Origin of the sequence: Streptomyces bugieae, assembly GCF_036352915.1 — a bacterium.
In the GTDB taxonomy this organism is placed as follows: Bacteria; Actinomycetota; Actinomycetes; order Streptomycetales; family Streptomycetaceae; genus Streptomyces; species Streptomyces endophytica.
On sequence record NZ_JAZBJP010000035.1, the window covers coordinates 1 to 57549 of the forward strand.

The window sequence follows — 57549 nt, forward strand, 5'->3', positions numbered from 1 at the left end:
CCCCCCCCCCCCCCCCCCCCCCCACCCCCCCCGGGCCCCCCCGCCCGCTTCCATGTCCTCGACCTCGGCCAGCGCCTCCTGGAGCCACTGCACCCAGAAGGTCTCCAGCCCGACCCCGGCCCGCAGCACGAGCCGCCGCAGCCGGTCCTCCGGGCCGGCCACCGCCCCGAAGTCGCGCTCCTCGATCTCCTCGTACTCCGCCAACTGCCGTTCGTGCAGGGCCAGATGACGCCGCAGCTCGGCGTCCAGCCCGGCCCGCCCGACGACCGCCGCCGCCCGCAGCCGCAGCACCAGCGCATTGCGCACCGGCTTGGTGTCCTGCTCGCCGGACGCCCACGCGGTCAGCTCCGCGCGCCCCGCCGGCAGCACCTCGAACTCCTTCTTCTGCCCGCGCGACGGCTGTGCCGACGGCAGCGCCCGGATGAACCCGGCCTGCTCCAGCTTCCCCAGCTCCCGGTAGATCTGCTGATGCGTGGCCGGCCAGAAGTACCCGATCGACCGGTCGAACCTCCGGGTCAGCTCCAGCCCCGACGACGGCTTCTCCAGCAGGGCGGTGAGGATCGCGTGGGGGAGGGACATGGGGGAATCCTAAGGGCCTGCCCGTCGGGCAGGCCCTTGGCAGACCGGGCGCCGTTCCGGGTGCCCGGCCGCGGCTCAGAGCGCCGCCGCCAGCTCCGTCCCCTGCTTGATGGCGCGCTTGGCGTCCAGCTCGGCGGCGACGTCCGCACCGCCGATCAGATGCACCGCCCGGCCCTCCGCCCGCAGCTCCTCGTACAGGTCCCGGCGCGGCTCCTGCCCGGTGCACAGCACCACGGTGTCCACGGCCAGCGTGCGGGCCTCGCCGTCGACCGTGACGTGCAGCCCCGCGTCGTCGATCCGCTCGTACGTCACCCCGGGAACCATGGTCACGCCCCGGTGCCGCAGCTCCGTACGGTGGATCCACCCGGTCGTCTTGCCCAGCCCCGCGCCCACCTTGGACGTCTTGCGCTGCAGCAGGTGCACCTGGCGCGGCGGCGCGGGCCGCTCGGGCGCCCGCAGCCCGCCGCGGTCGCCGTACCCGGTGTCCACGCCCCAGCCCCGGAAGTACGTCTCCGCGTCCTGGCTCGCCCCGTCACCGGCGTCGGTCAGGAACTCCGCGACGTCGAAGCCGATGCCGCCCGCCCCGATGACCGCGACCCGCGCGCCCACCTCCGCGCCGTGCCGCAGCACGTCGAGGTAGCTGACCACGCTCGGGTGGCCGATCCCGTCGATCTCCGGGATCCGCGGGGTGACACCGGTGGCGACCACCACCTCGTCGTACGCCCCGAGGTCGGCCGCGGTCACCGCGGTGTTCAGCCGGACGTCCACCCCGCGCAGCGCCAGCTGCTCACGGAAGTACCGCAGCGTCTCCTCGAACTCCTCCTTGCCCGGCACCCGCTTGGCGATGTTCAGCTGCCCGCCGATCTCGCCCGCGGCCTCGAACAGCGTGACCTGGTGCCCGCGCTCGGCGGCCGACACCGCGCAGGCGAGCCCGGCCGGCCCGGCCCCGACCACCGCGAGCCGCTTGCTGCGCCGGGTCGGCGCGAGCACCAGCTCGGTCTCGTGGCAGGCCCGCGGGTTCACCAGGCAGGAGGTGATCTTGCCGCTGAACGTGTGGTCGAGGCAGGCCTGGTTGCAGCCGATGCAGGTGTTGATCTCCGCGGCGCGCCCGTCCGCGGCCTTCGCCACGAAGTCCGGGTCGGCGAGGAAGGGCCGGGCCAGCGACACCATGTCGGCCCGCCCGTCGGCGAGCAACTCCTCGGCGACCTCGGGGGTGTTGATCCGGTTGCTGGTCACCAGCGGCACCGAGACCGCACCCATCAGCCGCTTGGTCACCCAGGTGTACGCCCCGCGCGGCACCGACGTCGCGATGGTCGGGATACGGGCCTCGTGCCACCCGATGCCGGTGTTGATGATCGTCGCGCCCGCCGCCTCGATCTCCTTGGCGAGCGTGACGACCTCCTCCAGCGTCGAGCCGCCCGGCACCAGGTCCAGCATCGACAGCCGGTAGATCAGGATGAAGTCCGGCCCGACCCGCTCCCGGGTCCGCCGCACGATCTCCACCGGGAACCGCATCCGGTTCTCGTACGAGCCGCCCCACCGGTCCGTGCGGTGATTGGTCGCGCCGACCACGAACTCGTTGATCAAGTACCCTTCCGAGCCCATGATCTCGACCCCGTCGTACCCCGCCGACCTGGCCAGTTCCGCCGCCCGGACGTAGTCCTCGACGGTCTGCTCCACCTCGTCGTCGGTGAGCGCGTGCGGGGTGAACGGGCTGATCGGCGCCTGGATCGCACTCGGCGCGACCAGGTCCTGGTGGTACGCGTACCGCCCGAAGTGCAGGATCTGCATCGCGATCCGCCCGCCCGCGGCGTGCACCGCCTCGGTCACGGTCCGGTGCTGCGCCGCCTCCTCCTCGGTGGTCAGCTTGGCCCCGCCCTCGTACGGCCGGCCGGCGTCGTTCGGTGCGATGCCGCCGGTGACCATCAGCCCGACCCCGCCGCGCGCCCGCTCCGCGTAGAACGCGGCCATCCGCGCGAAGCCGTTCTCCGCCTCCTCCAGGCCGATGTGCATCGACCCCATCAGCACCCGGTTGGGAAGCGTGGTGAACCCGAGGTCGAGCGGGCTCAGCAGATGCGGATACGGGTTCTTCGGGCTCACGGGGCCTCCTCGGACGGGGTGGTCTGACACCGGTTCTAGACCAGGCGGAGGCTGTTATGCAACAAGTTGCAAAAACTGTGAGGGAGGCGACGCGGGCGGCGCGGTGCCGGCCCGCCCGTCCTCCCGCGCCGCCGGCCGTACCGAATGCGTGACGATGTCCCCACCGTGCGTCGTGTCACAGACAACGCCCCGGAATTTGTGACAACGTCAACTCTTCTCGGCTCCCCCGCCAACTCGCCTCAGCGGCGAGGGAGTTGACCTGCAAAAACGTGCAGCAACGTGCAAAGACGTGCAATGACGCGCCATGACGTGGACGCCTGCCGCACCCCGGTGCCCGCAGGCGTCGCCACGCCCGCGGAGAGGAACGCATGAGCACCGTGAACAGCATCGGCACCGCGCACGACCCCGCCCCCACCACCGCACGCACCACGACCCTCGACGAGGTGGTCGACACCGGCCGCTACCCCCTGGCGGACCCCGACGGCCCCGAGGCGCGGGCCGTCGTGTCCCGGGCCCGGCAGGAGCTGGACACCCTCGGCTGCACCGTCCTGCCGGACTTCCTCCACCCCGACCGGCGCGCGCTCCTCCGGACCGAATGCGCCGAGATCGCGCCCCGCGCGCACTTCGACGTCGAATCGGTCAACGTCTACAACATCGCGGTCGACCGGGACCTGCCGCCCGGCCACCCCGGGAGCAGGGTCTTCGAGCGCGGCAACGCGTTCGTCGCGCGGGACCGCATCCCGGCCGATGCCCTGATCAGCCGGCTCTACGCGCACCCCGCCTTCCAGCGCTTCGTCGCCCGGTGCTTCCGCCTGCCCCGGCTGTACGAGCTCGCCGACCCGTACTCCGCGCTCGTCCTGAACGTCGTCGAACCGGGCAAGGAGCACCCCTGGCACTTCGACACCAACGAGTTCACCGTCAGCATGCTCACCCAGCAGGCCGGGGCCGGCGGCGACTTCGAGTACTGCCCGAACATCCGGTCCGCGCGGGACGAGCACTTCGACGACGTCCGCGACGTCCTGGAGGGCCGGGGCGAGCGGCTGATCCACCGCCTTCCGCTCCGCCCCGGTGACCTGCAGCTGTTCAAGGGCCGCTACTCGCTGCACCGGGTCAGCCCGGTGCGGGGCGCGACCGCACGCCACTCGGCGATCTTCGCGTACAGCGAGCGCCCCGGCGTCATCGGCAGCGTCGCCCGCACCCGCCAGCTCTTCGGCCGGGTCGATCCGGCACACCTGGCCGCCGAGGGCCGCGCGATACGCGGCGACCAGCTGCTGGACTAGCCCCACACCCCGTACGCCACACACCGCACCCCGCACACCGAAACGAGAACGCACGTGACCAACAGTCAGGGGACCGTACACGTGACCGACAGCCACGGCACCGCCCTCCCGCCCACCGGCCAGGGCACCGCCACCACCCCCACCTTCGCCCTGGAGGACACCCTCCCGCGGGTACCGCTGCCCTCCCTGGAGGAGAGCTGCGAGCGGTTCCTCGCCTGGTGCCGGCCCCTGCTGACCCCCGGCCAACTCGCCGAGACCGAGGCCGAGGTGGCCGCCTTCCTCCGGCCCGGCGGCCCCGGCCGGGTGCTGCACGCGGCCCTGGCGGAGTACGACGCCACCGAGGGCGTGCACAGCTGGCTCGACACCTTCTGGCCGTACCGCTACCTCGGCCGCCGCGACCGCATCGCCCTCAACGCCAACTTCTTCTTCCTCTTCCAGGACACCGGGCAGTCACAGCTGGACCGGGCCGCCGGCCTCATCGCGGGCGCCCTCCACTACAAGCACCAACTGGACCGGGAGGCCCTTCCCCCGGTGCTCCAGCGGGGCCGCCCGCAGAGCATGGAACAGAACAAGTTCCTGTTCTCCACCACCCGCATCCCCGGCACGGAACAGGACACCGTCCGCGCCCCTTACACGGACGAGTGGCCCGGCCCGTCCGACGCCCGCCACATCGTGGTCTTCTCCCAGGGCCGCATGTACACCCTCGACGTCCTCGGCCCCGACGGCACCCCGCACACCCTCGACGACCTGAAGGAAGGTCTGCAGGCCGTCCTCAAGGCCGACCCCGGCGCGGAGCCGGACGCCCCGGTCGGCCACCTGACCACCATGGCCCGCGCCGAATGGGCCGCCGCCCGCGCGTCCCTCCAGGCCCTGCACCCCGACAACGCGGCGGCCCTCGACACCGTCGAAACCGCCCTCTTCTGCCTCTGTCTGGAGGACTTCGCCCCCGCGGACACCCAGACGGCCTGCGACGAACTCCTCTACGGCGACCGCGGCAACCGCTGGTTCGACAAGGCCGTCTCCTTCATCGTCTTCGCCGACGGCCGCGCCGGCATCAACGTCGAACACTGCGGACTGGACGGCACCACCATCCTCAGCTTCGTCGACACCCTGCTCGCCACCCCGCCGGAGGACCACTCCCGTCTCTCCGGGGCGCGTCCCCAAGGCGCCCCCACCCCGCACCCCCTCACCTTCCACCTCGACGACGCCCTCCGCGACCGGGTACGCACCGCCGCCACCGCCTTCGCCCGGTACGGCGCCGACACCGCCACCCGGACCGTCTCCTTCGACGACTTCGGCGCCAACACCGCCAAGTCCCTGGGCGTCTCCCCGGACGCCTTCGTCCAGCTCGCCTACCAACTGGCCCACCAGCGCGCCAAGGGGCACCTGGGCGCCACCTACGAGTCGATCGCCACCCGCCAGTGGCGCCGCGGCCGCACCGAGGCCATGCGCGTGGTCACCCCGGAGATCGTGGACTTCGTCGCCACCCTGCAGGACCCGGCGACCGACCCCGCCACCCGCCGCACCGCCCTCCACACCGCGGCCCGCGCCCACGTCACCCGCGCCAAGGAATGCCAGGCCGGCGACGCCCCGGAGCAGCACCTCTGGGAACTCGAACTGATCCAGCGCCGCCGCGGCGACGACCTCGGCATCACCGAACAGCCCGCGCTCTACCGCACCCCCGGCTGGCTGATCATGCGCGACGACTACCTCAGCACCAGCTCCGCCCCCTCCACCCACATCCAGTACTTCGGCTTCGGCTCCACCAGCCCCCGCTGCATCGGCGTCGCCTACGTCCTCCTCCCCGACCGCTTCCACCTCTACCTCTCCACCCCCCGCCCCGTGGCCGCCCCGATGCACGCCTTCGCCGACCACCTCCGCGAGGCGGTACAGGAGCTGCGGGAGCTGCTGGCCACCGACCGTCCCACGCCCTGACGCCGCCCCCGCCCCGCCGCCGGCTGCCCGGCGGCGGGGGCGGGGTCGCCGGCGCCGGTTACTTCAACAACCGCGACAACCGCCGGTCGGCGAGGGGCTTGCCCCCGGTCTGGCAGGTGGGGCAGTACTGCAACGACGAGTCGCTGAACGACACCTCCCGGACGGTGTCCCCGCAGACCGGACAGGGCTGCCCCGTCCGCCCGTGCACCCGCATCCCCGTCCGCTTCTCCGCCTTGAGGTCCTCCGGCGCCAGCCCCCGGGCCCGCGCGACCGCCTCGCCCAGCGTCGTCCCGACCGCCGCGTACAGCCGCGCCACCTCCTCCTCGGACAGCGCCGCGGCGAGCTTGAACGGCGACATCCGCGCCGCGTGCAGGATCTCGTCCGAATAGGCGTTGCCGATCCCGGCCAGCACGCCCTGGTCCCGCAACACGCCCTTGATCTGCCGCCGTTCGCCCGCGAGCAGCCCGGCGAAGGCCGCCGCCGTGAAGCCGTCACCCAGCGGATCGCGTCCGAGCCGCGCGATCCCGGGCACCTCCTGCGGATCCCGCACGACGTACAGCGCGAGGTGCTTCTGACTGCCGGCCTCCGTCACGTCGAACCCCGACCCCTCGGGCTCCCGGAGCCGCACCCGCAGCGCCAACGGCCCCTTCCCCGGCCGCGGCGGGGCCGCCGGCAGCCGCTCGCTCCACCGCATCCACCCCGCCCGCCCCAGATGCAGCACGAGGAAGAGCTCCCCGGTCCGGAGCGCGAGGAACTTGCCGTACCGGGCCACGCCCTGGAAATCCTGCCCCTCCACCGCACCCAGCGGCGGGTCGTAGGTCTTCAACGCGGCCACCGACACCAGCTGCGCCCGGCCCACCGCCCGCCCCGCCAGCCGCTCCTCCAGGAACCCCCGCAGCGCCTCGACCTCCGGCAATTCAGGCATATCCCCAGTCTGCCCCGGGGCCGGGCCCCCGGCCACACGGCCCCGTGCCCGGGAAGGGAGGAGGAAATGTGGAATCCCGTACCGGCGTGCGCACCGTGGATTACCTTGCCCCCGTGGACCAGTTGATCTCATCGGACCCGACGCACATAGGCCCGTACCGCCTGATCGCCCGCCTGGGCGCCGGCGGTATGGGCCTGGTGTATCTGGGCCGTTCCGAGGCCGGGCGGACCGTCGCGGTCAAGGTCGTCCAGGACGAGCACGCACAGCACCCGGAGTTCCGCAGGCGCTTCGCCCGCGAGGTGGCGGCGGCCCGGCGGGTGGGCGGCGCCTGGACGGCGGACGTGCTCGACGCCGACACCGAGGCCGCGGTGCCCTGGGTGGCGACCCAGTACATCCCGGGGCCCGACCTGACCACCGTGGTGGCGGACGACTACGGGCCGCTGCCCGAGAACTCCGTCAGGGTGCTGGCCAACCGCCTCGCCCTCGCCCTGCAGGCGGTGCACGAGGCGGGCCTGATCCACCGGGACCTCAAGCCGTCCAACGTGCTGGTGACGGTGGACGGGCCGCGCGTGATCGACTTCGGTATCGCGCGGGCCATGGACACCCTCGCCGGGGACAGCCTGCACACCCGCACCGGCATGCTGATCGGATCCCCCGGCTTCATGTCGCCCGAGCAGGTCCGCGGCCTCGAACTCACCCCCGCCAGCGACGTGTTCTGCCTGGGCGCCGTCCTCGTCTACGCCGCCACCGGACGCCTGCTCTTCGGCGCCACGGAGACCGGGCTGAACGCCCACCTCTTCCGGATCGCCGAGGAGGAGCCGGACCTGACCGGCGTACCGGAGCCGCTGCTCGACCTCGTACGCGAGTGCCTCGACAAGGACCCGGCCAAGCGGCCCGCCCTCCAGCAGGTCGCGGCCCGCGCGGAGCCGGACGCGGACGGGGAGTGGCTGCCGGGCGCGGTGCTGGCCCAACTCGGCCGCCATGCGGCCCGGTTGCTGGACTACGCCCCGGAGACGGTCATGGGCACACCCGGCGCCGCGCCCGCGGACCCGCGCCCTCCGGCCGGCCCGCCGCAGCCGTCGGTACCCCCGGTGCCCGCGTACTCGCCCACGGCCCCGGCACAGCTCGTCCCCCCCGCAGGGCTTCGGACCGCCCCCGGGCCCGGCCCCGTACGCCGGGCCCCCGCCGGACCTCCGGGATTCCGCGCCACCGCACCCCAGACGCTGGTGGGGCCTGGCGGTGGTCGCCCTGGTGCAGCTGTTCGTGCTGCTCGACGCGACGTCCCTGCACATGGCGGTGCCGTCCGTCATGGCCGCTCTGCACCTGCCCGCCGACAGCCTGAACCTCCTGTTCACCGGCTACGACCTGGCCTTCGCCGGGCTGCTGCTGCTCGGCGGGCACCTCGCGGACCTGGTCGGCCGCAAACGGCTGCTGCTCATCGGGCTGGCCGGCTACGCGGCGGCCGCCGCGTTCGGCGGGCTGGCCCCCACGGCCGGCGCGCTGGTCTGCGCCCGCGTCCTCCAGGGTGCCTTCGCCGCACTGCTGTCGCCGGCCGTACTGGCCCTGGTGGCGGCCAACTTCCCCGACCCGAAGGCACGGGGCAGGGCCTTCGGGGTCTACGCCACGATCGTCGCCGGCGGCTCGACCATGGGTCTGTTCACCGGCCGATGGCTGATCGACACCCTGGACTGGCGCTGGTGCCTGTTCGCCGACGTCCCCCTCGCCCTGATCGCCGTGATCGGTGCGGCCACCCTGGTGCACGACCGCCCGCTCCGCACCCGTCGCCGCCTCGACGCGCCGGGCCTGCTGCTCGGCTCCGGCGGCTTGCTCTGCCTCGTCTACGGCTTCCAGCAAACCGGCCCGCGCGGCTGGACCGACCTCCTGGTGCTGGCCCTGCTCGCGGTCGGCGCCGTCCTGCTCCTGGCCTTCTTCCTGTGGCAGAGCAGGACGCCCGACGCCCTCCTGCCGCCGTACGCCAACCAGGACCCGGGCCGCCTCGGCTCCTTCCTCACCCTGTTCCTGACCGGCGCGGGGACGCTCGCCCTCTTCCCGACCCTGATGACGTACCTGGAGAACGTCCGCGGCTACTCCCCGATCGCCACCACCACGGCGCTCCTCCCCATGGTGGCCGCGATCCTCATCGGCGCCACCCAGGTCTCCGCCCGCCTGCTGCACCGCGTACCGGCGCGCAACCTGATCGCGCCGGGCCTCCTGCTCACCGCGTGCGGCCTGCTCCTCCTGACCCGCCTGGAGCCCGACAGCGACTACACCGCCGTGGTCCTGCCCGGCATGGTCCTCGCCGGCTTCGGCCTCGGCATGGCCCTGATGCCGCTCTACTCCCTCGCCACGGCCGGCATCGCCGCCCAGGACTCCGGCGGCGGCGCGGCAGTGACCGGCACGACCGACGAGGCGGGCGCGGCGCTCGGCACGGCGGTCTTCAGCAGCGTCCTCACCGCGGGCATCGCGGCCCGGATGGCCGCCGCCCCCGGGCTCCCGCCGTCCCTCGCCGCCGCGGCCCGCAGCGGCCACGTCATCAGCCCGCAAGCGGCCCCGCCACAACTGGCGGAGACGATCACCACGGCCACGGTGGCCGGCTACACCGACGCCCTGTGGTGGTCCGCCGGCCTCACCCTCCTCGCCGCCCTGGCCACCACCCTCCTGATCCGACCGACCACCTCAACGCCCCCAGGCCTCCCGGGCCCACCCCTCCCGCTGCACGACCCGGGGAGCGCCCACTGACCCTGCCCCACGCACACGAAAGGGCCGCCACCCGCGGGGGTGGCGGCCCTTTTGGCAGATCTTGGGGGATCTTAGATGTCGTAGTAAAGCTCGAACTCGTGCGGGTGCGGCCGCAGCTGGATCGGGGCGATTTCGTTGGTGCGCTTGTAGTCGATCCAGGTCTCGATCAGGTCGGCGGTGAAGACGCCGCCCTGCTGGAGGTACTCGTTGTCCTCTTCCAGGGCGTCGAGGACGGCCGGGAGGGAGGTCGGGACCTGGGGGACGCCCGCGTGCTCCTCGGGGGCGAGCTCGTAGAGGTCCTTGTCGATCGGCTCGGCCGGCTCGATCTTGTTCTTGACGCCGTCCAGGCCCGCCAGGAGGAGGGCGGAGAAGGCGAGGTACGGGTTCGAGGACGGGTCCGGAGCGCGGAACTCGACGCGCTTGGCCTTGGGGTTGGAGCCCGTGATCGGGATGCGCATGGCCGCGGAGCGGTTGCGCTGCGAGTAGACCAGGTTGACCGGGGCCTCGAAGCCGGGGACCAGGCGGTGGTAGGAGTTCACCGTCGGGTTCGTGAAGGCGAGGAGCGAGGGGGCGTGCTTGAGGATGCCGCCGATGTAGTAGCGGGCGGTGTCCGAGAGGCCCGCGTAGCCCTGCTCGTCGTAGAAGAGGGGCTCGCCGCCCTGCCACAGGGACTGGTGGACGTGCATGCCGGAGCCGTTGTCACCGAAGATCGGCTTGGGCATGAAGGTCGCGGTCTTGCCGTTGCGCCAGGCGACGTTCTTCACGATGTACTTGAAGAGCATCAGGTCGTCGGCGGCGGCCAGCAGCGTGTTGAACTTGTAGTTGATCTCCGCCTGGCCGGCGGTGCCGACCTCGTGGTGCTGACGCTCGACCTGCAGGCCGGCCTTGTCCAGCTCCAGGGAGATCTCGGCGCGCAGGTCGGCGAAGTGGTCGACCGGCGGGGCCGGGAAGTAGCCGCCCTTGTAGCGGACCTTGTAACCGCGGTTGTTCTCCTCGGAGCCGGTGTTCCAGGCGCCGGCCTCGGAGTCGATGTGGTAGAAGGACTCGTTCGACTTGGTCTCGAAACGGACGTTGTCGAAGACGTAGAACTCGGCCTCCGGACCGAAGAACGCGGTGTCCGCGATGCCCGTCGAGGCGAGGTAGGCCTCGGCCTTCTTGGCGATGTTGCGCGGGTCACGGCTGTACTGCTCGCCGGTGATCGGGTCGTGGATGAAGAAGTTGATGTTGACCGTCTTGTCCCGGCGGAACGGGTCCACACGGGCGGTCGACAGGTCGGCGCGCAGAGCCATGTCGGACTCGTGAATGGCCTGGAAGCCGCGGATCGAGGAGCCGTCGAAGGCGAGTTCCTCGGCCGGGTCGAACGCCTTCGCCGGGATCGTGAAGTGCTGCATCACACCGGGCAGGTCGCAGAAGCGGACATCGATGAACTTGACGTCCTCGTCCGCGATGAACTTCTTGGCCTCGTCGGCGTTCTGGAACATCCAACTCCTCCTAGCCCGGTCACCGGTCGGCGGACGCGGGATTGCTACTCGGAACGCGACCAGTGCGGTGGCGCGCTCGCCCGACCATAGGCAGGCGGGATTTCCCAAGCATGACCCATTTGTTTCGCCGAGGTTAACCGCCGCGCGGTCCCTTTTACCCCCCAGTGTGCGCCAAAGATGTGGATTGCGTACGGGGTGGTGAGGCCGGGTTTCCGTTGCCGCTACCGGCTCGTCGCCTGCGCGGATACCGGCCCTCGCGGAAGGGAACGTATGCGGTCGCAGTACCGTGGACGGGTGGACAACAGGCAAGCAATCGGATCGTGGATCTCCGGGCCCCGCGCGGCAGCCGAGGACATGGGCGTGGAATTCGGATACCGCGGCCAGCGGCTCGGGCTGCCGGAGGAGGGCCCGGGGGCGCTCGCCCGCCCCGGCCGCCGGTTCGCCGCGCTCTTCATCGACTGGGCGCTGTGCCTGCTGATCGCCTACGGGCTGCTCAGCGGCGGCCGGGCGCAGTCGGCGAGCAACTGGGCACTGGTGGTCTTCGCGGTGCTCAGCGTGCTGACGGTCGGCACGGTCGGCTTCACGCCGGGCAAGCGGCTGCTGGGCCTGCGGGTGATCGCCGAGGGCGGCGGTCGGATCTCGCTGCCGCGGGTGGTGCTGCGGACCCTGCTGCTCGTCCTCGTCATCCCTGCCGTCGTCTGGGACCGGGACGGCCGCGGGCTGCACGACCGCGTGGCGCGCGCCGTCCAGGTCCGGATCTAGTCGCCCGGATCGCCTGACCAACGGGTCATGACCAACGGGTGGGGCCCGGGACCGTCGCGGTCCCGGGCCCCACCCGTGTCGGATCAGGGTCGGTGCTCAGCGCGCCTTGCCGCCGCCCTTGGGCATCCGCATGCCCTTCGGCATCGGGCCCTTCGGTACGGGCATGTTGCTCATCAGGTCGCCCAGCGCACGCAGCCGGTCGTTGACCGCGGTGACCTGGGCACCGGGGAGGACCCGGGGCAGCTTCAGCAGGGTCGTGCGGAGCTTCTTCAGCGGGACCTGGCCCTCGCCGTCACCCACCACGATGTCGTGCACCGGGGCGTCGGCGACGGTGCGCGCCATCCGCTTCTTCTCGGCGGCCAGCAGGCCGCGCAGACGGTTCGGGTTGCCCTCGCCGACCAGCACGATGCCGGCCTTGCCGACCGCGCGGTGCACGACGTCCTGGTTGCGGTTCATGGCCACCGCGGGGGTGACCGTCCAGCCGCGCCCGACGTTGTCCAGTACCGCGGCCGCCGCACCGGGCTGGCCTTCCATCTGCCCGAAGGCCGCGCGCTCGGCACGGCGTCCGAAGATGATCGCCATCGCCAGGAAGGCCAGGACGAAGCCCAGGATTCCGGCGTAGACGGGGTGGCCGATCGCGAAGCCGATGGCAAGGAGGACGCCGAATACGACGATGCCTACGCCAGCGACGACAAGACCGACCTTGGAGTCGACCCGACGGGTCATCTTGTAGGTCAGGGCGATCTGCTTCAGCCGCCCGGGGTTCTCAGCGCCGGCAGCGCCGTTGGAGTGTGCCTTCCTCGCCATACAGCGAAGTTTACGTGGCGTGCGGGCGGCGGGTCGCCGCGGCCTCCAGTACGTACGCCGCCTCGTGGCGGTCCTTGGCGCGGCGGCGGTCCTCCAGGACCGACGTCCAGGCGTTGCGGCGGGCGGTGCGCTGGCCGCCGCGCATCAGGACGGCCTCGACGGCACGCAGAGCACCGGTGACGGAGGGAAGGGGGCGGGCGGGGGTGGCGCGGAGCGGCGCGGCCTGCATGGTCAATGACTCCCTCTGGCAGTTCGGGAAAGCTGGAGTGGTGTGGGAGCGGTGCGTGCATCCATCGTCACTCAACGGTGTTACCAACGGATGACCTGCCGGTCAAACACCAATGAAACGTTGACGCGGCCCGCCACGCCCCCTGTCCTGAGGGGAGTGCGGGCCGCGTGGTTCCAGCATGTGCCACATTTCACAAGACGGCGCGCCGGGGAGGGCCGGCCGGGTTCAGACCGCCTGACTGGACGCCTCGACCTCGCGCCGCTCGATGGCCTGCTGGTAAAGGCGGCCGGCGCGGTACGAGGAGCGGACCAGCGGGCCGGACATGACGCCCGCGTACCCGATCTCCTCGGCCTCCTCCTTGAGCTCCACGAACTCGGCCGGCTTGACCCACCGCTCGATGGGGTGGTGCCGGACCGACGGGCGCAGGTACTGGGTGATCGTGATCAGCTCGCAGCCCGCGTCGTACAGGTCCTGGAGCGCCTGGCTGATCTCCTCGCGCTCCTCGCCCATGCCCAGGATCAGGTTGGACTTGGTGACCAGGCCGGCCTCGCGGGCCTTGGTGATCACCTCCAGCGACCGCTCGTAACGGAAGCCGGGGCGGATCCGCTTGAAGATCCGCGGGACCGTCTCGACGTTGTGGGCGAGCACCTCCGGGCGGGAGGAGAAGACCTCGGCGAGCTGCTCGGGGACCGCGTTGAAGTCCGGGATCAGCAGCTCGACGCCGGTGCCGGGCATCGCGGCGTGGATCTGCCGGACGGTCTCGGCGTACAGCCAGGCGCCGCCGTCCTCCAGGTCGTCGCGCGCGACGCCGGTGATCGTGGCGTACTTCAGGCCCATGGTCTGCACGGACTCGGCGACCCGGCGCGGCTCGTCGCGGTCCAGTTCCTTGGGCTTGCCGGTGTCGATCTGGCAGAAGTCGCAGCGGCGGGTGCACTGCTCACCGCCGATGAGGAACGTCGCCTCGCGGTCCTCCCAGCATTCGAAAATGTTGGGGCAGCCCGCCTCCTGGCAGACCGTGTGCAGACCCTCGCTCTTGACCAGGCCCTGGAGGTGGTTGTACTCGGGACCCATTTTCGCCCGGGTCTTGATCCACTCGGGCTTGCGCTCGATGGGGGTCTGGCTGTTCCGGACCTCCAGGCGCAGCATCTTGCGTCCGTCGGGTGCGACTGCGGACACGACCGGCTCCCTACAACTTCGTTTCTTCGGCGCACACCAGGGTACGCCCGATAATTCGCACGTCTATACGTGCATGGCAACCCCGGGTCGCAGGGTCGCATTCCCGCACTGCCGGGCGGTCGGACCGTCCCGTACCGCCGGGCGGTCGGACCGTCCCGTACCGCCGGGCGGTCAGACCGCCCGGGGCAGCAGCTCGGCGTTCTCCAGGATGTCGCGCAGATGCTTCTCCACCACGGGCAGCACCTCGGCGATGGTGATCTCCCGGCCCAGCTCACCGGCGAGCGAGGCCACCCCCGCGTCCCGGATGCCGCACGGCACGATCTTGTCGAACGAGGTGTTGTCCGGGTTCACGTTCAGCGCGAAGCCGTGCATCGTGACGCCCTTGGCGACGCGGATGCCGATCGCGGCGAGCTTGCGGTCCTCCCGGCGCTGGCCGGCATTGGACGGCGCGTACTCCGGGCCGTTCAGCCGCGGGTCGAACAGCTCGTCCGCCAGCCGCGGGTCGAAGTCCAGGTTCAGCCCGCCCAGGGCCGGCCGCTCCTCCACGGGGTCGCCCAGCACCCACACCCCGCTGCGGCCCTCGACCCGGCTGCCCTCGACGCCGAACTCGGCGCAGGCCCGGATCAGCGCCTCTTCCAGGCGGCGCACATGCGCGACGACGTCCACCGGGCGTGGCAGCTTCTGGATGGGGTAGCCGACCAGCTGGCCGGGGCCGTGCCAGGTGATCTTCCCGCCGCGGTCCACGTCGACGACCGGGGTCCCGTCCAGGGGGCGCTCGTCGTCGGACGTGCGCCGGCCCGCGGTGTAGACGGGCAGGTGCTCCAGCAGCAGACAGGTGTCGGGCACCTCGTCCGCGAACCGGGCCGCGTGGATCCGGCGCTGCTCCTGCCAGGCCGACGCGTAGTCGACCGCGTCGGCCCCGAAGCCCAGGTGGACAAAGCGCATCCCCTCGGGTGCGGGGGTCTCCCCCCGAGAGATCGCAGTCACGGCAGCTCCCATCCGAACCTCTGTTGCACTGTGCGGCAACGTTGATGCCTTTCGATGCGTTCGCGCCCCCAGCAACTGTACGGCGGCCGGATCCGGTCCCCGCAGGCGGCCGGTGTGCCCACCCGCAACCGCAGTCCCGCCCCTGCTCACACGATCGGATGAACGCGGGACGCAGGCCGCGAGAACGGCACCGAAGGCCGTTACATTCACGCCGTTCCACGAGGGCGATGAGCATGCCGGACGGGTCGGCCGAACCGGCCGCCCGGCCCAGCAGGCAGGAGACCGGTAAAGCTGATGACGGACCGACCCGCACACACTCCCAACCGACAGCTCGCCGCGCTCATCGCCGAGGCGGGCTTTTCCAACGCCGGTCTGGCCAGACGGGTTGACCAACTCGGCATCGAGCACGGCCTCGACCTCCGCTACGACAAGACCTCGGTCACCCGCTGGCTGCGCGGCCAGCAGCCCCGGGGCACCACCCCCGCGCTGATCGCCGAGGTCTTCACCCGACGGCTCGGGCGCCGGCTGTCCGCCCAGGACCTCGGCCTGGACGCCTGTGCGCCGGTGTACGCCGGGCTGGAGTTCGCCGCGAGCCCCAGCGAGGCGGTGGACATCGTCAGCGGGCTGTGGCGCAAGGACTCCGGCAGTCACGCCGAACTCCGCAAGATCGCCTTCACCCCGGCCGGGCTCGTGGTGCCCAGCCGCGACTGGCTGATCGGGCGGCCCGACGACCGGGTGGCCCGCGGCGAGCCGGCCACCGGCGAGGGCGCGGCGGCGGTCGCGGGCGAGAACACGGCCCGGGTCCCCGTCCAGGGCGGCCGGCCCGCGGTGCCCCGGCAGCGCCGGACCGCCGACCGGGTCGACCGCACCCAGGGCTCCAAGGTCACCTCCGGCGACATCGCCGCCCTGCGCTCGGTCGGCGAGCTGTTCCGGGCGCTGGACCACGCCTACGGCGGCGGCCACGCCCGGCAGGCCCTGGTGCGCTACCTGGAGCACGAGGCCGAGCCGATGCTGCGCGGCACCTACGGCGAGGCCACCGGCCGCCGGCTGTTCGCGGCGGTCGCCGATCTGACCCGGCTCGCGGGCTGGACCTCGTACGACATCGCCGCGCACGGCCTGGCGCAGCGGTACTTCGTCCAGGCCCTGCGGCTGGCCCAGGCGGCCGGCGACCGGGCGTACGGCTCCTACGTCCTGGTGACGATGAGCCGGCAGGCCGTCTATCTGGGGCACGGCAGGGAGGCCGTCCAGCTGGCGCGCGTCGCCCAGCAGGGGATCGGCAGCGGTGCGCCGCCGGCCGTCCAGGCGCTGCTGCACTCCGCGGAGGCCCGCGGGCACGGCGTGCTGGGCGAGGTCCGGGCCTGCACGGCGGCGCTGGCCCGCGCGGAGCGGGCGCTGGAGACCTCCCGCCCCGGGGACGACACCCCGTACTGGGCCCGTTTCTTCGACGAGGCCCAGCTCGCCGACGAACTGGCGCACTGCCACCGCGATCTCCAGCAGTACCGCGCGGCCTCCCAGCACGCCGAGCGCTCCCTGCAGCTGCGCGCCGCCGGGTTCGCCCGCAGCCGGCTGTTCTGCCGGGTGGTGCTGGCGACCGCGCGGCTGGGCCTGGGCGAGCTGGAGCAGGCCTGCACGCTCGGCGCCGAGGCGGCGCTCCAGGCGTCCGAGATGCGGTCGGTGCGTGCCCATGAGTACGTCAGGGAGTTCGAGCGCCGCCTGGAGCCGTACCGGGACGCGGCGCCGGTGCGCGGCTACCGCGAGCGGGTCGCCGCGCTGGGCTGAGCAGCCGCGCGGGGGAGCCGGGCCGGGCGGTGTGCCGGACCCGGCCGGCCCCGGTGGTCAGGCCGCCGGGCGCAGGACGTCCGGTTCCGCGGTGAGGGCCGGCAGCCCGAAGTCCGTCAACAGGGCGCGGGCCGCCCGACGGCCCGAGTTCAGCGCGCCCTGGAGCGTGCCGGCGTCGCGGTGGTCGCCGCAGACGTAGAGCCCGGACAGCACCCGTACCGGCCGCTGCGGATCGTGCGGGGCCGGCATCGCCGGGACCGCGTACGGGTCGTGATGGCCGGTCAGCAGCTCCCAGTCGTCGGTGTGCGCCCCGTAGAGCCGGTCCAGCTGGGGCCGGACGGTCTTGTCGAGGACGGACAGCGGCAGCGCCGCCGCGGCGCCGAGCACGGTCGTGGTGATCAGCGACCGGCCGGGCGGCGTACGGGACGGGTCGACCGCCCCGGCGCGGAAGGTGCAGGCGACCGGCCCGTCCACCGGCAGGATCGCCGCGGTGGCCTCCCGGGCCGGCCCGCCGCGGCCGCCCGCACCGGCCGGGGCGGTGTGGTGCAGCACCGTCACCGGGTGGAAGGCGGGCACCCGCAGGCCCGGCAGCAGTTCGGCGGCGTCCCGCGCACCGGTGGCCAGCAGGACCGCCCGGCAGGGGATCCGGCCGTGCTCGGCGGTGCTGACGCCCGTGGTGGAGACCGAGGTGACCTGGACGGACGTGCGGACGGTGCCCGGCGGCAGGCCGGCCGCGAGCAGGTCGGGGACGGCCGAGGCGCCGCCGGCCGGCAGCCACAGCCGGCCGGCGTCCGCGTAGGCGCGCAGCGCGATCGCGGCCCCCCGGCTGGAGCCGCGCAGCCGCGGATCGCAGAGCAGCATGCCCAGCAGCGGCCGCAGGAAGACGTCCGGGGCGCGGGGCGGGAAGGTGGGCCGGGTCGCCAGCGCGTCCTGGATCGGGCGGTCGGCGCGCGCGAGGGCGCGCGCCGCGGAGAGTGCGCCCCTTGTGCTCCGGGAGCCGCCGATGTGCTGCGCCCGCTGGCCGTTGTGGACGCTCAGCACGGGGGCGAACGGACGGAGCGTCAGATCTCCGAGGCCCGGCGTGCGGCGCAGTTCGGCGGCGGAGACGGCCAGCGGTCGGCCGCAGCGGTCCAGCCGGAAGCCGTCGAGCCGGTCGGTGGCGGAGCGGCCGCCGATCCGCGCCGCGGCCTCCAGGACCGTGACCGACACCCCGGCGCCGGTCAGGTGGCGGGCGGCGGCCAGACCGGCCGGGCCGGCCCCCACGATGACGACGTCCACGGTCGATGCGGTACGCAGCACATGGCCTCCCGAGGTCGGTCCCAGCGGCGGTGCACGCATTGTCATGCCCTCTGAGGCCGCGGGGAATGCCGAGTGGTGTGTGCGGAAAGGTAGGGAGCCGCCGGCGTGTACGACAGGGGGCGTCCGGGGCGCGTCGAAGCGTCCTTCGTCACGGTTTGCCGGCGGCCGCGGGCGTCTATCGGGGCTGGACGGGGCCCGGCCGGGCCGTCCTCAGTCGATCGCCGCCCGGACCGCCTCGACGATCCGCGGGTGCGTGAAGGTGAACCCGGACTCCAGCAGCCGCTTCGGCACCACCCGCTGGCTGCCCAGCACGTCCTCGGCGAACTCACCGAGGACGACCCGCAGCACCGGCGCCGGCACCGAGAACAGCGTGGGCCGGTGCAGCAGCCGGCCCATCACGGCGGTGACCTCCCGGTTGGTCACCGGTTCCGGCGCGGTGAGGTTGACCGGCCCGGTCAGCTCCTCGCTGGTCAGGAGGTGGCGGAGCGCCGCGATGTGGTCGTGCAGGGAGATGAAGCTCCAGTACTGGCTGCCGTCGCCGAGCCGCCCGCCCAGACCGAGCCGGAAGACCGGGAAGAGCCGCCCCCAGGCACCGCCCGAGCGCGCCACGACCAGGCCGGTGCGGGCGAAGACGGTGCGGATGCCGGCGTCCCGGGCCGGCCGCGCGGCGGCCTCCCAGTCCACGCACACCTCCGGCAGGAAGCCGTGACCGGCCGGCGCGCTCTCGTCCGTCCGCCGGTCCCCGGTGTCGCCGTAGTAGCCGATCGCGCTGCCCGAGACGAAGACCCGCGGCGGGACGTCCATCGAGGCGAGCGCCTCCGCCAGGGCCCGGGTGCCGAGTACCCGGCTGTCGCGGATCTGCTGCTTGTACGCGGCGGTCCAGCGGTGGTCGCCGACGCCCGCGCCCGCGAGGTGGACCACCGCCTCGCAGCCGGTCAGCCCCGCGGTGTCCACCTGCTGCCGCGCGGGGTCCCAGCGCACCTCGTCGGCGGCCGCCGGGGCGCGCCGTACGAGCCGGACGACGTCGTGGCCGTCCGTGCGCAGGGACCGTACGAGGGCCGTGCCGATGAGTCCGGTCGAGCCGGTGATCGCGATCCGCATGCGCCCATACTGCCTGGTGCCCGGCGCCCGGCGACGACAACTGCCCGGTGCGAGGCCCGAGTCTCTATGGCCGGAAACGGTCCCAGAGGAGGGGGAAGCGCTCGGCCAGCGTCTCGTCGTCGTCGAAGTCGACGTACGTGCCGAGCGGTTCGCGGGGCGGCGCGGGCAGCTCCAGGTCCGGCATCGACCCGCCGGTCATCTGCTCGTACGCCTCGTCGGCCGCGTACCCCACCTCCTCGGCGTCCCCGTCGACCGACTCGTCGAAGTCGTCGAGGAGCTCGGCGAGCTGGTCCGGGTCGTGCACCCCGCCCTCGAAGACCTCCCGGCCCTGGGCGATCAGCCAGCAGCGGAAGTAGTCGAACGCGTCGTCGCTGCAGCCGTCCAGCAGGACCGCGGCCGCCGCCCACAGGTCCCAGGTGTACGCCCGGTTGTAGCGGGACTCGAAGTGGCGGGCGAAGTCCACGACGGCGTCCGGGTCGCGCCTGAGCAGCCGCTCGACCAGCGCGTCGGCCTGCTCCTCGGGATCGCCCTCGGCCGCCTCGCGCGAGTCGTCGATCAGCTCCCAGAACTCCGTCTCGTCCATCACCGCTCCAGCATCTGCCCTGCCGGGGGGTGCCGCATGCGGAGTACCCCGGATGCGGCCGTGCCGCCGTCCGGCCCGGACCGGGGTCGGGCGCGGCCCGCCGGCCGGGGCGGAGAACGGGAGATGAGCAGGCAGGGAGCGTCAGGACGGGCGGGCCGGGCGCGGGCGGTGGCCGGGGGCGTGCGGGCCGGGCGGGCCGCCGGGTGACCGCCCCAAGAATCACTCGTTGGAAGGCGTGCAACAACCAAACGACGGCATATACGGCATAGTCGGTAAATCTGCCAATTCCTGAAGGGCTGTTTCAGGCCATGCCCATGGACGAACGCACCCGGGCCGACGTCGAACGGGCCGAGGCGGCCCTCGTCGAGCACTACCCACGGCTGGTCCGCCTCGCCTATCTCGTCCTGCCCCCGTCGATGGGCCGCCACCGCCGGGTGCTCACCGCGCACGGCCTGGTCCAGCGGGCACTGCCGCGCACCGGCCGCCGGCGCCGCCCGGACGGCGGGCTGCCGGCCCAGCGCGGCCCGCTGCCCGAGAACGGCTACGACCTGGTGCGGCTGCGGACCCTGCGGCTGGCACTGGCCCACGAGGGCCGGGCCGGCCGGGGCCTTCCCGCGGTGCCCCAGGTCTGGGGCCTGCGGCTCTTCCCCCGGGCCGGCGGTGCCGATGAACTCGCCCTGGAACAGGCGCTGTCCGCCGTCCCGGCGTCGGTCCGGGCCGCCCTCGGGCTGTGGCAGCTGGAGGGCCTGGACGAGGACGCTGTACGGGCGCTGCTGGATCGGGCCGGGGCCACCGACCCGGAGGCCGCGCAGCGGGCGGCCGAGCAACTGGACCGGGAGACCGGGGCGGGCGCCGCGGCGCTGCTGAACTCCGGGGAGTTCGACCCCTGTACGGTCCAGACCCGGCCGACGGACCTGCTGCGCCGGCGGCAGCGGCTGCGGGCCGCGGTGGCGCTGGCGGCCGTCGCGGCGATCGGCGCGGTGGTCGCGGCGGTACCGGGCGGCGACGGGGATCCGGTGGGCCGGCCGGCGACCCCCGCCGAGCAGGCGCTGGACCCCGCCAAGCTGCTGCGCACCCGCAACGAGCAGTGGTCCGACACCGCGCGGGTGGACTTCACCGCCTGGCCCGCGCGCGGCCGGCAGGCCGGTGACAGGGAACTGCTGGGCCGGGCGCTGCGGGTCTGGGCGGCGCCGCCCGCCGACGCCCGGATCACCGCCTCCGCGGGCACCTCCACCCGCCCGCCGGACCATCCGCCGCAGCTGCTGTACGCCGGCCTGATCGACAACGTCATGGTCGTCGTCCTCCACGACGGCGAACGGCTGGTCCGCTACGCCGAACCCGAAGACGCCACCCCCACCCTGCACTTCGCGCGGGTGGACGACGCGGACCTGACCACCGGCGCCGCGCTGGTGATCGGCCGCGGCAACGGCTGGATGCGCTACCTGCTCGCCCCCTGGATCTCCGACGTCGCCGTCCGCGACCTGCTGGCGCCGGGCGCCCCGCCGCACGGGCTGCACGTCGCCCCGGACGGCGTCACCGACCGCATCCCGCTGCCCCCGCCGGCGGGCGGCGGCTGCGGGCACTGGCCGGTGGCGCAGTTCCGCCCCTCGACGCGGATCGGGGCGCCGGCCCCGCCCTTCCTGCTGGCCGACCTCAACGACCTCGTCCCCGTCCACCTCACCTACGTACCGCCGCCGCCCGCCGGCGCGGCGGGCCCGGTCGCGGGGCAGCGCGAGGCCACCGACCCCGCGGCCCTGGCGACCTGGGCCCGTACGGCCTGCGGGCTGGGCGCGCTGCGGGGCGCCGGCGTACGGTCCGTCGGCAACTGGGCGTTCGCGGTGCAGCGCCTCCCCGAGGACGGCGGCAGCGCGACCTGGGTGTGCACCCGCGCCGACACCTGGCGCGGGCCCGGCAGCGCGACCGTCCGCTTCCTGCCGCCCGCCGTACGTCCGGGCGACCCCGGCCGGATCGCCGGCCGGTCCGACGGCACCGCCGCCTGCAGCCGCTTCGGCCCGCACGTCGTCGGGGACGTCCCCTGGCGGTCGCCGTCCGGGAAGTGGTACCTGCTGGCCGCGGGCAGCCCGGACGTCGACGGCCTCGACGCCACCGGCGGCCTCCGGGCCACCGGCAAGGGCCCCGCCCTCGCCGCTCCGGCCCCCGGCCCGGCCCCCGCGGCCGAGGTCGTCGGACGGCTGCGGAACGGGGGGAGCGTGCGGGCGTTCCGGCCGTAGGGGGTGGCCCGGCGAGCGGTGACGCGCGGGGCGTCCGCCCTGGACGGGAATCCGGACAGAAGATGTCGGGATTCGCTGCCAGAGTCGCGTTGCGCCGGGCCGGGGCAAGCATCGGCGGGCCGTCGGCCCGTGCGCCCGGCACCTGACAGTGAGGAGTGGAACGTGACAAGTGGGCACGCGACGAACGGCGGTCCGGCCGGCGGAAACGCGTCGGGCGGGCACGCGTCCGGCCGGCCGGCGACCTCCGCGGGCGCGGGGCCGGACCGGCCGGTGACCGCGGAGCTGACCGGGCGGGTGGCGCTGGTCGCCGGGGCGACCCGGGGCGCGGGCCGGGCGATGGCCGTCGAGCTGGGCCGGGCGGGCGCGCTGGTGTACGTCACCGGGCGGACGACCCGCGACCGGGTCAGCGAGGTGGGCCGCCCCACGGAGACGATCGAACAGACCGCGGAGCTGGTCACCGCGGCCGGAGGCACCGGGATCGCCGTGCCGACCGACCACCTGGAGCCGGCGCAGGTCCAGGCGCTGATCGAGCGCGTCGACCGGGAGCAGGGGCGGCTGGACGTCCTGGTCAACAGCGTCTGGGGCGGCGACCATCTGCTGGAATTCGACACCAGGCTCTGGGACCTCGATCTGGCGGGCGGTTTGCGGATGTTCCGCCTCGGCATCGACACCCACATCATCACCAGCCATTACGCGCTGCCGCTGATGAACCGGCGGCCCGGCGGACTGCTGGTCGAGGTCACCGACGGCACCGCGTCCTTCAACCGCACCTACCGCGAGAACCTCTGCTTCGACCTCACCAAGAACGCCCCGCACCGCATCGCCTTCGGCCTCGCCGCCGAGGTGAAGGACCTGGGCGGCACGGTGGTCTCGCTCACCCCCGGCTTCCTGCGGTCCGAGGAGATGCTGGACCACTTCGGGGTGACCGAGGAGACCTGGCGGGACGCGGTGGCCGAGCAGCCGCACTTCGCGATCGCCGAGTCACCGGCCCTGATCGGCCGGGCCGTACGGGCGCTGGCCGCCGACCCCGACAAGGCGCGCTGGACCGGTCAGTCGCTCTCCAGCGGCCAGCTGGCGAAGGAGTACGACTTCACCGACACGGACGGCTCCCGCCCCGACTGCTTCGGCTACTTCGAGGACGTGGTCTTCGGCGGGAAGGACGCGACCGCGGCGGACTACCGCTAGCCGGGACACCGCCGGGTCCTGTCCGACGGGTCATGGCCGTCCCGATCGCTTCCGTACAGCGCGGCCGTGCGCCGGGCGGCCGCCGCGAGGCGGTCGCGCAGCACGGCGGGGGCGAGGACCTCGCCCTCCGGGCCGAGGGCCAGCAGCTGGGAGTAGGCGACCTCGTCGGACTCCACGCGGAGGGTGACGGTCAGTCGGCCGTGCGCGTCCGGTCCGCCGGCGGCCCGTGCGGCGTCGATCGCCTCGCGGGCCGCCGCGGCTTCGGTGACGTGCGGCAGGATCCGTACGCCGTGCTCGGAGAGCCGCAGCACCACCTCGGTACGGAGGATCGAGCGGGCGAACTCCGCGGCCCGCTCGGCCCAGAACGCCGGCAGGTCGAACGCCGCGTCCCGCGCGAAGCCGCCGGGCCCGTCGTCGAGCGCGTCGACGGCGGTGAAGCGGTCGACCCGGTACACCCGGAAGTCCCCCTGCGCCCGCGCCGCCAGATACCACACGCCCGCCTTCAGCACGAGGCCGTACGGCTCCAACTCCCGTCGCACCTCGCGGCGTTCGGCCTCCTTCGCCTTCCGGAGGTAGCGGACGGCGATCCGGCGGTCGGACCACACCGCCTCGGCGATCGCGGGCAGCAGACCGGGCGTTTCGGGCTCCTTGTACCAGGCGGGGGCGTCGAGGTGGAAGCGCTGGGCGGCGCCCGCCGCGGCGTCCCGCAGCTCCGGCAGCAGCGCGGCGGAGACCTTCAGACGGGCGGCCGAGGCGGCGTCCGCGAGGCCCATCTCGCGCAGAGCGGAGGGCACTCCGGACAGGAAGAGGGCCTCCGCCTCGCTGCGGCCGAGGCCGGTCAGGCGGGTGCGGTAGCCGCCGATCAGGCGGTACCCGCCGGCCCGGCCGCGGTCGGCGTAGACGGGCACCCCGGCCTCGGAGAGGGAGAGCACGTCCCGCGCGACCGTGCGCTCGGAGACCTCCAGCTCCCGCGCCAGCTCGGCGCCGGTCATCGCCGGGCGCGACTGGAGCAGCAGCACCATCTTGATCAGCCGTGCAGCACGCATGCCCTCATGATGCCGGGGGCCACTGACAACGCCGGGGGCGGAGGAAGGCCCGGCCGTTGTCAGGGCATGACCGGCCGGGCCGTGGGTTCCCGTGCGGAGGTTCCGGGCGCGGGTGGGTGACCTCCGCACGGGAGTGTGGGTGCCCCGACAGGGGCGGTGGTGCGCCCCGGTGGGGGCGCACCGCGGGCGGGTCAGAAGCCGTAGCGCTCCCGGGCCTCCTTGACCGCGGAGGCCGGGACGTCGCCGCGGCGGGCGAGCTGGGCCAGGGCCGCGACCACGAGCGACTCGGCGTCGACGCCGAAGTGGCGGCGGGCCGCCTCACGCGTGTCGGACAGGCCGAAGCCGTCCGCCCCGAGGGAGGAGTAGTCCTGCTCGACCCACTGCGCGATCTGGTCCGGGACCTGGCGCATGTAGTCGCTGACGGCCAGGACCGGCGTCTCGACGCCGCTGAGCGCCTCGCGGACGTACGGCGTGCGCTGCTCGCCGCGCAGCGTGGCCTCGTCGGCCGCCAGCGCGTCGCGCCGCAGCTCCGTCCAGGAGGTCGCGGACCACACGTCGGCGGCCACGCCCCACTCCTCGGCGAGCAGCTGCTGGGCCTTGAGTGCCCAGTGGATCGCGGTGCCGGAGGCCAGCAGCTGGATCCCCGGGGCGTCGGCGGGCACCGGAACGCCCGCCGTGGCCGCGGTGTTGAAGCGGTACAGGCCGCGGACGATGCCCTCGTCGACGCCCGCCGGCTTGGCCGGCTGCCGCATCGGCTCGTTGTAGACCGTGAGGTAGTAGAAGACGTTCGGGTCCTCGCCGGGGGCGGTCTCGCCGTACATGCGGCGCAGGCCGTCCTTGACGATCGCCGCGACCTCGTACGCGAACGCCGGGTCGTACGTCAGCGCCGCCGGGTTCGTCGACGCGATCATCGGCGAGTGGCCGTCCGCGTGCTGCAGGCCCTCACCGGTCAGCGTGGTGCGGCCGGCCGTGGCGCCGACCAGGAAGCCCTTGCCGAGCTGGTCGCCGAGCTGCCACATCTGGTCGGCGGTGCGCTGCCAGCCGAACATCGAGTAGAAGATGTAGAAGGGGATCATCGTCTCGCCGTGCGTGGCGTACGCGGTGGCGGCGGCGATGAAGTCCGCCATCGAACCGGCCTCGGTGATGCCCTCGTTGAGGATCTGGCCGTCCTTGGCTTCCTTGTAGTACATCAGCTGGTCGCGGTCGACCGGCTCGTACGTCTGGCCCTTGGGGGAGTAGATCCCGAGCGACGGGAAGAGCGACTCCATGCCGAAGGTGCGGGCCTCGTCGGGGACGATCGGCACCCAGCGCTTGCCGGTCTGCTTGTCGCGGATGAGGTCCTTGACCAGGCGGACGAAGGCCATGGTCGTGGCCACGGACTGGTTGCCGGAGCCCTTGTCGAAGGCGGCGAAGGCCTTGTCGGCCGGGGCCGGCAGCGGCGCGAGCGGGTGGGAGCGGCGGGCCGGGGCCGGGCCGCCCAGCTCCGCGCGGCGCTCCTGGAGGTAGCGGACCTCGGGGGAGTCGGCGCCCGGGTGGCCGTAGGGGACCTGGCCGTCGGTGAAGTCGCTGTCGGAGATGGGGAGTTCGAGCAGGTCGCGCATGACCTTGAACTCGTCCACGGTCAGCTTCTTCATCTGGTGGTTGGCGTTCTTGGACTCGAAGCCCTTGCCGAGGGTGAAGCCCTTGACCGTCTGCGCGAGGATCACGGTCGGCGCGCCCTTGTGCTCCACGGCCGCCTTGTACGCCGCGTACACCTTGCGCGCCTCGTGGCCGCCGCGCGAGAGGTGGAAGCACTCCAGGATCTTGTCGTCGGAGAGCAGCTTGGCCATCTCGACGAGGGCGGGCTCGGCGCCGAAGAAGTGGTCGCGTATGTAGGCCGCGTCGCGGGTCGCGTAGGTCTGGAACTGGGCGTCCGGCACCTCGCGCAGCCGGCGGGCCAGCGCGCCGGTGGTGTCGAGCCGGAAGAGCTCGTCCCAGGCGGTGCCCCACAGCGTCTTGACGACGTTCCAGCCGGCGCCGCGGAACTGGGCCTCCAGCTCCTGCACGATCTTGAAGTTGGCGCGGACCGGGCCGTCCAGGCGCTGCAGGTTGCAGTTGATGACGAAGGTGAGGTTGTCCAGGCCCTCACGGGAGGCGAGCGCGAGTGCCGCGGTCGACTCCGGCTCGTCCATCTCGCCGTCGCCCAGGAACGCCCAGACGTGCGAGTCGGAGACGTCCTTGATGCCGCGGTTGGTCAGGTAGCGGTTGAAGCGCGCCTGGTAGATGGCCGACAGCGGGCCGAGGCCCATCGACACCGTCGGGAACTCCCACAGCCAGGGCAGCCGCCGCGGGTGCGGGTAGGACGGCAGGCCCTTGCCGCCGGCCTCGCGGCGGAAGTGGTCGAGGTGCTCCTCGGTGAGGCGGCCGTCGAGGAAGGCGCGGGCGTAGATGCCGGGCGCGGCGTGGCCCTGGATGTAGAGCTGGTCGCCGCTGCCTCCCCCATTCTCGGCTCCGCTCGAACGGGAGGTGCCCCCAGCCTCCTTGCCGCGGAAGAAGTGGTTGAAGCCGGTCTCGTAGAGCCAGGCCGCGGACGCGAAGGTCGCGATGTGGCCGCCGACGCCGTACTTGGCGCCGCGGGAGACCATCGCGGCCGCGTTCCAGCGGTTCCAGGCGGCGATCCGGGCTTCCATCGCCTCGTCACCCGGCACGGCGGGCTCGGCGGCGGTCGGGATGGTGTTGAGGTAGTCGCTCTCCAGGAGCTGGGGGAGCGCGAGCCCCGACTGCTCCAGGGTGCGGCGCATCAGGTAGGCGGCGCGATGCGGGCCCGCCGCCTTGGTGACGGCGTCGAGCGACTCGCGCCACTCGGCCGTCTCCTCGGGGTCGCGGTCCGGGAGCTGGTCGAGCTGGCTGTACGGCAGGCGCACGGGGTCGGGCATGGGTGGCCCCTTTCCGGACGGGAGGGAAGCTCGGGGGTGCCGTCGGGACCGGGCCGCGCCCGTGGGCTGCGGCGGGATCTCGACGGCACCCGGATGCGAGTTCGGCAGTTTCGGCAGGCAGGGTGTCGCGCCCCGTCGGAAGACGATACGCCCCTGATCGATGATCGATCAACGCTCGGTGAGGGAAAAACCGCAGGTCGGCACGGGGTGCCGCGATTTTGGGCACTCGGTGCCAGCCCCGGAGGAGTCCTCCGCTATGCCGCGCCGGGGCCCCTCGGACCCGCCCGGCGTACCCGCTCAGACCCTCGGTGCGCAGCTCAGCACGTGTGTCTTGAGCAGCGTGCCGATCTTCGGGTCGCGCTGCCGGAACGCGTCCACGATCTCCTGGTGTTCCTGGGCGTGCGAGCGCTGCTCCGGGCTGAACCACCGGATCGACAGCGCCGTCCAGACCTCGATGCCCAGCGACTCCCAGGTGTGCAGCAGCACGGCGTTCCCGGCGGCCCGCACGATCTCCCGGTGGAACGCCACGGTGTGCCGCACCTGCGCCTCCCCGTCACCCGCCAGGTCCGCCTCGCGCAGCGCCGCCACCTCCCGCTCCAGCGCCGCGGTGTCCTCCGCCAGCCGCCCGGCGGCCAGCTCCGCCGCGACCTGCTCCAGCCCGGCCCGCACCGGGTAGCTCTCCTTGAGGTCGGCCGCGGTCAGGTTCCGCACCCGTACGCCCTTGTTGGGGGCCGACTCGATCAGCCGCAGCGACTCCAGCTCGCGCAGCGCCTCCCGTACGGGCGTCTGGCTGACCTCCAGCTCCACCGCGATCCGCCGCTCGACGATCCGCTCGCCCGGCTGCCAGCGGCCGCTGACGATCCCCTCGAGGATGTGCTCGCGGATCTGCTCGCGGAGCGAATGGACGACGGGCGGGGTCATGAGGTGCTCCTTCAGAGCGGGTGGTGACGCGGCGGGTGGCGAGGGGGCCATTATCCGGGACGGCGGCATGCGGAAGGGCCGGCCCCGGTCCGCACGGATGCCGTACGGACCGGGGCCGGCCCCTTGTGTCACACGCCTACCGGGTGGCTGCCGGAGCTCAGAGACCGATCTCGGTCTCGAACTCGGCGGCCTCCAGGATCTGCTTGACCGTGGTCAGGTAGCGGGCGGCGTCGGCGCCGTCCACCAGACGGTGGTCGTAGGAGAGCGCGAGGTAGGTCATGTCGCGCACCGCGATGGTCTCGCCCAGGTCCGGGTGGTTGATGACCACCGGACGCTTGACGGTCGCGCCGATGCCCAGGATGCCGACCTGGTTCGGAGGCACGATCACGGTGTCGAACAGCGCGCCGCGCGACCCGGTGTTGGAGATGGTGAAGGTCGCACCGGAGAGCTCGTCCGGGGTGATCTTGTTGCCCCGGACCTTGCCCGCCAGCTCCGCGGTCTTGCGGGCGATACCGGCGATGTTGAGGTCGCCCGCACCCTTGATGACCGGGGTCATCAGGCCCTTCTCCGCGTCCACCGCGATACCGACGTTCTCGGTGTCGAAGTAGGTGATCGTGCCCTCGTCCTCGTTGATCCGGGCGTTGACGACCGGGTGGGCCTTCAGCGCCTGGACGGCGGCCTTGACGAAGAACGGCATCGGGGAGAGCTTGACGCCCTCACGCTGCGCGAAGGCGTCCTTGGCCTTGTTGCGCATCCGCATGATCGCGGTGATGTCCACCTCGACCACGGTGGTCAGCTGCGCCTGGCCGTGCAGGGCCTTCATCATGTTGTCGCCGATGACCTTGCGCATCCGCGGCATCTTGACGGTCTGACCGCGCAGCGGGGAGACCTCCAGTGCCGGGGCCTTCGACGGCGCGGCGGCCGGGGCGGCGGCCGGCGCGGCGGCCTTGGCGGCCTCGGCGGCGGCGATGACGTCCTGCTTGCGGATTCGGCCACCGACACCGGTGCCCTTGACCGTGGCGAGGTCGACGCCGCTCTCCGCGGCGAGCTTGCGCACCAGCGGGGTGACGTAGGCGCCCTCGGCCTCACCGGCGGCCGGGGCCGCGCCCTTGGCGCCGATGATGGCGAGCTTGGCGCCGACCTCGGCGGTCTCGTCCTCGCCGACCACGATCTCCAGCAGGGTGCCGGAGGCCGGCGCCGGGATCTCGGTGTCGACCTTGTCGGTGGAGACCTCCAGCAGCGGCTCGTCGGCCTGGACCTCCTCGCCGACCTCCTTCAGCCAGCGGGTGACGGTGCCCTCGGTGACGCTCTCGCCGAGCGCGGGGAGGACGACGTCGGTGCCCTCGGCACCGCCCGCGGGGGCGGCGGCGGGGGCCGGGGCCTCGGCGGCGGGGGCCGGGGCGGGCTCGGGCTCGGGCTGCGCGGCCGGGGCGGGCGCCTCGGCGGCGGCCGGTGCCGGGGCGGCCGCGGCGGCACCGGTGCCGTCGTCGATGACGGCCAGCTCGGCGCCGACCTCGACGGTCTCGTCCTCGGCGACCTTGATGGAGGTCAGGACGCCGGCGGAGGGGGCCGGGATCTCGGTGTCGACCTTGTCGGTCGACACCTCCAGCAGAGGCTCGTCGGCCTCTACGCGCTCACCCTCGGCCTTCAGCCAGCGGGTGACGGTGCCCTCGGTGACGCTCTCGCCGAGCGCCGGAAGGGTTACGGAAACCGCCATGGTTTCGGTTGCTCCTTACGAATTGCGGGATGTGGTCGTCGCGCCCGGACTTGGGTCAGTCGTGGGAGTGGAGGGGCTTGCCGGCCAGGGCCAGGTGGGCCTCGCCGAGCGCCTCGTTCTGCGTCGGGTGCGCGTGCACCAGCTGCGCGACCTCGGCCGGCAGGGCCTCCCAGTTGTAGACCAGCTGGGCCTCGCCGACCTGCTCGCCCATACGGTCACCGACCATGTGGACGCCGACCACGGCACCGTCCTTGACCTGGACGAGCTTGATCTCGCCCGCGGTCTTGAGGATCTTGCTCTTGCCGTTGCCCGCGAGGTTGTACTTCAGGGCGACGACCTTGTCGGAGCCGTACAGCTCCTTGGCCTTCGCCTCGGAGATGCCCACCGAAGCGACCTCGGGGTGGCAGTACGTCACCCGCGGCACGCCGTCGTAGTCGATCGGGACCACGTTCAGACCGGCCAGCCGCTCCGCCACCAGCATGCCCTCGGCGAAGCCGACGTGCGCGAGCTGGAGGGTGGGGACGAGGTCACCGACGGCCGAGATGGTCGGCACGTTGGTCTGCATGTACTCGTCGACGAGGACGTAGCCGCGGTCCATCGCGACGCCCTGCTCCTCGTAGCCCAGGCCCGCCGAGACCGGCCCGCGGCCGATCGCGACCAGGAGCACCTCGGCCTCGAAGGTCTTGCCGTCGGCGAGGGTGACCTTGACGCCGTCGGCGGTGTACTCGGCCTTGTCGAAGAAGGTCCCGAGGTTGAACTTGATGCCCCGCTTGCGGAAGGCCCGCTCCAGCAGCTTGGAGCTGTTCTCGTCCTCGACCGGGACGAGGTGCTTGAGGCCCTCGACGATGGTGACGTCGGTGCCGAAGGACTTCCACGCCGAGGCGAACTCGACGCCGATCACGCCGCCGCCCAGGACGATCGCGGACTTCGGCACGCGGTCCAGCTTCAGCGCGTGGTCCGAGGAGATGATGCGGTCGCCGTCGATCTCCAGGCCCGGCAGGGACTTCGGCACGGAGCCGGTCGCCAGCAGGACGTGGCGGCCCTGGACGCGCTGGCCGTTGACGTCCACGGAGGTCGGCGAGGACAGGCGGCCCTCACCCTCGATGTACGTCACCTTGCGGGAGGCGATCAGACCCTGCAGGCCCTTGTACAGGCCCGAGATGACGTCGTCCTTGTACTTGTGGACCGCCGCCATGTCAATGCCCTCGAAAGTGGCCTTGACACCGAACTGCTCGCTCTCGCGAGCCTGGTCGGCGATCTCACCGGCGTGCAGCAGAGCCTTCGTGGGGATGCAGCCGTTGTGCAGGCAGGTACCGCCGACCTTGCCCTTCTCGATCAGGGCGACGTCCAGGCCCAGCTGGGCCCCGCGCAGCGCCGCGGCGTAACCACCGCTACCACCGCCGAGGATCACTAGGTCGAAAACGGTGCTGGCGTCGTTCGCCACGTCACGTCCTCCATGCATGGATGCGCCGGACCGGTCTGCGATGACCGGACCGCGGCTGTTGTTCGGCCGCTTTAATTTCGGCCCTGGGTAAGGGGGGCCCTGTCCTGCCGAGAACCCATCTTCGCACTTGTTCAACGAAGCCGGGACGGCGGGCCGGGCTCTGGGCGGCTGATCCGCCGCCTCGATGGGGTTACCGGTGCGTATGCACGTACGGATTTCGTCGAGGGCGAACATATCCCGTTACGCACACCGACGGCCCCGGGCTGTGAGCTCGGGGCCGTACGGACAAAACAGACCAGACGGGCCGGCGTCAGCCGAGGTCGCCCGCGGCGGTGCGCTCGGCCAGCCGCACCAGGGTGCGGACCGCGGAGCCGGTGCCGCCCTTGGGGGTGTAGCCCCAGGGCGAGCCCTCGTGGAAGGCCGGGCCGGCGATGTCCAGGTGGGCCCACGGGATGCCCTCGCCGATGAACTCCTTCAGGAAGAGACCGGCGACCAGGCCGCCGCCCATCCGGTCACCCATGTTGGCGATGTCGGCGACCGGTGAGTCCATGCCCTTGCGGAGGTGCTCGGGCATCGGCATCGGCCAGGACTGCTCGCCGACCTCCTCCGCGATCTCGTGGATCGAGGTGCGGAAGGCGTCGTCGTTGGCCATGATCCCGAAGTGGCGGTGGCCGAGCGCCAGCACCATCGCACCGGTCAGCGTGGCGACGTCCACGATCGCGTCCGGCTCCTCCTCCGAGGCGCGGGTCAGCGCGTCGGCCAGGACCAGCCGGCCCTCGGCGTCGGTGTTGAGCACCTCGACGGTCTTGCCGCTGTACATGGTCAGCACGTCACCCGGGCGGGTGGCGGAACCGGACGGCATGTTCTCGGCGAGCGCCAGCCAGCCGGTGACGTTCACCTCCAGGCCCAGCCGGGCCGCGGTGACGACGGCGGCGAATACCGCGGCGGCGCCGCTCATGTCGCACTTCATGGTCTCGTTGTGGCCGGCCGGCTTGAGCGAGATGCCGCCCGAGTCGTAGGTGATGCCCTTGCCGACCAGGGCCAGCGTCTTGTCCGCCTTGGGGTGGGTGTGCGCGATCCGCACCAGCCGCGGCGGGGCCTCCGAACCCTGGCCGACGCCCAGCAGACCGCCGTAGCCGCCCTTCTTGAGCGCCTTCTCGTCCAGCACCTCGACCTTGAGGCCGAACTCCTTGGCCGCGGCCTGCGCCTCGGCCGCGAAGGACTTCGGGTCGAGGGCGTTGGAGGGGGTGTTGATCAGGTCGCGGGCGCGGTTGATCTCCGCGGCCAGCGCCTGCGCGCGCTCGGTGGCGGCCTTGAACTCCTTGTCGCGCGGCTTGCCGCCGAGGATCGCGACCTCGGCCAGCGGCGCCGACTTGCCGTCGTTCTTCTTGCCGTTCTTGCCGTTGCCGGCGCCGTTGCTGCGGAAGGCGGTGAAGGTGTACGCGCCGAGCAGCGCGCCCTCGCCCACCGCGGCGGCCGCCTCGGCGTCCTCGACCGGCAGCGCGAAGCCGGCCTTCTTGCTGCCGGCCAGCGCCCGGGCGGCACTGCCCGCGGCGCGCCGCAGCGCCTCGTGGTCGTAGCCGTCGCCCTTGGCCGGTGCGTCGCCCAGGCCGACCGCCAGCACGACCGGCGTCTTGAGACCGTCCGCCGCGGGCAGCTTGGTCACCTCGCCCTCGGCACCATTCGCGCCGAGGGTCTCCAGCACACCGGCGAGCTTGCCGCCGAACGCCTTGTCCACGGCCTCGGCGCCGGGGGCCACGACGACGCCCTTGGCGCCCTTGGCCACGCCGACGACGACGGCATCCGCACGCACCGTTGCGGCGGAGGAAGTACTGAGGGTCAGTGCAGTCACGGTGATGAGAGTCCTGTTCCGTCCGGGAATCCGTTGTCGCGCCTTGGCGCGCTGCTGCGGCCGAGCCTACGCTCGGCGGCGCCGCGAGGCCCGGCCTGCTGCCGTACCGGCGCGGACCGTTGCGCGGCAGGTCGTACCGATCACGGCCAACTCATGGACGATACAAGGGAGTTGGCGAAACCGCCGGATCATCCGAGGGTCAGCGCCAGCAGCGCGGTCAGCCCCGCGGTCTCCGCGAGCGCGCCGAACACGTCCCCGGTCACCCCGCCGAACCGCCGCCGGCAGTGCCCCAGCAGCAGTTCGCCCGCCGCCAGCCCGAGCACCGCCGCCAGCCCCGCGTGCACCGCGCCGTACGGGCCCCACACCGCGCCCGCCGCCGCACAGCCCGCGACCAACAGGGCGGCGCACAGCAGCGCCGCACGCACCGGCACCGCCCCCGCGACCGCCGCGCCCAGCCCCTCCGGACGGGCCGCCGGCACCCCCGTACGGGAGGCCAGGGTCAGTGCGCACCGGCCGGTGACCGCGGCCAGTGCCGCCCCCAGCGCGCCGTACGCCCAGCCCGCCGCGTACAGCCCGGCCAGCGCCGCCACCTGGGCCAGCAGCGTGAACAGCAGCGTGAGGACGCCGAACGGGCCGATGTCGGACTGCTTCATGATGCGCAGCGCGTCCTCGGCGGGCTTGCCGCTGCCCAGCCCGTCGGCGGTGTCGGCGAGCCCGTCCAGATGCAGTCCGCGGGTGAGGACGGCGGGCACCGCGGCGGTGCCGACCGCGGCCAGCAGCGGGCCGCCGCCGAGCAGCAGCAGCGCCCCGCCGAGCGCGGCCGCGGCGCCGCCGACGACCAGGCCGGCCAGCGGCGCGCAGAGCATCCCGCCGCGGGCCGCCGCCCGGTCCCAGCGGTGCACCCGCACCGGTAGCACGGTCAGCGTGCCGAACGCGAAGCGCAGGGCGTCCGCGCGGGCCCGGGGAGCGGGGGTCTCGGTCATCGCGGCAGGCTATCCGGGCGTCCGCCGTGCCCGCCTGCCGCCCCCGGCCGTGAGGAGAGGGCCTAATGGTGCCCATGGGTCACTGGTGGTACCGCAACATCGTCGAGCCGGGGAAGCTGCCGCTGCTGCTCGCCCTGGCCTCCTTCGTGCTGGCGTTCGTCGTCACCCGGGCCATCACCCGGCTGATCCGGGCCGGGAAGGGACCGTTCCGCAACATCTCGCCCGGTGGGCTGCACGTCCACCACGTGGTGCCAGGCGTGGTGCTGATGGTCGTCGGCGGTTTCATCGCGATCGCCGGCGACCGGCGCGGCTTCGGGTCCGGGGCCGCGGCGGTGCTCTTCGGGATCGGCGTGGGCCTCGTCCTGGACGAGTTCGCGCTGATCCTGCACCTGGACGACGTGTACTGGACCGAGGAGGGCACCAAGAGCGTCGAGGTCGTCATCCTCACCGTCGCCCTGGTCGCGCTGGTCCTCGGCGGCTTCCTGCCGTTCGGCGTCAACGAACTCTCCCCGGACGAGACCGCCGACCGCCTCACCGTCGTCCGGACGGTCGCGGTGAACTTCGTCTTCGCGCTGCTCGCGCTGGTGAAGGGGAAGGCGCGGCTGGCGGTCGTCGGGGTGTTCGTGCCGTTCGTCGCGCTGTTCGGCGCGGTCCGGCTGGCCCGGCCCCACTCACCGTGGGCCAGGCGCTTCTACCGCAACCGCCCCAAGGCGCTGGCCCGGGCGAGGGTCCGCGCCTACCGGCACGACCGCCGCTGGTCGGGCCTGCGCCGCAAGGTGGAGCACCTCATCGGGGGCGCCCCCGACCAGTGACCCGCTGCGCGTCCCGCGGCTTCACCGGCCGCCAGGCCTCCCACAGCCCGCACACCACCAACACCCCGAGGATCGCCGCGAGGTGCTCCTTGCCGGCCAGGTTGTTCTTGATGAACAGCACCTCGAACACCATCGAGCCCACCACCAGCGCGCCGGTGAACCACGCCCGGTAGCGCCAGCACACGAACACCGCCAGGCCCACCACGGCCGCCGAGGGGCCGGTGTCGATGACGTACTTGTCCGAGTCGGGCAGGCCCAGCGGGCTCTGCGGGCCGATCCAGATCCCGATCCGGGCGTACATCGTCCCGGCGAGCGTGGCCACGTAGGCGACCAGCAGCGTCTTGCGCCACCCCAGGCAGGTCTCGGCGATGCCGAAGACCACCAGGATCTGCGCCAGCGCGCCCCACACCGGGAGGTCCAGCGCGGGCACGAACAGCGACAGCGGGGTGCGCAGCAGGGCGATCCACAGGTGCTCGTACGCCTGGACCGAGCCGATGTCCTGGATGGCGTGGTAGCCCCACGCCTGGTTCTGCACGAACTGGAAGACCAGCGTCAGGCAGACCGCGGCGAGGGTCACCGGGATCGCCCGCAGCCTGGCCGTGATCAGCTCCGACCGCACCGTCCGCAGCAGCGGTCCCCATTCGGCCCGCGCCGCCCGGCGCAGAACGGCTATGTCCCGCCGCCCCGCACGGGCCACACTCATCTCACGTTCTCCAGGTGCTTGCGGTTCAGCCACTTCGGCAGACCAGGTGCTTCCAGGAAGCCTTCCGCCCGGGCGGCGGCCAGGCCGATCCGCAGGAGATCGGTGCTCTTCTCGAAGAGCATGAACCGCGGTTCCCAGATGGGCCGGTATTTCGCATTCGCGCGATAGAGCGATTCGATCTGCCACCACCTGGAGAAGAAGCTCAGCAGCGAGCGCCACAGGCGCAGCACCGGGCCCGCGCCGAGCCGCGAACCGCGTTCGAAGACGGAGCGGAACATCGCGAAGTTCAGCGAGACCTGAGTGATCTCCACCTCTTTCGCGCGCTGGATCAGCTCCAGGACCATGAACTCCATCAGCCCGTTCTCCGAGGCCCGGTCACGCCGCATCAGATCCAGCGACAGGCCCTTGGCACCCCACGGCACGAAGCTGAGCAGCGCCCGCAGTTCGCCCTGCTCGTCGGAGCACTCCAGCATCACGCAGCGGCCGTCCGCCGGATCGCCGAGCCGGCCCAGCGCCATCGAGAAGCCCCGCTCGGTCTCCCCGTCCCGCCAGTCGTCGGCCAGCTCCAGCAGCCGCGCCATCTCCTTTGCCGGAATGTCCTCGTGCCGCCGGATGCGGACGGTGTAGCCGGCCCGCTCGATGCGGTTGTACGCCTGCCGCACGGTGCGCATCGCGCGGCCGCCGAGGGTGAACTCCGCGGTCTCCACGATCGCTTCGTCGCCCAGCTCCAGCGCGTCCAGGCCGTGCCGGGCGTAGATCGTGCCGCCCTCCTCGCTCGCGCCCATCACGGCCGGCGCCCAGCCGTGCGCCCGGGCCTCGGCCAGCCACACCTCGATCGCCCCGGGCCACGCCTCGGGGTCGCCCAGCGGATCGCCGGAGGCCAGCGACACCCCGCCCACCACGCGGTAGGTGACCGCCGCCTTGCCACTGGGCGAGAACAGCACGCTCTTGTCGCGGCGCAGCGCGAAGTAGCCCAGCGAGTCCCGGTCGCCGTGCCGGTCCAGCAGGGCGCGCAGCCGCTCCTCGTCGTCCTCGGTGAGCGCCTCGGTGCTGCGGACCGACCGGAACGCCGCCCACAACACGGCCACCAGCAGCAGCGTGCTCAGCACGTTGATGGTGACGTTGACCCAGTTCGGGGTGTCGATCCCGGGGAAGCCCTGGTCGTCGGCGGCCAGCGACACCAGGCGCATCAGGCCGTAGCGCCAGCGCGTGACGAACGTCGAGGACGCGTCGTGGGCGGTGTTGGTGACGGTCACCAGCAGCGCCGCCAGCAGCGAGGTGACCAGCAGCCCGCCGACCGCGACCGCCGCCGCCAGCTTCGGGTTCGCCCGGTCGCCCTTGGCGTAGAACTCCCGCCGGCCGACCACCAGCGCGACCGCGAACACCGCCGTCAGCACCAGCGACACCCAGTTCTGCGGATGCCCGCGGAACTCCGGCGCCGCCGCCAGCGCGAAGCCGAACAGCCCCACCAGCAGCCCCGACAGCACCAGGTTCAGGATCCACGCGGCCCGCTTGCGGCGCCGCAGGGTCACCGACAGGAACAGCGAGAAGGCCCCCGAGGCGAACCCCGCGGTCAGCAGGTACGGGGTGAAGTACTCCTCGACGTTGTGCCGGCGGATGTCGTTGCCGAACGACACCCACACCGCGCTCAGCAGATTGATGAACGTGACCGTGCGCAGGTACCAGATGCCGAACCCGGCACCGCGCTGTGACCAGGTGCCGCCGCGCTGCTCGCGGCGGTCTTCGTCCGGACTCAAGCGATGTCTCCCATAAAAAACGTGTAAAGCCGAGATCTTATGGGGCGTCGCCGGTGGTCCGGTACGGGCGGGAAGGAGCGCCGCCCCGGCCGGGGCGGCGCGCGCCTCAGTCGCGTACGGGAAGTTCTGCCGCCAGGGCCGCGGCCGCCTGCACCAGTGGCAGGGCCAGCAGCGCCCCCGTCCCCTCGCCTGCAGTGACGCCGTGGTCGAGCAGAGGGTTGAGCGCGATCCGGTCCAGCGCCTTGGCCTGCGCCGGCTCACCGCTGGCCTGACCCGCCAGCCACCAGTCCGGCGCCCGGAACGCCACCCGCTGCGCCACCAGCGCACAGGCCGCCGAGACCACCCCGTCCAGGATCACCGGCGTCCGGCGCACCGCGCTCTGCAGCAGGAACCCGGTGATCGCGGTCAGGTCCGCGCCGCCGACCGCGGCCAGCAGCTCCAGCTGGTCGCCGAGCACCGGCCGGGCCCGCCGCAGCGCGTCCCGGATCGCCGCGCACTTGCGCATCCACGCCAGGTCGTCGATCCGCGCCCCGCCGCGCCCGGTGACCACCGAGGCGTCGGTGCCGCACAGCGCGGCCACCAGGGTGCTCGCCGCGGTCGTGCCGCCGACGCTCAGATCGCCCAGCACCACCAGGTCCGTACCGGCGTCCGCCTCCTCGTCCGCGACCGCCATCCCGGCCCGGAACGCCGCCTCGGCCTCCTCGGCGGTCAGCGCGTCCTCGACGTCGATCCGGCCGCTGCCGCGCCGCACCCGGTGCCGGGTGACCTCCTCGGGCAGCTCCCCGGGGTCGCAGTCCACCGCCATGTCCACCACGCGCAGCTGCGCCCCGGCGCCCCGGGCCAGCACCGCGGCCGGGCTCGCGCCGTCCAGCACCGCCCGGACCAGGTCCTTCGTCCCGCCGGCCGGCCGGGCCGAGACGCCCAGCTCGGCCACCCCGTGATCGCCGGCGAACAGCACCAGCCGGGCCTGCCGGATCGGCCGCACCGGCACCTGCGCCTGCGCACCGGCCAGCCACTCGCCCAGCTCGTCGAGGCGGCCGAGCGCGCCCGGCGGTACGGCCAGCCGCGCCCGCCGCTCCTCGGCGTCACGGCGCACCCCGCCATCGGGGCGCTCGATCAGATGGGCGAAGTCATCGAGGTTCAGGGCGCTCATTGGGCGCAGATTACCGGCAATGCGTTCGGCGTGCGGCGGGGTTGCGGCCGCCGTCGCCGGCCCCGCTCCCGCCCCGCCGCGGCCGCTCGCCCTCCGGTACGGCAGCGGGCCCGGCCGCGAAGCGGACCTCGTACACCCGTGGCCGCAGTGCCCGCGGGACCGGCAGCCCCCGCCGCCGTGCCGACGGCCGGCACACATGCCCCGGTACCAGGCCCGGACGGCCCGCGACCAGGGCGGCCGCGCGCCGCGGCAGCGCGTCGAAGACCAGCGCACCGCCGGGGAACCGCGCCGCGCACACCGCCAGCAGCGCCCGCCCGGCCGGCAGCGGCAGCCGCCGCAGCACCCCCGCCGCGATGACCACGACCCCGCGGGCCGTCCCGGGCACCGCGCCCGGCCACTCCCGGCCGGCCGGCTCCCGGGCGAGGGTGTGCCGCCGGGCGGTGTCCGGCAGCAGCATCCGGCGCACCGCGGCGGCCTCCTCCGGCAGCACCGACAACCAGCGCAGCCGGCCGTTGTCCAGCCGCCAGAAGCCGGTGCCGAGCCCCTCGTCCAGCGCGACCACGGTCGCCTCCGGGCGCTCGGCCAGATAGGCGCGCACGGCCGCGTCGACGCACTCGGTCAGCCCGTATCCGGTCACGCATCAAGAGCACCCGGCGGCGCGCCCCCGGGCAAGCGGACACGGGCGCGGCCGGGCCCGTGTCATCCGCGCAGCGCAAGCGCCTGGCCCGCGACGACCAGCAGCACCTGCTCGCACTCCGCGCCGAACGACGCGTTCAGCCGCCCCAGTTCGTCCCGGAACCGGCGGCCCGCCGCGGTCGCCGGCACCACCCCCGAGCCGACCTCGTTGCTGACCGCCACCACCGGCCGCCGCGTCGCCCGCACCGCCGCCACCAGCGCGTCGGTCCGCTCCCGCAGCGCCTTCCGGCCGCCGCCCTCCCAGGTCTCGTCGTCCCACGCCCCGACCTCGTCCATCACGTGCGTCAGCCACAGCGCCAGACAGTCGATGAGCAGCGGTGAACCCACCGGCCGGTCCGCCGCGTCCGCACCGCCGTCCGGCCCGTCCGCCGCCAGCAACGGGACCAGGTCGCAGGTCTCGACGGTCCGCCAGCTGCTGGGCCGCCGCTCCCGGTGCAGCGAGACCCGCGCCGCCCAGTCCGCGTCGCCGTCCCGGCTGCCGCCGGTGGCCACGTACAGCACGTCCGGGAACGCCGCCAGCCGCCGCTCCGCCTCCACCGACTTCCCGCTGCGCGCCCCGCCCAGCACCAGCGTCCGGCGCGGCAGGTCCGGCACCGCGTGGTACTCGCCGACCACCAGCGCACTGCCGTCCGGCACCGCCCGCGCGCCCACCGCCGCCAGCCTGCGGTGCAGTTCGGGCCCCGGCGGCACGTCGTGGTCGAGGTGCACCGCGACCACGTCCGTCGCCGCGTCCACCGCCCCGCTCGCCCGCAGCCGCGCCAGCGCGTCCGGCCGCCCCAGGACGTCGAGCAGCACCAGGTCGTACGGGCCGTTGCCGCCGGCGCCGTCGTAGCCGCCGCCGGCGACCCCGTTCCCGTCCACCAGTCCGGCCGGTGCCGCACCCGGCGGCAGATACAACAGCCGCTCGCCGGCCGGCCCGGAGATCTCGTACGCGGTGCCCGGGATGTCCACCGCCAGGGCCCGGATCCGGTGCCCGTCGAGCAGTGCCAGTTCCCGGCCGTCGGCGACCCGGCCCGGGGTCGGCAGCCCGGCCGGCACCTCCATCGCCGGCCCCTCGTGCGGATGCGACAGCAGCACCTGCCGTACGCCGGCCAGCGACTGCCCGGCGCGGGCGGCCGCGAAGGCCGGACCCGGCGTCAGATCGATCAGCAGCGCGCCGTCGACCAGCAGCGCGGTCGCCGCCCGCGCCTCGTCGCCGACGGCGGTCGCACAGGCGGCACACGGGCAGCCGGGGCGCGGCAGCCCCAGCGGGGCCCCGGTGCCGAGGAGAGTCACATCCACACCGCGAGTTTCTCGCGTCCGCTCCCGGTGAGCGCGGCGGGGGCGGACTCGACACGGCCGTTAGGCTCTCGATCAGCACGGAAGCACGACTTCACGTACCCGGTGGGATCCAGGAGGCGGACATGGCGTGGACGTGGCGTTTCGAGAAGGCGGACGGTGCGGAGGCGGTCCCCGCCGTGGAGCCGGAGGAGTTCACGACGCAGGGCGACGCGGAGTCCTGGATCGGCGAGGAGTGGAAGGCCCTCCTCGAAGGCGGCGTCGACCAGGTCCGTCTCTTCGAGGACGGCCAGGAGGTCTACGCGGCCCCGATGAGCCTGCACGCGGCCGAGGAGGACTGAGCGGCCCGCCCGCACAGCACGCCCGGAACAGCACGAAGGGCCGGACCCGCCCCCCGGCGGACCCGGCCCTTCGTCATGCCGCGCTTACGGCCGCTGGCCCCGCTTGACCTGCGGCTTGGGCAGCCGCAGCCGCCGCATCTGGAGCGTGCGCATGACCGCGTAGGCCTTCACGCCCTTGAGGTTCTCGTTCGGGAACTTCTCCTGCAGCCGCTTGCTCAGGCGGAACCAGATCAGGATCGAGTCCAGCACGATCAGCACGATGATCACGAGCCACAGCAGCAGCGCGATGCTCTGGATCGACGGCACCCGGATCATGGTCAGCACCAGGATCACCACCGCCATCGGCAGGAAGAACTCCGCGACGCACCAGCGCGAGTCGACGTAGTCCCGGGCGAACCGGCGCACCGGTCCCTTGTCCCGCACCGGGAGGTACCGCTCGTCGCCGTTGGCCAGCGCCTCGCGCTGCCGGGCGAGATCGGCACGGCGGGCCTCACGCTGGGCCTTCGCCGCGTCCTTGCGGTTGGTGGGGGTGTGCGCACGGGCCCGGCGCTGCGACTGGGAGTCGCTGCGCTTGGGCGTCGGGCGGCCCTTGGGGGCCTGCGGGTCGCGGGGCTGCTGGGGCTGGTCCGCGGTCACCTTGGCGGTCGCGGCCTGCTCATCCTTCGAACGGCTTCGGAACACAACACCCAAGAGTACGTGGTCGCCGCCCGGGGACCAGGGGCCGACGGGCACGATCCGGCAACGGGACCCCCGGAAGGCCGCCGGCGGCCCCCGTCCGGCGACGCCCCGCAACCCCTTCCCTACTCCTTGCGCGGGAGGAAAGGCCGTCCCGATCGTCCTGGAGGAGGAGCGCATCCGGGCGCGAACAGTGCGGTAATGGAACCAGGGCCCGTACTGTGGGGTCTGTAGATGTGCTGGAGCCTAAGCCCGATGCAAGTCGGTCAGAAGGGGGCGCGCGAGGCCCATGAGCGATGGTGTCATGAAGCGGATGGGGATGATCTTCCGCGCGAAGGCCAACAAGGCCCTGGACCGGGCCGAAGACCCGCGCGAGACCCTCGACTACTCGTACCAGAAGCAGCTGGAGCTGCTGCAGAAGGTACGCCGCGGCGTCGCCGACGTGGCGACCTCCCGCAAGCGCCTGGAGCTGCAGCTCAACCAGCTCCAGGGCCAGTCCGCCAAGCTGGAGGACCAGGGCCGCAAGGCGCTGGCGCTCGGCCGTGAGGACCTGGCCCGCGAGGCGCTGACCCGGCGCAGCGCGCTGCAGCAGCAGGTCACGGACCTGGAGACGCAGCACCAGACGCTGCAGGGTGAGGAGGAGAAGCTCACGCTCGCCGCGCAGCGGCTGCAGGCCAAGGTCGACGCCTTCCGCACGAAGAAGGAGACGATCAAGGCCACGTACACGGCGGCCCAGGCGCAGACCCGGATCGGTGAGGCGTTCTCCGGCATCTCCGAGGAGATGGGCGACGTCGGTCTGGCCATCCAGCGCGCGGAGGACAAGACCGCGCAGCTGCAGGCCCGGGCCGGCGCGATCGACGAGCTGATGGCGTCCGGCGCGCTGGACGACCCGTCCGGCATGGCCAAGGACGACATCACCGCCGAGCTGGACCGGCTCTCCGGCGGCAGCGACGTCGAGTTGGAACTGCAGCGGATGAAGGCCGAGCTGGCGGGCGGCTCGTCGGCCGGCCAGCAGGCCATCGAGAGCGGTCAGAACGGCCAGGGCCGGCCTGCCCCGCAGCAGGACCAGCCGCGTTTCGACAAGCAGTGACGACCGGCGGCGGTTAGCCTCGCAGGGATCGCGAGACCGTCGGAGCGGACCAAGGGAGACCGTCGTGATCGTACGGATCATGGGGGAGGGCCAGGTGAAGCTGGACGATGCCCACTTCATCGAGCTCAACAAGCTGGACGACGAACTGCTCGAAGAGATGGAGAGCGGCGACGAGGCCGGCTTCCGGCGCACGCTCGGCGCTCTCCTGGACGCGGTGCGCCGTATGGGCACCCCGCTCCCCGACGATTCCCTCGAACCGTCCCAGCTGATCCTGCCGTCCCCCGACGCCACGCTCGCCGAGGTCCGGGAGATGCTCAGCGACGACGGCCTGATCCCGGGCTGAGCCCGCCCGCGGACGGCCACCCGGCCGTCCGCGCCCGCGCGGCCGGCCGCCACCGGCCGCCCCTCTCCAGTGCACCGGCACCCGGCGCCCCGGTCCCTCGCGGACCGGGGCGCTACCGTTTGCTGTTGTGAGCCTCCTCGACCCCCGCCCGGACGCGGCCCGCGCCGGCCGCTTCGCCTGGTACCGGACGCATCCGTTCGCGTTCGACGCCGCCCTGGCGGTGGCCGTCTTCGCCTGCATCCTGTTCGGCGCGGTGGCCGACCCGCACCGCCTCCACGGACCGCGCATCGCCCCCGACGAGCTGACCACCACCACCGTGGTGCTGGCCGCGCTGGCCTGCGCCCCGCTCGTACTGCGCCGCCGGCTGCCGCGTTCGGTCCTGGCCGCCACCGGCACCCTCACCCTCGTCGAACTGGTCGCCAGCGCGAGCAGTCCGCGCGCCCCGGTGGCGGTCGCCGCGGTGATCGCCCTCTACACCGTCGCCTCGCGCACCGACCGCCCCACGACCTGGCGGATCGGCGCCCTCACCGTCGTCGTCCTGACCGCCTCCGCGATGCTCTACGGCCCGCGCCCCTGGTACGCCCAGGAGAATCTGGGGATCTTCGCCTGGACCGGTATGGCGGCCGCCGCGGGTGACGCGGTCCGCAGCCGCCGCGCCTTCGTCGACGCCATCCGGGAACGGGCCGAACGGGCCGAGCGCACCCGCGAGGAGGAGGCCCGCCGCCGGGTCGCCGAGGAGCGGCTGCGCATCGCCCGGGAGCTGCACGACGTCGTCGCCCACCACATCGCCCTGGTCAACGTCCAGGCCGGGGTCGCCTCGCACGTCATGGACAACCGCCCCGACCAGGCCAAGCAGGCCCTCGCGCACGTCCGCGAGGCGTCCCGTTCGGCGCTGGAGGAACTCCGCGCCACGGTCGGCCTGTTGCGGCAGTCCGACGACCCGAAGGCGCCGACCGAGCCCGCGCCGGGCCTCGGCGTGCTCGACCAGCTCGTCGACGGGTTCGTCCGCGCCGGGCTCCCGGTGGACCTGGAGGTGCCCGAGGCGCCCGGTCCGCTGCCCGCCTCCGTCGACCTCACCGCCTACCGCGTGGTCCAGGAGGCGCTCACCAACGTCCACAAGCACGCCGGGGAGGGCGCCCGCGCCACCATCCGGATCGCGTACCACGCCTCCGCGCTGACCGTGACCGTCCTCGACGACGGCGCGGGCCAGGCCGGGGTGCCGCGCCAGCGGGCCGATCGGTCCGGTCCGCCGCCCGGCGGCACCGACGGGCCGGAGGAGAACGGCGGCGGCCACGGCCTGATCGGGATGCGCGAGCGGGTCTACGCGCTGGGCGGCACGATCGTGACCGGCCCGCGCGCGGCCGGCGGCTTCCAGGTGCGGGTCACCCTTCCACTGCAGACCGTCCGTACGGGGGAGACGACATGACGATCAAGGTGCTGCTCGCCGACGACCAGGCGCTGCTGCGCAGCGCGTTCCGCGTGCTGGTGGATTCCGAACCGGACATGCGCGTGGTGGGGGAGGCCTCCGACGGTGCGCAGGCGTACGAACTGACCAAGGCCGAGCGCCCGGACGTCGTCCTGATGGACATCCGGATGCCCGGCGTGGACGGGCTGGCCGCCACCCGCATGATCAGCGAGGACCCGGACCTCACCGACGTCCGGGTGGTCATCCTGACCACCTTCGAGGTCGACGACTACGTGGTCCAGTCGCTGCGCAACGGCGCCAGCGGCTTCCTCGGCAAGGGCGCCGAACCGGACGAGATGCTCGGCGCGATCCGGATCGCGGCGGGCGGTGAGGCGCTGCTGTCGCCCGCGGCGACCAAGGGCCTGATCGCCAAGTTCCTCGCCCAGGGCAGCGGTCCGGGCGACGACGGGCCCGACGGCGCGGGCGCGGAGCGGCTGGCGACGCTCACCGGCCGGGAGCGCGAGGTGCTCGTCCTGGTGGCCGGCGGACTGTCCAACGACGAGATCGGCGAACAGCTCGCGGTCAGCCCGCTCACGGTCAAGACGCACGTCAACCGCGCGATGGCCAAGCTCGGGGCGCGCGACCGCGCCCAGCTGGTCGTCATCGCCTACGAATCGGGCCTCGTACGCCCACGGGTGCAGTAGAGGTGGAGCGGCCCGTACTCCGAACGCGGTACGGGCCCGGGACGGAAACCGACCTGCGAGCGAGGAAAACCGGCCTGGTCATGGCCGAAGGTGTAAGTGGGCCCGCACCGGGCCCCTGCCGTCGGGCCTGATGAGGGCGCCTGCCCGCCCCCGGCCCCGCCGACCGTCCCGCCTTCAGAACAGAAGAGAGACCCCACCCATGTCCTGGCTGTCCCGGCTCAGCCTCGTACAACGGGGCCTGATAGCGCTGATGTCGATCGTCGCGATCGCCTTCGGCGCCATCGCGATACCCCAGCTCAAGCAGCAGCTCCTGCCCTCCATCGAACTCCCGATGGTCTCCGTGCTCGCGCCGTACCAGGGCGCCTCGCCCGATGTCGTCGAGAAGCAGGTGATCGAGCCGCTGGAGGACGGTGTCCAGGCGGTCGACGGCATCAAGAGCGTCACCTCGACGTCCAGCGAGGGCTCGGGCGTCATCATGGCCCAGTTCGACTACGGCAATGACTCCAAGCGCCTGGTCGCCGACGTCCAGCAGGCCGTCAACCGGGCCCGGGCCAAGCTGCCCAAGGACGTCGACCCGCAGGTGGTGGCCGGCTCGACGGACGACATCCCCACCGTCGTCCTCGCCGTCTCCTCCTCGACGAAGGACCAGCAGACCCTCGCCGACCAGCTCAACCGCGGCGTCGTCCCGGACCTGAAGAACATCGACGGGGTCAGCCAGGTCACCGTCAGCGGCGTCCAGGACCGGGTCGTCGCGGTCACCCCCGACGACAAGAAGCTCGCCGCCGCCGGGCTGACCGCGCAGGCGCTCGGCCAGGCGCTGGAGGCCGGCGGCACGTCCGTGCCGGCCGGTTCGTTCGCCGAGCACGGCCAGAGCAAGACCGTCCAGGTCGGCACCGGCTTCACCTCCGTCGCGCAGATCAAGGACCTGACCGTCCCGCCGGCCGCGGGGGCCGGTGGGGCCGCGGGCGGCCCGTCCGCGGGCAAGGCGGTCCGGCTCGGCGACGTCGCCACCGTCAAGGAGGAGCCGGCCGCGCCGACCTCCCTCACCCGCACCAACGGCAAGCCCAGCCTCGCCGTCATGGTGACGATGGACCAGGACGGCAGCGCGGTCGCGATCTCCGACGCGGTCAAGGACAAGCTCCCCAAGATCCGTCAGGACCTCGGCAAGGGCGCCGCCGTCACGGTCGTCTCCGACCAGGGCCCGGCGGTCTCCAAGTCCATCGAGTCGCTGACCACCGAGGGCATGCTCGGCCTGGCCATGGCCGTCATCGTCATCCTGGTCTTCCTGCTCAGCCTGCGCTCGACGCTGGTCACCGCGGTCTCCATCCCGCTCTCGGTCGTCATCACCCTGATCGTGCTGTGGACCGGTGACCTGTCCCTGAACATGCTCACCCTCGGCGCGCTCACCATCGCGATCGGCCGGGTCGTCGACGACTCCATCGTCGTCCTGGAGAACATCAAGCGGCACCTGGGCTACGGCGAGGAGCGCCGCGAGGCCATCCTCTCCGCCGTCAAGGAGGTCTCCGGCGCGATCACCTCCTCGACCCTCACCACGGTCGCGGTGTTCCTCCCGATCGGCGTGGTCGGCGGCATGGTCGGCGCGCTCTTCGGCTCGTTCTCGCTGACCGTCACCGTCGCCCTGCTCTCCTCGCTGATCGTCTCCCTCACGGTCGTGCCGGTCCTGTCGTACTGGTTCCTGCGCGCCCCGCAGATCCCCGAGGGCACCACCGCGGACGAACTGCGCCGCCAGGCCGAGGAGAAGGAGACCCGCAGCGCCCTGCAGCGCCTCTACGTCCCGGTCCTGCGCTTCGCCACCCGCCGCCGGGTCACCAGCCTGGTCATCGCGGTCGTCGTGCTCATCGGCACGTTCGCCATGGGCCCCCTGCTGAAGACCAACTTCTTCGACCAGGGCGACCAGGACACCCTGACCGTCAAGCAGGAGCTCAAGCCCGGCACCAGCCTCGGTGCGTCCGACGCCCAGGCGAAGAAGGTCGAGAAGCTGCTCGCGGCCGACGACGACATCGCCGACTACCAGGTCACCGTCGGCTCCTCCGGTTTCATGGCGGCCTTCGGCGGCGGCACCGGCGCCAACCAGGCGTCCTACCAGGTCAAGCTGAAGGACTCGGAGGATTCCGGCAAGGTCACCGACCACCTGCGCGCGGAGCTCGACAAGCTCGGCCCGGCCATCGGCGACACCACGATCACCGCGGGCGGCGGCTTCGGCAACCAGGACCTCAGCGTGGTCGTGAAGGCCGCCGACGCAGGCGTGCTGAAGAAGGCCAGCGAGCAGGTCCGCAAGGCCGTCGCCGGGCTCGACCACGTCATGGACGTCCAGAGCGACCTCGCGCAGAGCGTGCCGCGGATCTCCGTCACGCCCAACGCCAAGGCCGCCGCCGCCGGTTACAACCAGACCACGCTCGGCGGCGCCGTCGCCCAGGCGGTCCGCGGTACCACCACCGGCACGGCCGTCCTGGACAACACCGAGCGGGACATCGTCATCAAGGCGGCCCACCCGGCCACCACCGAGGCCCAGTTGAAGAAGCTGGCGATCCCGACCCCGGCCGGCCCGGCCCGGCTCGGCACCCTCGCCACCGTCAAGACCGTGCCCGGACCGGTCCAGATGACCCGGATCGACGGTGCCCGCTCGGCGACCATCACCGCCAAGCCGACCGGTGACAACACCGGCGCGGTCAGCGCCAAGCTGCAGACCGAGATCAACGGCCTGAAGCTGCCGGACGGCGCCACCGCCACCATCGGCGGCGTCTCCCAGGACCAGTCCGACGCGTTCTCCTCGCTCGGCCTGGCCATGCTGGCCGCCATCGCCATCGTCTTCATGCTGCTGGTCGGCACCTTCCGGTCGCTGATCCAGCCGCTGATCCTGCTGGTCTCCATCCCGTTCGCGGCCACCGGCGCGGTCGGCCTGCTCATCGCCACCGGCACCCCGCTGGGCGTCCCGGCGATGATCGGCATGCTGATGCTGATCGGCATCGTGGTCACCAACGCCATCGTGCTGATCGACCTGATCAACCAGTACCGGGCCCAGGGCTACGGCGTCGTCGAGGCGGTCATCGAGGGCGGCCGGCACCGGCTCCGCCCGATCCTGATGACCGCCCTGGCCACGATCATGGCGCTGCTGCCGATGGCCGCGTCCATCACCGGTGACGGCGGCTTCATCTCCCAGCCGCTGGCCGTGGTCGTGATCGGCGGTCTGATCAGCTCCACCCTGCTCACCCTCCTCCTCGTCCCGACGCTCTACGCGATGATCGAACTCCGCAAGGAGCGGCGGGCGAAGAAGAAGGCCGCCAAGCGGGCCGAGAAGTCCGGCACGCCCACCGAGCAGAACGAGCCCACCCCGGAGCCCGCGGGCGTCTGACCGCCCTTCGGCCTCCGACCGAGCCCCCGCAGCCGCACTCCGGCCGCGGGGGCTCCGTATGTCAGCTGCCCTCCCCGTATGGCGCAATCGCGCGCTACGGCCGGTAGCGCACCGTGTCCAATTCAATTCACTGGGTGCTATCCTCGGCGGCCTCAGGTACCTGAGGCATCGTCAAGTGACAAAGCTGGGAGGCAAGATGGGGAAAAGGTGGGTGGCCGAACCCTCGGCGTCCTTAATGCGGCGGCTCGGCAAGTCGTCGCATGAACTGGGCCAGACATCCGGAAATTCCAGCTGTCCTGACATCTGGGAGTTGGACAACGGCGACGTCGCCGTCATCGGGACCGATCTGACCGCGTCGTATGAGGGACGGCTGCCCGACGGCGTGAGTGTCGACCCCGGTGAGCGGTTGGTCATCATCCCCAGGGCGACCATCATCGCGGCCAAGGTGGACATCCCGGATGAGTAGTCCGCTCGGAGGAGCGATCGGCGAGCGCATGCCGCTGGACGCCTACTACGCCGACTTCGAGCAGCACTTCTGGCAGAGCGCTGACCTGGGCTTTTGGAAGCTGGAGCGGCAGCAGACCTTCCAGGAGCCCGGCTACGACAGCTGGGAGGCGTTCGCGCGCGGCGACTGGGGCGAGTCTCTGCGTCTGCTGGAAGCGGGTCGGGCCGAGATGGACGGCTACCACCGCAAGGTGGACCGGCACGGCTTCGTCGCTCGCCGGGTCAGAGTGGTCGAAGAGCCCCTGAGCCACTATTTGCAATGGGAACTTCACGCTTTGCGTATCCGAAGCGAGTGCGGGGGCCCGACGCGTATCGTCAGAGCCGACCAGGTCTCGCAATTCGAGTCGGAGGCTCCGCTTCCGGAGATCTACACCCTCGGGTCACACGTCATGTATCAGGCGGTCTACGACGACCAGGGAATTCTGGAGTCTGCCCGCAAATTCGTCGACCCCGAGCTCATTTTGCACTGCCAGAAGTTCATCCAGGGCCTCTACGAGGTGGGCGAACCCCTGGAGGACTGGTTCGGCGACCACGTGGCACCACTGCCGCCCCCGTGCCGCACCTCGGTATGAGTGACGCTGCCGCGCACTCCAACAGGTTCGAAGGCTCGGCATCGGCGCACGGCGTCGTCCAGGCTCGGGACGTCCATGGCGGGGTCCATCTCCATCAGCACGTCCCCGATACCCCGGCCATAGTGCCCCACCAACTCCTCGGAGGGACACGTCACTTCGTCAACCGCTCGCGCGAGCTGAGCTCCCTGGGCCGGCTCGTCGCGGACGCTCGCAGCACGCCCGCCGTGCTGCCGTTGGCGGTCATCACCGGAACTGCCGGGGTGGGCAAGACATCCCTCGCCCTGCACTGGGCGCACACCATTCGGCCGCACTACCCGGGCGGCGAGCTGTACGCCAATCTGCGCGGCTACGCCGTCGACTCGCCGGTGGCGCCCGAGAAGGTACTGGGGCGCTTCCTCGAGGACCTCGGCGTACCCGCCGCGCTGGTGCCGGTGGAACGGGAGCGCCGGGAGTCGATGTTCCGCTCGTTGCTCGCGGACCGACGCATGTTGATCATCCTCGACAACGCCATGGACAGCGGGCAGGTCCGCCCGCTGCTTCCCGGAAGCGCAGCCTGCCTGACGGTGGTGACCAGCAGGGATGATCTGTCCGGCCTGGTCGCGCAGCAGGGTGCGTTGCGCGTGCGGCTGGAGACCTTTCCGGCGGCGGATGCCATCACGCTGCTGCGCACCGCCACCGCCGACTACCGAGGCCGGGACCGGCGCGCCGACCTGGCGGAACTCGCCGGCTTGTGCGCACGGCTACCGCTGGCCCTGAGAATCGCCGCCGAACGGGCCGCCAGTTGGCCGTCGATGCCCTTGAGCGAGCTGATCGACGACCTGCGCGACGAGTCGGCACTATGGAATGTCCTGACAGCCGACGAGAAGGGCGGCCCCGAGGCGATGCGCAGCGTTTTCGAGTGGTCGTACCGGGCGTTGCCCGCGCCGGCCGCTCGCCTCTTCCGCATCCTTGGCCTCCACCCCGGAAACGAGTTCGGCCTGCCCGCCGTTGCCGGGATGGCGGGCGTCGAACCGTCCGAAGCACGCGCGCGGCTGGACACCTTGGTGAGCGCCCATTAGCTGGAGCGACGCCCGGCCGGCCGCTACGAATTCCATGACCTCCTGCGGGCCTACGCGGCCGACCAGGCCCGGAAGGTGGAGAGCGAATCCGAGCGGAAGGCGATCCTCGAACGCTGCCTCACGTGGTATCTCCATGCCGCCGACGCGGCGCAGAGCGTCATCGCCCCGTTCGACCGCTATCACCTCGACGACCGGTTTCCGGCCCCCGACCCACAGCTCCGCTTCGACCGGTACGAGCCGGCCTTCCAGTGGTAGCGGACGGAGAGCGGCAACCTCGTCACGGCGGTCCGGGTCGCCGCCGAATCGGGCTTTCCGGGCCTCGCATGGCGCCTCGCCGTGGTACTGCGCGCCGTCTATATGCACCACAACGCGTTCGACGACTGGGCCGTGACGGCCCGCATCGCCGTGGACGCCGCGGTGCGGGCGGGAGAGCTCGACGGACAGGCCGAGGCGCTGGAAAGCCTGGGCAAGTCGGCCTTCCAAGCGCTACGGCTCGACGAGGCCAGGGACTGCCACCGCTCCGCGCTCGCCATCCGTCGGCAACTCGGTGATCGACGGGGCACCGCAGTCTCCGTCAACGCGCTGGGGCTGCTCGGTCTCCGCCTTCGCCGGCTGGACGAGGCCCGCGCGCATTTCGAGGACAGCGGGGCGATCTTCCGCGAGCTGGGCGATCGCCGCTGGACGGCCCTGCTCCACAGCAATCTCGCGGAGTCCCTGTGCGAACTCGGCCGGTATGACGACGCGGTGCGGATCCTCGAAGCTGCGCTGGCGGACTTCCGTGCCCTCGGCGACCGGGGCAGCGAGGGAAATGCCCTGTTTCTGCTGTGCTGGGCCCGGCGCGGTACGGACGATCTGGAGGCGGCCGGGCAGGCGATCGGGGCCGCACTGGCGATCGCCGGCACCGAGGACAACCAGGTGTGGCGAGGACACTGGCTGATGGAGTCGGCAAGGCTCGAACTGGCGCGCCGTAACCCGGAGGTCTCGCTGCGCCTGTGCCGCGAGTCCGCTGCCATCCAGCGGAAGCTCGGCGACCGAGCCCGGGAGGCCCTCGCGCAGGACGGCGCGGGCGAGGCGTGCCAGGCACTGGGACGACATGAGGAGGCGGTGGAGCTGCACCGGCGGGCCGTTGCCCTGCACCGCGGCCTCGATGGCCGTTGGCAGCTCGCCTGTGCTCTGCACAACCTGGCTGATGCGCTTGACGCGCGGGGCGAGCACGAGGAGGCGCGTGCCGCCGGGGAAGAGGCCCGGGGACTGCTCAGCGCATTCGATGATCCGGGGGCCGCCGCACGGTCGCGCCGCCTGGACCGGCTGATGCAGCGCGGTTAGTCGTTCCGTTCTTCCCGGCCGTTGGATTCCACGAGCTCCGAGGCGGTGATCCACAGTGGGCCGTCGCCGCAATCGAGGCGCCAGCCGTCGGCAGGGGTGAGACTGGTACGCAGGATTCTTCGGCGGTTGCCCTCGATGAGGGCCACCGGCGCCGCCTGAGGCCCCATGAAGCGACATGTCCGCACCTGATGATGGATCTCGCTCGCCGGCTTCGTGGTGTCGAGTCGGAAGAACTCGGGCTCCATCAGGCCGGCATAGCTGACGCCGGCCGTGGCCTGGGGCTCACCGGCTTCCGGGTCTCGCACACGGCACAGCGCACGACGGACCACCGCACGCAACGCCGGGGCGAGACCGTCCCACAGCCGGCCGGGAGTGACGTCGTCCGGAAGCGGGACACCGGCCTGCTGCGCCAGAATGGGGCCGGCGTCGAACTTCTCGTTCATACGGTGGACGGTCACGCCCAGCTCGGCATCGCCGTTCCGGATGGCCCACAACACCGGTGCCGGCCCCCGGTACTTGGGCAGCAGCGAACAGTGGACGTTGATCACTCCGTATCGCGGGATGCTCAGCACGGAGCGAGGCAGGCGCCACGAGAATCCGTAGCAGACGACGAGGTCGAGGTGGTATCCCCGCAGGGCGGCCCCCAGCCCTTCGGAGCTTCCCGGCAGCAGCAGGTCGACTCCCTCGGGCAGGGCGGCGGTGATCCGGCGCGCGGCACGAGCCGCCTCGTCGTCCGTGGCCGTTCTGGGCCGCAGGGAGCGGGAGTAGGCGTACACGAGGGGGGCGTGCCCCGCTTCGACGCAGGTCTCGTGGAGCGTGGCGAACTCCTCCGGGCCGAAGGAGAGTAAGCCGATGCGCATGCCGTTCTCCATGCCGTTGAGCTTAGTTGGGCGGGGGTGACGAAGAGCCGCAATCACCTGCAATCGGTGCGAGTTGTCAGGCCGCACCCCCAGCCCCCCAGTGCGCCCCCGGCCGTGCGCCGGGGGCGTCTCGGTCGCCAACTGACCTTCCGTCATACGCCTTTCAGTGGTTTATGGCCGCATGTCCGCATGCGCGGCCCGGGCGTGAGAAGCATGGCCACCGGTATATGCCGCATATGCCGCTCCGGGAGGAGAACGATGACCGTCCCCGCATCGGCCGCCGACGACGAGCCGCACGACCTGCCCGAAGGCGCTCCAGGCCCGCTCGCCACCCAACTCCCCGACGAACTCACCGACTTCATCACCCACTGCGTCCCGCTCACCGGCTTCGCCGCGTTCGACCTGCACGCCACCGGCACGGCCCGCCTCTACCTCGACACCGCCCGCCGACAGGTCGGCGAGGACCGCTTCGCCGCGTTCTGGACCGCCTGGAAACGTGCCCTCGCGGAAGGCCACGGCCCCGAGGCGCTCACCCCCACCCACCGCGAGGTGGCCCGGGCCCTGATCTACCTCTGGTACACCGGCGCCTGGCCCCGCCTCGCCCCGGCCGCGCACGCCGATCTCCGCCGGGAGAGCGCCAACACCGAGTTCGTCCCCGCCCCCAGCGCCTACGTGGAGGGCCTGGTCTGGCGTACCTTCCACGGCCACCCGGCAGGCGCCAAACCGCCGGGCTTCGGCACCTGGGCGGTCCGCCCGCCCGACCCGCCCGGCGTCGCGGAGCTCCGCGACCGCCTCGGCCTCGCGGACGTCCCCTACCGCACCGGCCTGGCCGGCGAGGTCCCCCCGGAGGACATCCCCGCCCATCTGCTCCCCGGCCAGCGCCTCAGCCGCGCCGTCCCGCCGTCCGCCGTCCCCACCGCCGCGGCCGCCCCTGAGGCCACGGGCACCCCGGAGGCCCCCGTCACCCCGGAGGCCCCCGCTGCCCCTGAGACCCCCGCCACCCCTGAGGAGGGCACGTCATGACCGAGACCGTCTCCGCGGAGGGCGCCGCCCGCCGCCGCTACGACGCGATCATCGTCGGCGGCGGCTGGGCCGGCTCCGTCCTCGCCAAGCGCCTGGGCGCCCAGGGCTGGCAGGTCCTCGTCCTGGAGGCCGGCAACGGCGGCACCGAGACCTGGCCCGGCTACCTCGACTCGCTGTCCACCTTCTACTCGGCCGTGGCCAAGGTCCCCAACGCCGCCTACCGCCCCAACAAGGCCGCCCCCTCCCCGAACGTCCTCGACCTCGCCCCGGTGCGCGACCCGCAAGCCGGCGAGCCGGAGTTCATCGCCAACGGCTACTTCGTCCAGGACGGCCAACTCCCTTACGGCACCGACTACTTGCGGGAGCTGGGCGGCGCCGCCATGCACTGGCTCGGCGCCGTCCCCCGGATGCTCCCGGACGACTTCGCCACCCGCAGCACCTACTCCTACGGCCTGGACTGGCCGCTCACCGCCGAGGACCTCCAGCCCTGGTACGCCGAGGCCGAGGGGGAACTGGGCGTCGCCGGCCACGCCCAGGAGCAGAAGGAGCTCGGCGTGGTCACCGACCCCGCCTACGAGTACCCGATGCACCACATCCCGCAGAGCTACATCGACCAGTACTGCGACCACCGCCTGGGGGACGCGGTCATCGACGACACGGTCGCCCAACTCCCGTACACCCTGCGGACGTTCGGCCTGCCCCAGGCCCGAAATTCCACACCCAACCCCGCCTACCGTGCCCCGTACCGCATCCAGGGCGCCGTCGGCCTGCCCAACTACGGCGAGCGCTGCGTGGGCAACGCCAGCTGCGTCCCCATCTGTCCGGTCCAGGCCAAATCCCACCCGCTGCGCCTCCAGGCCGCCTGGCCGCCCTCCGTCACCCTGGCCACCCGGTGCGTGGTCACCCGCGTCCGGGCCACCTCGACCGGCACCGTGACCGGTGTGGAGTACCGCACCTACACCGACCCCGCCTCCCCGGTCAGCCGCTCCTACCTGGCCGAGGCGGACGTGGTGGTGCTCGCCGCGCACGCCATCGAGAACGCCCGGCTGCTGCTGTTCTCCGGCCTCGCCAACACCAGCGGGCAGGTCGGCCGCAACCTGATGGACCACCCCACGCTCCTCAACTGGGCGCTCGCCCCCGAGGCCGGCGGACCGGTCGGACCGTTCCGCGGCCCCGGCCACACCTCCGGCTGGGAGGTCTTCCGCGGCGGCCCCGGGCGCCGCGCCCGCGCCCCGTTCCGCATCGAGATCGGCAACTGGGGCTGGGGCTGGGCCACCGGCGCCCCCATGAGCAACGTCGCCACCGCGCTCGGCATCGGCGGCGACAAGGACGGCAACGTCCGGCCGGACGGCGTCTTCGGCCCCGAACTGCGCCGGCTGCTCGGCAGCTCCATCGGCCGCCAGCTGCAACTGCAGATCGCCGTCGAGCAGTCCGCCGACCCCGGCAACCGCGTCACCATCGACCCCGCCCGCCACCGCGACGCGATGGGCAACCCCCGCCCGATCCTCACCTACAACCTCGACGAGCACGTACGGACCGGCCTGTTCGCCGCCCGCCTCGTCGCCCGGAAGATCTTCGCGCGGCTCGGCGCCACCGACTACACCGACCACGCCCCGCACGACGGCGTACCGCCGCTCGGCCACTTCGTCCACACGGTCGACGAGCAGACCCTGGACCTCGCCTACAGCGGCGCCGGCCACGGAGCCGGCACCCACATCATGGGCACCGACCCCAAGTCGTCCGTGGTGAACGCCGACCAGCGCACCCACGACCACCCCAACCTCTACGCCATCGGCTGCGGCAGCATGCCGTCGATCGGCACCAGCAACCCCACGCTCACGATGATGGCGCTGGCCCTGCGCAGCGCCGCGCAGATCCACCGCGACCTCGCCGCCGCCCGCCGCCCGGTGACCGTCCGGCCCGCCGCGGAACCGGCGAATCCGGAGAAGGAGAAGGTGACCGCGTGATCACCGCACTCGCCCTGGACGCCCAGGGGTTCGGCATCCCCCAGGACCTCCCGGCCCTGCGCCGCTACCTCCAGGCGGCCCTGGAGGTGGAGCACCTCACCATCCCGGTCTACATGACCGGCATGTACTCGATCGTCTCCGGCACCAACCGCCCCGCCTACTTCACCATCCGCAGCGTCCTGCTGGAGGAGATGCTCCATATGACGCTGGCCGCCAACCTGCTCAACGCGGTCGGCGGCACACCGGACGTCGGCCACTCCCAGTTCGTCGCGAAGTACCCCGCCAAACTGCCCTTCAGCAGCGACCGGCTGCCCCTCATCGGCCTCCAGCACTTCTCGCCCGCCGCCCTGAAGACGTTCCTCACCATCGAAACGCCCCGCAAGCTGGCCCCCAAGCCGAAGCCGGGCGACGGCTGGACGTCGATCGGCCAGTTCTACGACTGCATCCGCCAGGGCCTTGAGCACCTGGTGAAGGAACAGGGCGAGGCGGCCGTCTTCACCGGCGCCGCCGCCCGCCAGGTCGGCCCGGACGACTTCTACAACTCCGGCGGCGAGGTCTTCGCCGTCCACGACCTGCAATCGGCACAATTGGCGATCCGGGTGATCAGCGACCAGGGCGAGGGCACCGACGGCACGATCTGGGACAGCGACGACCTGATCTTCGGCGAACAGCGCCAGCTGGCCCACTACTTCCGCTTCAACGAGATCTACACGGCCCGCAGTTACGGCCCCCACGACACCCCCGCCGACCCGCCCAGCGGCCCCCTGATCGACGTCACCTGGGACGACGCGTACCCGATCCACGGCGACTCGAAGATCGCCGACTACCGGAAGTACGCGGCGACCAGCGCGGTCTACGAGCAGGCGGTCGCCTTCAACACCCGTTACGCGGCGCTGCTGCGCTACCTCCACACGGCGTTCAACGGCACCCCGCGCGCGATGGCCCTCGCGATCCCCACGATGCTGGAACTCCGCGACCGCTCCGAGCAGCTGTACCGCAACCCGCACCCCGACCCGAAGCTGGCCGCCCGGGGCCTCTACGCCAGCCCCACCTTCGAACTGGAGCCGTCGCAGTTCGACACGGTCAGTCCCACGGTCGAGCAGAACCTACGGCTGGCCGGCCTGCAGCCCGGCCAGCCGATCGACCTCTCACCCGTCCCGTCCCACTAACCGCCCAGGGACGGCCCGTCCTTGACCATCCCGACGAACGCGGCCCACGCGGCCCCGCTGACGAATATGGCGGGGCCGCCGGGGTTCTTGCTGTCCCGGACGGGGATGAGGCCGGGGATGTTGTCGGCGATTTCGATGCAGTCCCCGGCGGCGTTGTTGCTGTAGCTGCTCTTGCGCCAGGTGGCGGTGCTCAGTTCGGCGCTGCTTCGCATTCCTCGTACCCCTTCATCGCATGCCGGATCAGGTCTCCTGAGTCCTGTGGCGAAAGAGCGTACGCCCGGAGCGCGTCGTAGCTCGCCCAGCGCTGGTTCACCTCCGTCGGATCCTCCATCAGGTGGCCGCGGGCCCGGTACTCGTCGTACGCCACGACCTTTCCGCCCGGCAGCCTGAGGAGCAGCGTCGGGCCGTCCATCAACTCGTATCCGCCGTGCACGAACGGGAGCACCTGAATCTTGGTGGTCGGCGTATCGACCAGCGGCAACAGGGCCTTGAGCTGGTCGCGCATGACCTGAGTGCCACCCACCGGCCGGTAGAGGATGGCCTCATCGAGAATGGCCCAATAGCGCGGAGGGTTGGGGGAGCGCAGACGCTCCTGGCGGCCGAGGCGAACCTGTACGCGTTCCTCGATCAGGTCCGGTGCCACTCCGGCGGGCTGGCTCAGCAGGGTACGGGCGTACTCCGCGG

The 57549-nt window shown here is 72.6% G+C and carries 49 protein-coding genes and 1 pseudogene (1 of these 50 only partly in view); 23 read left to right on the forward strand and 27 right to left on the reverse strand.

The window, feature by feature from the left end:
* Together V2J85_RS33585 and V2J85_RS33590 are read right to left on the reverse strand one after the other, a co-directional pair.
* Positions 1-579, reverse strand: a 579-nt coding sequence (locus V2J85_RS33585) for a PadR family transcriptional regulator (RefSeq protein ID WP_330823684.1), incomplete at its 3' end; no start/stop codon positions are given.
* A gap of 75 nt (positions 580-654) precedes the next feature.
* Positions 655-2679 carry an NADPH-dependent 2,4-dienoyl-CoA reductase gene (locus tag V2J85_RS33590; protein WP_261951910.1) on the reverse strand — a complete coding sequence of 675 codons (2025 nt, stop codon included), beginning with the start codon at positions 2677-2679 and terminating at the stop codon, positions 655-657.
* A gap of 368 nt (positions 2680-3047) precedes the next feature.
* Between V2J85_RS33590 and V2J85_RS33595 the strand changes: the two genes are divergently transcribed.
* A complete protein-coding gene (locus V2J85_RS33595; protein ID WP_261951911.1) occupies positions 3048-3959 on the forward strand; it encodes a HalD/BesD family halogenase in 912 nt (303 codons plus the stop codon).
* A gap of 81 nt (positions 3960-4040) precedes the next feature.
* Positions 4041-5894 (forward strand): choline/carnitine O-acyltransferase, encoded by a 1854-nt coding sequence (locus V2J85_RS33600; protein WP_330823685.1) that lies wholly within the window; start codon positions 4041-4043, stop codon positions 5892-5894.
* Between the two features lie 58 nt (positions 5895-5952).
* Here the strand turns inward: V2J85_RS33600 and V2J85_RS33605 are convergent, their stop codons facing one another.
* The gene (locus tag V2J85_RS33605; protein WP_330823686.1) at positions 5953-6819 is read right to left on the reverse strand and encodes an Fpg/Nei family DNA glycosylase; all 867 of its coding nucleotides are present in this window, start codon (positions 6817-6819) and stop codon (positions 5953-5955) included.
* Positions 6820-6932: 113 nt separating this feature from the next.
* Here V2J85_RS33605 and V2J85_RS33610 point away from each other — a divergent pair.
* Both V2J85_RS33610 and V2J85_RS33615 read left to right on the forward strand, forming a co-directional pair.
* Positions 6933-8042 (forward strand): annotated as a pseudogene (locus V2J85_RS33610) (serine/threonine-protein kinase); the annotation flags it as partial.
* Positions 8043-8058: 16 nt separating this feature from the next.
* On the forward strand, positions 8059-9558 hold the full coding sequence (locus tag V2J85_RS33615; protein WP_330823687.1) for an MFS transporter: 1500 nt from the start codon (positions 8059-8061) through the stop codon (positions 9556-9558).
* A 71-nt stretch (positions 9559-9629) separates the two neighbouring features.
* Here the strand turns inward: V2J85_RS33615 and glnA are convergent, their stop codons facing one another.
* Entirely contained in the window at positions 9630-11039 is a 1410-nt protein-coding gene (gene glnA, locus V2J85_RS33620) for a type I glutamate--ammonia ligase (protein ID WP_261951915.1), read from the reverse strand.
* Positions 11040-11393: 354 nt separating this feature from the next.
* Here glnA and V2J85_RS33625 point away from each other — a divergent pair, with 354 nt between their 5' ends.
* Positions 11394-11801, forward strand: coding sequence for an RDD family protein (locus V2J85_RS33625; RefSeq protein ID WP_330823702.1), 408 nt, complete (start codon positions 11394-11396; stop codon positions 11799-11801).
* Between the two features lie 96 nt (positions 11802-11897).
* Here the strand turns inward: V2J85_RS33625 and V2J85_RS33630 are convergent, their stop codons facing one another.
* The 4 genes from V2J85_RS33630 to lipB all read right to left on the reverse strand — a co-directional run bounded on the left by V2J85_RS33630 (position 11898) and on the right by lipB (position 14958).
* Positions 11898-12608, reverse strand: a complete 711-nt coding sequence (locus V2J85_RS33630; RefSeq protein WP_261951917.1) for a DUF4191 domain-containing protein — start codon at positions 12606-12608, stop codon at positions 11898-11900.
* A gap of 10 nt (positions 12609-12618) precedes the next feature.
* Positions 12619-12837, reverse strand: coding sequence for an SCO2195 family GlnR-regulated protein (locus V2J85_RS33635; RefSeq protein WP_030414837.1), 219 nt, complete (start codon positions 12835-12837; stop codon positions 12619-12621).
* A gap of 225 nt (positions 12838-13062) precedes the next feature.
* Positions 13063-14013 (reverse strand): lipoyl synthase, encoded by a 951-nt coding sequence (lipA, locus tag V2J85_RS33640; protein WP_261951918.1) that lies wholly within the window; start codon positions 14011-14013, stop codon positions 13063-13065.
* Between the two features lie 171 nt (positions 14014-14184).
* The gene (gene lipB, locus V2J85_RS33645) at positions 14185-14958 is read right to left on the reverse strand and encodes a lipoyl(octanoyl) transferase LipB (protein ID WP_330823703.1); all 774 of its coding nucleotides are present in this window, start codon (positions 14956-14958) and stop codon (positions 14185-14187) included.
* 336 nt (positions 14959-15294) lie between these two features.
* On the opposite strand from lipB, the gene V2J85_RS33650 reads away from it, so the two are divergent.
* Positions 15295-16779 (forward strand): NsdA family TPR-like regulatory protein, encoded by a 1485-nt coding sequence (locus V2J85_RS33650; RefSeq protein WP_261951919.1) that lies wholly within the window; start codon positions 15295-15297, stop codon positions 16777-16779.
* A 57-nt stretch (positions 16780-16836) separates the two neighbouring features.
* Here the strand turns inward: V2J85_RS33650 and V2J85_RS33655 are convergent, their stop codons facing one another.
* The 3 genes from V2J85_RS33655 to V2J85_RS33665 form a co-directional block, all read right to left on the reverse strand.
* Complete coding sequence (locus tag V2J85_RS33655) at positions 16837-18078, reverse strand: FAD-dependent oxidoreductase (RefSeq protein WP_261951920.1); 1242 nt, start codon at positions 18076-18078, stop codon at positions 16837-16839.
* 210 nt (positions 18079-18288) lie between these two features.
* Complete coding sequence (locus tag V2J85_RS33660) at positions 18289-19179, reverse strand: TIGR01777 family oxidoreductase (RefSeq protein ID WP_261951921.1); 891 nt, start codon at positions 19177-19179, stop codon at positions 18289-18291.
* Positions 19180-19243: 64 nt separating this feature from the next.
* Positions 19244-19762 (reverse strand): DUF4240 domain-containing protein, encoded by a 519-nt coding sequence (locus V2J85_RS33665; protein WP_330823688.1) that lies wholly within the window; start codon positions 19760-19762, stop codon positions 19244-19246.
* Between the two features lie 314 nt (positions 19763-20076).
* Between V2J85_RS33665 and V2J85_RS33670 the strand changes: the two genes are divergently transcribed.
* Both V2J85_RS33670 and V2J85_RS33675 read left to right on the forward strand, forming a co-directional pair.
* Entirely contained in the window at positions 20077-21993 is a 1917-nt protein-coding gene (locus V2J85_RS33670) for a hypothetical protein (RefSeq protein ID WP_261951922.1), read from the forward strand.
* A gap of 270 nt (positions 21994-22263) precedes the next feature.
* Positions 22264-23178, forward strand: coding sequence for an SDR family oxidoreductase (locus V2J85_RS33675; protein WP_261957155.1), 915 nt, complete (start codon positions 22264-22266; stop codon positions 23176-23178).
* Here the strand turns inward: V2J85_RS33675 and V2J85_RS33680 are convergent.
* From V2J85_RS33680 to V2J85_RS33710, 7 genes are all read right to left on the reverse strand, one after another.
* Positions 23175-24224, reverse strand: coding sequence for a helix-turn-helix transcriptional regulator (locus tag V2J85_RS33680; RefSeq protein ID WP_261951923.1), 1050 nt, complete (start codon positions 24222-24224; stop codon positions 23175-23177). The genes V2J85_RS33675 and V2J85_RS33680 overlap by 4 nt on opposite strands.
* A gap of 191 nt (positions 24225-24415) precedes the next feature.
* Entirely contained in the window at positions 24416-27139 is a 2724-nt protein-coding gene (aceE, locus tag V2J85_RS33685; RefSeq protein ID WP_330823689.1) for a pyruvate dehydrogenase (acetyl-transferring), homodimeric type, read from the reverse strand.
* Positions 27140-27436: 297 nt separating this feature from the next.
* Positions 27437-28060 carry a GntR family transcriptional regulator gene (locus V2J85_RS33690; protein WP_261951925.1) on the reverse strand — a complete coding sequence of 208 codons (624 nt, stop codon included), beginning with the start codon at positions 28058-28060 and terminating at the stop codon, positions 27437-27439.
* A 157-nt stretch (positions 28061-28217) separates the two neighbouring features.
* Positions 28218-29777: a 2-oxoglutarate dehydrogenase, E2 component, dihydrolipoamide succinyltransferase gene (gene sucB, locus V2J85_RS33695; protein WP_330823690.1), complete on the reverse strand. Its 1560-nt coding sequence runs from the start codon at positions 29775-29777 to the stop codon at positions 28218-28220.
* A gap of 55 nt (positions 29778-29832) precedes the next feature.
* The gene (lpdA, locus tag V2J85_RS33700; RefSeq protein ID WP_261951927.1) at positions 29833-31221 is read right to left on the reverse strand and encodes a dihydrolipoyl dehydrogenase; all 1389 of its coding nucleotides are present in this window, start codon (positions 31219-31221) and stop codon (positions 29833-29835) included.
* A gap of 310 nt (positions 31222-31531) precedes the next feature.
* Positions 31532-33073 carry a leucyl aminopeptidase gene (locus V2J85_RS33705; RefSeq protein ID WP_330823691.1) on the reverse strand — a complete coding sequence of 514 codons (1542 nt, stop codon included), beginning with the start codon at positions 33071-33073 and terminating at the stop codon, positions 31532-31534.
* 188 nt (positions 33074-33261) lie between these two features.
* A complete protein-coding gene (locus V2J85_RS33710) occupies positions 33262-34056 on the reverse strand; it encodes an adenosylcobinamide-GDP ribazoletransferase (protein WP_261951929.1) in 795 nt (264 codons plus the stop codon).
* A gap of 74 nt (positions 34057-34130) precedes the next feature.
* Between V2J85_RS33710 and V2J85_RS33715 the strand changes: the two genes are divergently transcribed.
* Positions 34131-34868, forward strand: a complete 738-nt coding sequence (locus V2J85_RS33715) for a hypothetical protein (protein WP_330823704.1) — start codon at positions 34131-34133, stop codon at positions 34866-34868.
* Here the strand turns inward: V2J85_RS33715 and V2J85_RS33720 are convergent.
* The 5 genes from V2J85_RS33720 to V2J85_RS33740 form a co-directional block, all read right to left on the reverse strand.
* On the reverse strand, positions 34843-35571 hold the full coding sequence (locus tag V2J85_RS33720; RefSeq protein ID WP_261951930.1) for a hypothetical protein: 729 nt from the start codon (positions 35569-35571) through the stop codon (positions 34843-34845). The genes V2J85_RS33715 and V2J85_RS33720 overlap by 26 nt on opposite strands.
* Positions 35568-37328 carry a phosphatidylglycerol lysyltransferase domain-containing protein gene (locus V2J85_RS33725; RefSeq protein ID WP_261951931.1) on the reverse strand — a complete coding sequence of 587 codons (1761 nt, stop codon included), beginning with the start codon at positions 37326-37328 and terminating at the stop codon, positions 35568-35570. Before V2J85_RS33725 ends, V2J85_RS33720 begins: the two co-directional genes overlap by 4 nt.
* 106 nt (positions 37329-37434) lie before the next feature.
* Entirely contained in the window at positions 37435-38481 is a 1047-nt protein-coding gene (gene cobT, locus V2J85_RS33730) for a nicotinate-nucleotide--dimethylbenzimidazole phosphoribosyltransferase (protein WP_261951932.1), read from the reverse strand.
* A gap of 10 nt (positions 38482-38491) precedes the next feature.
* Positions 38492-39118: a class I SAM-dependent methyltransferase gene (locus V2J85_RS33735; RefSeq protein WP_261951933.1), complete on the reverse strand. Its 627-nt coding sequence runs from the start codon at positions 39116-39118 to the stop codon at positions 38492-38494.
* A 62-nt stretch (positions 39119-39180) separates the two neighbouring features.
* Entirely contained in the window at positions 39181-40458 is a 1278-nt protein-coding gene (locus tag V2J85_RS33740; RefSeq protein WP_261951934.1) for a bifunctional adenosylcobinamide kinase/adenosylcobinamide-phosphate guanylyltransferase, read from the reverse strand.
* A 122-nt stretch (positions 40459-40580) separates the two neighbouring features.
* Here V2J85_RS33740 and V2J85_RS33745 point away from each other — a divergent pair, with 122 nt between their 5' ends.
* A complete protein-coding gene (locus tag V2J85_RS33745) occupies positions 40581-40796 on the forward strand; it encodes a hypothetical protein (protein ID WP_261951935.1) in 216 nt (71 codons plus the stop codon).
* An 84-nt stretch (positions 40797-40880) separates the two neighbouring features.
* Here the strand turns inward: V2J85_RS33745 and V2J85_RS33750 are convergent, their stop codons facing one another.
* Positions 40881-41477, reverse strand: a complete 597-nt coding sequence (locus V2J85_RS33750) for a DUF3043 domain-containing protein (RefSeq protein WP_315975384.1) — start codon at positions 41475-41477, stop codon at positions 40881-40883.
* A gap of 283 nt (positions 41478-41760) precedes the next feature.
* On the opposite strand from V2J85_RS33750, the gene V2J85_RS33755 reads away from it, so the two are divergent.
* From V2J85_RS33755 to V2J85_RS33800, 10 genes are all read left to right on the forward strand, one after another.
* Positions 41761-42561, forward strand: a complete 801-nt coding sequence (locus V2J85_RS33755; RefSeq protein ID WP_410011157.1) for a PspA/IM30 family protein — start codon at positions 41761-41763, stop codon at positions 42559-42561.
* 64 nt (positions 42562-42625) lie between these two features.
* Complete coding sequence (gene pspAA, locus V2J85_RS33760; RefSeq protein ID WP_261951936.1) at positions 42626-42904, forward strand: PspA-associated protein PspAA; 279 nt, start codon at positions 42626-42628, stop codon at positions 42902-42904.
* 127 nt (positions 42905-43031) lie between these two features.
* Complete coding sequence (locus tag V2J85_RS33765; protein ID WP_330823692.1) at positions 43032-44330, forward strand: sensor histidine kinase; 1299 nt, start codon at positions 43032-43034, stop codon at positions 44328-44330.
* Positions 44327-45013, forward strand: coding sequence for a response regulator (locus tag V2J85_RS33770; protein ID WP_261951938.1), 687 nt, complete (start codon positions 44327-44329; stop codon positions 45011-45013). Before V2J85_RS33765 ends, V2J85_RS33770 begins: the two co-directional genes overlap by 4 nt.
* Before the next feature lie 199 nt (positions 45014-45212).
* A complete protein-coding gene (locus V2J85_RS33775) occupies positions 45213-48386 on the forward strand; it encodes an efflux RND transporter permease subunit (protein WP_330823693.1) in 3174 nt (1057 codons plus the stop codon).
* A 196-nt stretch (positions 48387-48582) separates the two neighbouring features.
* Positions 48583-48852 carry a hypothetical protein gene (locus tag V2J85_RS33780; RefSeq protein WP_330823705.1) on the forward strand — a complete coding sequence of 90 codons (270 nt, stop codon included), beginning with the start codon at positions 48583-48585 and terminating at the stop codon, positions 48850-48852.
* On the forward strand, positions 48845-49462 hold the full coding sequence (locus V2J85_RS33785) for a DUF6879 family protein (RefSeq protein WP_261951940.1): 618 nt from the start codon (positions 48845-48847) through the stop codon (positions 49460-49462). The genes V2J85_RS33780 and V2J85_RS33785 overlap by 8 nt, the downstream gene beginning before the upstream one ends.
* The gene (locus V2J85_RS33790) at positions 49444-50520 is read left to right on the forward strand and encodes an NB-ARC domain-containing protein (RefSeq protein ID WP_330823694.1); all 1077 of its coding nucleotides are present in this window, start codon (positions 49444-49446) and stop codon (positions 50518-50520) included. The genes V2J85_RS33785 and V2J85_RS33790 overlap by 19 nt, the downstream gene beginning before the upstream one ends.
* 75 nt (positions 50521-50595) lie before the next feature.
* Positions 50596-50775: a hypothetical protein gene (locus V2J85_RS33795; RefSeq protein ID WP_330823695.1), complete on the forward strand. Its 180-nt coding sequence runs from the start codon at positions 50596-50598 to the stop codon at positions 50773-50775.
* Positions 50776-50856: 81 nt separating this feature from the next.
* Positions 50857-51846: a tetratricopeptide repeat protein gene (locus V2J85_RS33800; RefSeq protein ID WP_330823696.1), complete on the forward strand. Its 990-nt coding sequence runs from the start codon at positions 50857-50859 to the stop codon at positions 51844-51846.
* Here the strand turns inward: V2J85_RS33800 and V2J85_RS33805 are convergent.
* Positions 51843-52706 (reverse strand): methionyl-tRNA formyltransferase, encoded by an 864-nt coding sequence (locus V2J85_RS33805; RefSeq protein WP_261951942.1) that lies wholly within the window; start codon positions 52704-52706, stop codon positions 51843-51845. The two genes, V2J85_RS33800 and V2J85_RS33805, sit on opposite strands and share 4 nt — an antisense overlap.
* Positions 52707-52964: 258 nt before the next feature.
* Here V2J85_RS33805 and V2J85_RS33810 point away from each other — a divergent pair, with 258 nt between their 5' ends.
* The 3 genes from V2J85_RS33810 to V2J85_RS33820 are packed head-to-tail and all read left to right on the forward strand — an operon-like array spanning position 52965 to position 56865.
* Entirely contained in the window at positions 52965-53729 is a 765-nt protein-coding gene (locus tag V2J85_RS33810; RefSeq protein ID WP_330823697.1) for a hypothetical protein, read from the forward strand.
* The gene (locus V2J85_RS33815) at positions 53726-55696 is read left to right on the forward strand and encodes a GMC family oxidoreductase (RefSeq protein WP_330823698.1); all 1971 of its coding nucleotides are present in this window, start codon (positions 53726-53728) and stop codon (positions 55694-55696) included. The genes V2J85_RS33810 and V2J85_RS33815 overlap by 4 nt, the downstream gene beginning before the upstream one ends.
* Positions 55693-56865, forward strand: coding sequence for a ferritin-like domain-containing protein (locus tag V2J85_RS33820; protein ID WP_330823699.1), 1173 nt, complete (start codon positions 55693-55695; stop codon positions 56863-56865). Before V2J85_RS33815 ends, V2J85_RS33820 begins: the two co-directional genes overlap by 4 nt.
* Here the strand turns inward: V2J85_RS33820 and V2J85_RS33825 are convergent.
* Positions 56862-57077 (reverse strand): DUF397 domain-containing protein, encoded by a 216-nt coding sequence (locus V2J85_RS33825; RefSeq protein ID WP_330823700.1) that lies wholly within the window; start codon positions 57075-57077, stop codon positions 56862-56864. The genes V2J85_RS33820 and V2J85_RS33825 overlap by 4 nt on opposite strands.
* A protein-coding gene (locus V2J85_RS33830) for a helix-turn-helix domain-containing protein (RefSeq protein WP_261951947.1) crosses the window boundary here: on the reverse strand, positions 57056-57549 show its 3' portion. Its footprint extends 352 nt past the window's final position; only the last 494 of its 846 coding nucleotides appear in the window; the start codon falls outside the window, past its right edge; its stop codon occupies positions 57056-57058. Before V2J85_RS33830 ends, V2J85_RS33825 begins: the two co-directional genes overlap by 22 nt.

What these genes read in the sequence shown, in the direction of transcription:
- V2J85_RS33670 (WP_261951922.1), top strand. Translation starts at nt 20,077, where the DNA reads ATGGACGAACGCACCCGGGCCGACGTCGAACGGGCCGAGGCGGCCCTC.
- V2J85_RS33745 (WP_261951935.1), top strand. Translation starts at nt 40,581, where the DNA reads ATGGCGTGGACGTGGCGTTTCGAGAAGGCGGACGGTGCGGAGGCGGTC.
- V2J85_RS33785 (WP_261951940.1), top strand. Translation starts at nt 48,845, where the DNA reads ATGAGTAGTCCGCTCGGAGGAGCGATCGGCGAGCGCATGCCGCTGGAC.
- V2J85_RS33605 (WP_330823686.1), bottom strand. Translation starts at nt 6,819, where the DNA reads ATGCCTGAATTGCCGGAGGTCGAGGCGCTGCGGGGGTTCCTGGAGGAG.
- V2J85_RS33755 (WP_410011157.1), top strand. Translation starts at nt 41,761, where the DNA reads ATGAGCGATGGTGTCATGAAGCGGATGGGGATGATCTTCCGCGCGAAG.
- V2J85_RS33650 (WP_261951919.1), top strand. Translation starts at nt 15,295, where the DNA reads ATGACGGACCGACCCGCACACACTCCCAACCGACAGCTCGCCGCGCTC.
- V2J85_RS33780 (WP_330823705.1), top strand. Translation starts at nt 48,583, where the DNA reads ATGGGGAAAAGGTGGGTGGCCGAACCCTCGGCGTCCTTAATGCGGCGG.
- V2J85_RS33665 (WP_330823688.1), bottom strand. Translation starts at nt 19,762, where the DNA reads ATGGACGAGACGGAGTTCTGGGAGCTGATCGACGACTCGCGCGAGGCG.
- V2J85_RS33720 (WP_261951930.1), bottom strand. Translation starts at nt 35,571, where the DNA reads ATGAGTGTGGCCCGTGCGGGGCGGCGGGACATAGCCGTTCTGCGCCGG.
- V2J85_RS33690 (WP_261951925.1), bottom strand. Translation starts at nt 28,060, where the DNA reads ATGACCCCGCCCGTCGTCCATTCGCTCCGCGAGCAGATCCGCGAGCAC.
- V2J85_RS33625 (WP_330823702.1), top strand. Translation starts at nt 11,394, where the DNA reads ATGGGCGTGGAATTCGGATACCGCGGCCAGCGGCTCGGGCTGCCGGAG.
- V2J85_RS33825 (WP_330823700.1), bottom strand. Translation starts at nt 57,077, where the DNA reads ATGCGAAGCAGCGCCGAACTGAGCACCGCCACCTGGCGCAAGAGCAGC.
- V2J85_RS33715 (WP_330823704.1), top strand. Translation starts at nt 34,131, where the DNA reads ATGGGTCACTGGTGGTACCGCAACATCGTCGAGCCGGGGAAGCTGCCG.
- V2J85_RS33630 (WP_261951917.1), bottom strand. Translation starts at nt 12,608, where the DNA reads ATGGCGAGGAAGGCACACTCCAACGGCGCTGCCGGCGCTGAGAACCCC.
- V2J85_RS33775 (WP_330823693.1), top strand. Translation starts at nt 45,213, where the DNA reads ATGTCCTGGCTGTCCCGGCTCAGCCTCGTACAACGGGGCCTGATAGCG.
- cobT (WP_261951932.1), bottom strand. Translation starts at nt 38,481, where the DNA reads ATGAGCGCCCTGAACCTCGATGACTTCGCCCATCTGATCGAGCGCCCC.
- V2J85_RS33635 (WP_030414837.1), bottom strand. Translation starts at nt 12,837, where the DNA reads ATGCAGGCCGCGCCGCTCCGCGCCACCCCCGCCCGCCCCCTTCCCTCC.
- lipB (WP_330823703.1), bottom strand. Translation starts at nt 14,958, where the DNA reads ATGCGCTTTGTCCACCTGGGCTTCGGGGCCGACGCGGTCGACTACGCG.
- glnA (WP_261951915.1), bottom strand. Translation starts at nt 11,039, where the DNA reads ATGTTCCAGAACGCCGACGAGGCCAAGAAGTTCATCGCGGACGAGGAC.
- V2J85_RS33770 (WP_261951938.1), top strand. Translation starts at nt 44,327, where the DNA reads ATGACGATCAAGGTGCTGCTCGCCGACGACCAGGCGCTGCTGCGCAGC.
- V2J85_RS33815 (WP_330823698.1), top strand. Translation starts at nt 53,726, where the DNA reads ATGACCGAGACCGTCTCCGCGGAGGGCGCCGCCCGCCGCCGCTACGAC.
- V2J85_RS33595 (WP_261951911.1), top strand. Translation starts at nt 3,048, where the DNA reads ATGAGCACCGTGAACAGCATCGGCACCGCGCACGACCCCGCCCCCACC.
- sucB (WP_330823690.1), bottom strand. Translation starts at nt 29,777, where the DNA reads ATGGCGGTTTCCGTAACCCTTCCGGCGCTCGGCGAGAGCGTCACCGAG.
- V2J85_RS33680 (WP_261951923.1), bottom strand. Translation starts at nt 24,224, where the DNA reads ATGCGTGCTGCACGGCTGATCAAGATGGTGCTGCTGCTCCAGTCGCGC.
- V2J85_RS33660 (WP_261951921.1), bottom strand. Translation starts at nt 19,179, where the DNA reads ATGCGGATCGCGATCACCGGCTCGACCGGACTCATCGGCACGGCCCTC.
- aceE (WP_330823689.1), bottom strand. Translation starts at nt 27,139, where the DNA reads ATGCCCGACCCCGTGCGCCTGCCGTACAGCCAGCTCGACCAGCTCCCG.
- V2J85_RS33810 (WP_330823697.1), top strand. Translation starts at nt 52,965, where the DNA reads ATGACCGTCCCCGCATCGGCCGCCGACGACGAGCCGCACGACCTGCCC.
- V2J85_RS33805 (WP_261951942.1), bottom strand. Translation starts at nt 52,706, where the DNA reads ATGCGCATCGGCTTACTCTCCTTCGGCCCGGAGGAGTTCGCCACGCTC.
- V2J85_RS33710 (WP_261951929.1), bottom strand. Translation starts at nt 34,056, where the DNA reads ATGACCGAGACCCCCGCTCCCCGGGCCCGCGCGGACGCCCTGCGCTTC.